Consider the following 54796-nt stretch of genomic DNA (forward strand, 5'->3'; position numbering starts at 1 on the left):
AATATTCCAGCTACAAAGGAACCATTGGCAAGATTGCGCCCAATTTGATCAAACGCAACTTCTTTGCCATTCGGCCTAACATGAAGTGGTATACAGACATCACTGAATTTCACTTGCATGGTCAGAAGCTTTATTTATCGCCTATTCTTGACGGCTGCGCAGGCGATATTGTTGCTTATTCAATTTCTCGTCATCCAGACATGCACTTAGTGATTTCAATGCTTCATAAAGCCTTTAAGAAGCATCCAGCTTTAAATGCACTAACTTTTCATTCTGATCAGGGCTGCCAGTATCAAAGCTCGATGTATCAGCACGAGCTAAAGCTTCATGGCATTACCCAAAGCATGTCCAGAAAAGGCAATTCTCCTGATGATGGGCTGATGGAAAACTTCTTTGGCCTTCTAAAAACAGAGATGTTTTACGGCCAAGAATACAAATATCACAGCTTAAAACAGCTCAAAGAAGCTATTGAAAAATATATCAAATACTATAACGAAGAAAGGATAAAGAGCAGACTAAAAGGCCTGACTCCGAATGAATATCGGAATCAAGCCTTAATGAATTAGTCTATAAATGTCCAACTTTTACGTCTCAGTTCAGAATGTGTGGAGTTTTTTTATTTATAGTGCTACAGTACTTAAAAATTAGGTAAGTACATTGCAATGGTATTTCCCATAACAACTAATCCACCCGTAATAATAGTTTCTTAAATTTGTAATTTACCATGATGAGGTCCTTTCAGTGCAAAAAAGAAATACAAAAATTCCTATGACAGTTGGTCCGAAATTTAAAGTAATCAGAAAGAAGAATCATGTATCTCTCAAAAGCTTAGCCCAAAAAGTGGGAATAACCTCAACCTCAGCATTATCTAGATGGGGACGTGGTGAAACAGGGCTTCCTGTAGAAATCTTTGAAAGACTACTTACAACTATGAATATTTCATACTAATTATAGCTGAAATAGAAATAAAACAAGTAATTGCAAAAGTTGAATTTGCTTATCAAGAAAATGATGTAGAGAAATTAAAAAATTTGTCATTCCAATTATTGGAAAAATATCATCATGAAAATGATGAATATTTGAAAAAAGAGGCTTTAATTAAATCTGCTATTGCTTTGAATTTCTATTTTGATTTATCAGGACAAGATCTTTCTGATGATGAATATAAAAAGGCCTTAGCCGAACAATTTGTGGGTATTAAGCATTGGTTTAAGAAGGAAATAATTCTATTTGCTAATATACAATTATTACTTAATTCAGAAGAAGTTTATAAACTGTCCAGATCATTGATTAGTGAGGTACATAACCAGGATTTAGTTTCGGTTGTTACAAGTAATACTTTATTAAATGCTGTATTTGTTTTAGTAAAAGATAAGCAACCTGATAAAGCTAAAGTAATTTTGAATACAACAAGTAAGTTGAATTATTCTAAAAATGATCTTTTGACTAATGTAAGAATCAAATTTATGAATGCTTTATTAGCATATATTGATACTCATAAAAAGTATGTCATTAGTCAATTTCTAGATTCTTTAGAAGATAAAAATTTAAAAGAGAGCTATACATTTGCATTTCTTCAAATAAAATATATTTATAATTTTGGTAATAATTAATTACCGACATAAATTCGAACGTATCATTTCGTTTTGTTGTTAAAAAATCCCTAATTAGGGATTTTTTAACAATTTATTTTCAGGAATCATATATGATATAGGTGCTTTGGTAATAAGGCAAAATTGAGGTTTCTAATCAGCAGAATTTCGACTGTTTAGAAACCTTCTACTATAGTTAAGGAGAATTTTTATGAAAAAGACTAAAATTATTGGCATTGCTGCAGCTGCACTTCTAGCTGTAGCACCAATTTCGACAATCGTTAGTGCTGCTGGTACCGCGCAAACAACAGACACAACGCAAACTACAAGCCAAGATACTACACAAGCAGTTTCAGCTCAATACACTCATAGTAGAAAAACTGAAACGATTAATCCAAATAATCAAACATTCCAAATTGCTGCTAACTCCACATTTGACCCAACCAATATTACTTTGACAAACGGGGACACAGTAAAAATTTCGGGTAAAGTATCAATCGTCGCAAATCCCGTTGATACTTCAAAGGCCGGTGAAAGCTTCACCGTTCAATTATCTGGAGAAAATAATACAACCATTTCTTATCAAGTATACGTAAAACCTGCTACTTCAATTCAATTGTATCTTCCTGATAACCAAAAATATGTCAAAGGTTTAGGAGATACAGATACTTTCTATCAAGGCCGTACTTACTACGTTGGTAACCTTATTAGATACGAAAATGGTGAATTCTACACTGGTGTTTCAACAGTATCTGAAGCTTCCGCAAATGCAAATAATAATGCAACACTCTGGATTCAAACTAAATATTTAGCAACTAGCAAGGCCTCTACACCAAGCCTGGTTCAAAAGACTGTGATGCATGCAGCCCAAGGATATACAGCAGCTGGAACTAAGACTAAAAAGAAATTTTCAGCCTTTAGTACAGTCTATGTAAAAGCTGATCCAATTCATATCGATGGTGGTCAATATTATACAAGTGGTGATTTCTATCAAGTTTACAATGCTGATGGAACCTACACTAATTACTACATCAGGGTCTCCAACATCGATGACACTAAGCGTACATTGACCAAAAATGCCTACATCTACGCAACAAGCACTCGCCGCGCTACCAAGACAGTCCTCAAGAAGGGCACAACAATCACTACATACGGTGGTTCTTACAAGTTTAAGAACGGTAAACTTTACTACAGAATTCAAGGTGCAACCGCCACAAACAAGCGCTACGTAAAGGTTGCAAACTTTAAATAATCTAGGCTCACATAAAAAAGTCACCATTCTATTTCACTTAGAATGGTGACTTTTTTAATCATTTTTATCTAACCATCTGCACAACAGATCAATATATTCATCAGTCTTCTGCACAAACGGCATATGGCCGCAATATTCAAATAGTTGCCATTCACTGCTCTTAATTCTGTCATGCATCGACTTCGCAACATATGGCGTGCATAAATCGTCAGTCCCGCTAGTAATTAAAGTCGAGACCTTTATTCTATCTAATTTGTCTGTGTATTCATAATCGTGTAAATTGCCTTCCGGCGTGTATTCATTTGGTCCCCACGCAGTTTCATAAGCCAAGGTTCCGCCCTTTTTCTTCCGGCGCACGCATTCAGGCAAATCAGCACTCATCTTGATAACATGCTGACTCATGAAGTGGTCGTTAGCTTTCAAATAAGCAGAGCCAGTAAAACTGTCCTTGTCTTCAGCTGCTTTAATTGCTGCCTGTTCGTCATCCGGCAAATATTTGATCATCCGGTGGAGCTCTCTTGACCACAAACTAGCTGAAGCCAAAGTCGAGGAGAGGATCACACTTTTAATTCCTTCAGGTTGATAATCGCATAAATAAATGATTGCGAGCATGCCGCCCCAAGACTGACCCAACAGATGGATTTTCTTTAATCCCAGCTGCTCACGCAAATTCATCAATTCTTTTACCCAAGTTTCCTTAGTGTAAAGTTCTGGGTGATCGTCAGGGATGCTTGAATTGCCACAGCCCAACTGGTCATACATGATAATTTGACGCTGATTCTTGGCAGCCAATTCATCCAAAACCTCAAAATAATTGTGGCTTGATCCAGGACCGCCATGAAGCAAAACCAACGGTGCCTTCGAACTTTTAGTACCTACAATTCGATAATAAGTTTCATAACCCATGAATGGGATTTTTCCTTCAGTAATTTGCATCATTTTCACCTAAAAATAAATAAACAAATATTGAACAAAAACAGAATCAATACAAAAATACACCAATCATTGCTGGTCAACGGGATCTTAATGATTGCCGACCGCTCTTTTCCTTCAATGTAGCCATGAGATTCCATTCCCTGAGCTAAATTATCAGAGGAGGATAAAGCCACCAAAATTGCTTTGAAATACAAAATCGGTGACCAGAAGCTCAAATATACGCCCCGCATCATTGCCGCTGTTCTGATTCGTTTCACCGCCATCTGCATGCGCGGAATAATATTCAAGGCTGCCAATACTCCATATGCGAATTTGCTCGGCAAATGCAGATTTTGTTCAAAAGAACGGGCCAACTGAGCAGCTATTGTTGTTTTAACGACACAGGCAATGCTCAAAACATAAACATAAACACGGCTGGCCAATACCCATGCATAATAATGATCCGGCTTGGTTGAAAACCAGTACAAGGTCGCAAAAATAGTAAATGCCGCGATCAACGGAACTGTCAGCAATAAGCCCAAATCCTTAAGCGAGATCTTGTGCCACAGCAAATAAAGCAGTGCACAAACAATGACGATGCTATTCGTAGTCAAAGATGCCTTCAATGATATTTCCAGGGAAATAATAAAAACTAAAATGAATTTTAGACTGGGATTCATGCTTGCACCTCACTTACATATTTTAGCTTCTGTGCCTCAAAAACGAGGTGGTAGTCGCATAAATCTGAGAGCTCGGCTACTTGATGGCTGATGATTAAAAAGCTCTTATGGAGTTCTTTTTGGCTCTCTTGCATTAAAGCAATTACCTGTTTGATCGATTCGTGATCTAATCCAGACAAAGGCTCGTCAATAAGCAAAACTTCATGCTGACCAAGCAGCATAAGCAGAATCTGCAGCTTCTTTTTCTGCCCACCAGATAAAGAATAAACGATTTGATCCAAATGAGAGTCCAAATGGAGTTTCTTAAGTGCGGCCGCAATTCGCTCATCAGTAAAAAATGAATTGCGCGTTTTCTTGCTTAATTCGATCTCTTCACGCACGGTCACTTTTAAAAATTGATCATCAGCTGCCTGAAAGATTTGTGCCACTTGGCGCAGATACTTCCGCGGCTTCAATTTGCTGATCTCATTTTGGTGAAAACAGAGGCTGCCGGAATAAGGAATCATTTGCGTTAATGCCTTAAAAAAAGAAGTTTTGCCGACACCGTTAGGACCGGTAATCAAAACGTTTTTGCCACTTTCAAGCTGCAATTGCTCCTGCATCAGTAAAGTACGCCCTTGCTTTATTTCTGTTTTGTTCAATGAAAACAAAGACTGAGCTATCTTATTAGGCAATGCAAAGGAAATCTTTTTTAGCGGTTTAGCTGCAAATAGTGCATCTTTTTCCTCATCGTCCAGCAGCGTGATTGTCTTATTTTTCATTTCGTATACTCGGTCGCAAACAGCGGTATAATCCGTGAAAACATGATCGCTAATGACGATCGTCTTGCCTTGATCGCGCAACTGTCCTAATTTTTCAATTAAAAATTTCCGTGCTTCTGGATCACAACTGGCAAAAGGCTCATCTAACAAGAAAAGATCTACGTCCATTGCTACCAGCACCGCTAATGCTACCCGTTGCTTTTCGCCACCAGATAAAGTGCTGATCTTTTGATCGAGCATTCTGCTAATCTGTGTGAAGGTCACAGCCTTTTTCAGTCGGCCTTCATATTCAACCTGATTGAGCTGCAAATTTTCTAACGCAAAAATAATTTCATCGCGCGGGGTAGCCATTGTAAACTGTTCACCAGCGTTTTGAAACATCATCGCATGACTTAAAGAGGTAATGACTCGGCCCTTTGTATGACCAGCATATTTAGGATATAAGCCGGCCGTCAATTTTAATAAAGTCGACTTGCCACAGCCGGTAGGCCCGATTAATAATGAAAATCCATTAGGTATTGTAAGATTTAAATTTTTGACAATATAATCATCTTTTTTGTAACTAAAATACAGATGATCAAATTTAATTGATGCCATCATAAAATTTTTCCATTAAATAAAACTAATATACTGTCTCTATTTTAACGAATGTTACCACTTTTTGGGATATAATGTTTCTATAGATGTATAGTTATACAAAAGGGAAGGTGGACCAATGGCAGCTGTTGCTCTAGATCAATATCTGGCTAGTATTTTGCGTTCTAACAACGAAGATACCAACGAAATCAAGTTGAAAAACGGCAATCCGGATTTTGATCTTTTTTCAATCTACCTTGAAAATTATAATAAGGGTCTGCATTATTATTCTAACGATGTAGCGACCATTCTATATGTAGTTAGCGGCGAAGCAATTGTAAAAAGTGGCGAAAAGAGTTTAGCAATGAAGGCAGGAAATGTTCTTTTGCTAACTGAAAACGCCAAATATGAAGTTGAAAGTCAAACTCAAGATACGGTATTAGCGAAAATAAAATTCCAGCCCGGCTTCAACTATCGTAATTTCTTTAAAGATTTTGCTTATCAAGGCAGCAGAGAAGAAAAAATTATTAAACAAATAGTCTCTAGCCTGATAAATGAACATGTTTTGTGGCTCAAGAATAATCAGATTACGCGTGCATCACAAGTAATGCAGCACATCATTAATGGCTATTTGAATAACGAATTGTTTGCCAGAGCTCTAATTGGGGCTGAATTGACAGTTATGATTATTTTATTGATTAGAACTCAGCGTTTGGTAACGCCAGCTAGTCTTGATAAGACGAAATTCGAAGGCAGCGTGCTCGATAATTACATTGATAATCACTTTACTGATATTACGTTAACTCAAGCAGCAAAGGACTTCGGCTTTAATCCAAACTACTTCTCAAATATGGTTAAGCAAAAGACAGGCAAAAGCTTTGTCAGTCATGTTGATGAACGCAGAATGCAGGAAGCACGAACCTTGCTAGCCCAACCAGATGTTTCGCTTAAAGAAATCATTGGCCGGGTTGGTTATTCAAGCAAGTCCTTCTTCTATAAGAAGTTCAATCAATATTATGGCGAAACGCCGGCAGCGATGCGTGAACGATTATTCCGGCAAGCAAATATTAATTTGAAATAAAAAACAGATCTCAAAAGAGATCTGTTTTTGTTTTGTCTACATTTTTTCTAACCGAGCAATGCGGTCAGCTGTTGGCGGGTGAGTGTCGAATAGACTGCCACCGCGATGTCTAAATGGGTTTTCGATATACAGGCCGCTGCTTGAACGATCGGCTTGCTTCATTGGCTGGCTGCCCTCGATTTTTTGCAAAGCGGAAATTAAGCCATGCGGGTTACGGGTGAGCTCAACTGAGCTGGCATCAGCCAAATATTCACGATTGCGGGATAATGCCATTTGCGCTAGGGATGCCGATAATGGTCCCAAAATTAGGACAAAGACAATCGCAACCACTTTAAAAATCATTTCAATCACGTTACTGTCACGATCATTATCACGATCGCCGCCACCAAACCATATAACGCGGCTTGCCACGCCAGAGAGAAATGAAATGACGCCGACTAATACAACTGCAATTGTCGATAAGCGGATATCATAATTGCGAATGTGTGATATTTCATGGCCCAATACGCCTTCAAGTTCTTCGCGATTCATCATGTCGAGCAACCCCTGAGTAACTGCAACGGCACTATGATCAGGATCACGACCTGTCGCAAAAGCATTGGGGCTTGGATCGTTAATAATGAAAACTCTTGGCATTGGAACTTGGCCGACCATCGCCATATCCTGAACGATGTGCCACAATTGTGGGTTGTCCTGCTCATGAATTTCTTGGGCATGATTAAGGCTCATGACCATATTTGCGGGATTGCGCATTACCAAGAAAAGATAGAGCAGACTAGCAACCAGAGCAATAATAATTCCGCTCCACGGCGAATTGCTGAAGAGATAGCCAAAGCCAGCACCAACTAAAGTTAAGATCACCACAAAAACAGCCATAACGACCACAGTTTTGCGCTTGTTACGGGCAATTTGCTGGTATAACATTTTTTAACCTCTAAAACTTAACCTTTGGAACTTCTTTTTCTGCAGCATCAGTTTGCAAGTAATCCACTTTAGTGAAGTGATGGATTTTCGCAATAATGTTGGATGGGAAAGTTAACAGCTTTTGATCATATTGAGCAGCAGTTGAATTGTAAAGCTGACGGGAATAAGCAATTTTGTTTTCAGTATTAGTCAATTCTTCTTGCAGACTTAAGAAATTTTGGTTGGCCTTTAAATCAGGGTAGTTCTCTGATAAGGCAAAAATTGTCTTCAAGGAATCAGTTAATTGGTTAGAAACCTTTTGAATTTCCTCACGGTTGTCAGCAGGAATCTGCGTCAATTGGTTGCGCAATTGAACTACTTTTTCAAAAGTTCCGCTTTCGTGCTTAGCATAGCCTTTAACCGTTTCAACCAAGTTAGGAATTAAATCATTGCGCCGCTTAAGTTGAACGTCAATTTGACTCCAAGCCTCATCAGTATAAACCTTTGACTTTTGTAAGCCGTTATAAATAGCAATGTAGATTGCAATAAGCAAAACAAAAATGATTAAAATAATCCACATTAATGGTGACATTGTAATTCCTCCATCTGTTAAATATTTAATATCTATTTTACCGAAAAAGCCTTTTTTTTGGATACTAAAAAGACCTCTTAATTGGCGTCTAAGCTGAATTATTTAATTTTAAATTCTAAATATTAATAGCAAATAACCCACAATGGTTAGAATGATCAAACCAATGAATTGCATAATCGACCATTGCTTAAAGAACTTGCTCTTGCTGACGGTGGCGTGTTGGTTGAAAGTCTTCATAACCAGCATGTTGGCCATTGAACCAATTGCAGAACCAAAACCACCAATGTTGGAACCCAAGAAAAGGGCTTGAGCATAAGTAGTAAACTTACCAACTAAGATAGTTGAAGGAACGTTGCTCATTACCTGACTTGAGATAATTGAGGTCAAGTAGGTTGAAGTCTCTGAGTGAACCATCATGTGAATAACGTTGACGCTTGCCGGAATTTGCTGAATATCACTGATGAAAATAAAGAAGCCAGTGAAGGTTAACAGTAGAGCATAGTCGATCTTGAGCATGATTCGCGGGTTGATCATCAAAGCCAAAATAATTGAGACAATCATTGGAATGATAATTGGCACTACCCGGAATACGCCGAAGAAGAAGAAAATGAAAACGGCAGTAGTAATTAAAGTCAGACGCCAGTTGATTTCAATGCTTTCAGTCTTTTGAACAGGAATCTTTTCTTTGGGGATAAAGAAAAAGACAATTCCCAGAATAATCAAAGAAACAATTAGGTATGGTACGGACCAGGAGAAAAATTCAAAAGCAGACACATCATAGCGACTAACTAAGAAAATGTTGTGTGGATTTCCCCATGGCGTAAAGGCCGCACCAACATTTGCACCCATGCCAATTAAAGTTACCGGCAAGATCTGCGGCAATTTATATTTTTTGGCGATGTTTAAATACAATGGTATTAAGGTTAAAGCGGTAATATCATTTCCTAAAAACATTCCGGAAATAACCGATAATAAGGTAAACAACATGTTGAGCTTACGAGTATTATCAGCAATACTGGTTAGTTTGTAGGCTAAAACATCAAGTACGTGCAAGTATGCATATATTTGGATAATTGTCAGCATTGCGGCAACAGAGAATAAAGTATGTAAGTTAATATCCTCTAGTCGCGGTCTAGCAAAAAAAAGACTGACTACCGTGACGAAGACGGTAATCTGCAAAATTCTATCTTTAGCAATATTCTTTAAGACGGTCATAAAAGATCCCCTCTCATATTACAATCGTCTAAAAACCCTATCTACCATTTTGTGCCTTTTTGTTCAGGTTCGCAATATTTAATTCTTAAAAAATAAAGATAGTGTACCATTTTCTAGGCAAATAATTTGAGAGAAAGGACTGTTTCTTGCTATACTTTAGCAAGTAAAGCAAAAAGAAAGGCAGAGTGGTTTAAGATGAAGATCTCAATGAAGATAAAGCCTGAAGCACTGGCAATTATTAAAAAGAAGATGGATGATGACCATCAAATCGTTCTTCTATCATTAAATGACGGTTCAAATAAATATTCTAAAAAAGGCGGAACATGTACGATTGGTGATAGTTTCCAATTCGTCATTTTAGATAAGCGCGATCCGGAATATGATATTAAAATCGCCAATGATGCTGGACTAGACCTTTATACAGCTAAGCCTGAAACTACTTTTTTAGAAAACGGCTTAGTTGTTAACGCGCGCAATTCAACTTTGAGCTTATCATCTGATAGCGGAATTATTGATGGTGGCGTGACTGTCACTAAATTTGAAGGTAATAAAATCAGTAAAGATGATTTGCTTAACGGTGGTCAATGTTAATCAAAATCAAGAGTCTGGAGAATTCCAGACTCTTTTTAGTTTAGAATAGAAATCAGGTGGAGGAGACAGAGAGACAAATGAAAATATACAATGATTTGACAGGCTATTTTCGTGAATTTAAGCAGCACTGGCTAGGATATTTGATGTTGCTGTTAGGTCTGGACTTGTTTAATCAAATAATTGTCATTCCGTTATTTCGCTATGTGACGACATTTATTTTGCAGGCTAGTGCCATTCCATTTGTTTCTTATCAAAATATTGTCACGATTATTACGACTAATACCTTTGTCTTTATCATTCTGATCATAGAATTGCTGCTGCTGCTGATTGTCATTTATAGTCAGTTCGCGTTCATGTTGCTAGGAATAAGGGCGATTGCCAATAATGATTTTACTTTGAAAACTGTCTTTAAAAAGAGCTGGCAGTGCATCTTACGGATCAGACCTGGCTCACTCTTAGTCTTGCTACTTTATTTCTTATTGGTTGTGCCTTTTGCTGACATTGTGTTCAGAACTCCGCTGCTTGCAAAAATTCAAATCCCTGAATTTATTATTGATTACATGACCAGAACTCCGCTTTTATTGACTATTCTGCTTGTTTTTTATGCGGTAGTTCTTGTTCTAGGAGTTCGACTATTATTAACGCTGCCATTGATGATTTTTAAGCAGAAGAAAACAATTCAAGCAATGAAAAGCAGCTGGCAGTTGACCAAACACAAAAAATGGTGGCCACTGATTCTGCGTCTGCTTGTTTTGGCAGTGGTTACAACACTTGCCATCGGCATTGCCTATGCTGCAATTTATGGCTTGCAGCTGCTGTGGGATCTATTGCCTGGGAAATATGCACCATTGACTTTTGCAATTATCAACCTTTCGCTGATTCAAATTATTAGTGACCTTGCCTTTGTTGCTTCAACGGTTATTGGTTTATTGATTATTTTTACACCATTAAAATTAGAAAAAAATGCTGCTGAAAAACAGAAAAGGTCATTTTCTAAATTGCTGATTAGCGCAACTTCTGTAGCAGCATTAATAATTATTGCCAGTGCCGGCGTTACTAATGCTCTTTATTTAACCGGCGTGAATAGTAAAGCACCACTAATCATTTCTCACCGCGGCGTGAGTGATAAAAATGGCGTTCAAAATACAATTGCGGCCTTGAAAAAGACCGCTAAAGAAAAGCCGGATTTTGTAGAAATCGACCTGCATGAAACAAAAGACAAGGAATTCGTAGTTCTGCATGACGAAACCTTAGCCACTCTAACCGATGTTAATAAGATGCCAAGTGAATTAACCTTAAAGCAGCTGACGAAGCTGACAGCTAAAGAAGACGGGCATACAGCTAAAATTGCCAGCTTTGACCAATATTTGAAAGAAGCACAAAAACTGCATCAAAAATTGCTGATTGAAGTTAAAACGACGCCGAAGGACTCAAAAAAGATTTTGCAGCGTTTTAATCGTAAATATGGTGCAACGATTCTAAAAAATGGTTATCAAGTTCAGTCGCTGGATTATCGGGTCATTGAAGGTCTGCATCAAATAAACCCTAAGTTGGAAGTGCTATATATCCAGCCTTACAACTTTACTTATCCCCACAGTGTTGCTGACGGGTATTCGATGGAATATTCAACTTTGAATTCTGACTTTATCTGGCAGGCCCATCTGCAGCATCATCCTGTTTATGCTTGGACTATCAATGATAAAGACCTGATGAAAAAGATGATGTATGACCAGGCTGATGGAATTATTACCGATAATGTGAAGATGGCAAAGCAGGCAATTAAAGAGTTCCAGGATACTTCCAGCTATGCTAATCGCATTTTGAATTATATAATTGTTGTTCACATGCCAAATGATCTTGAGGTCTAATTATAAAGAAAACTTGATCTAATGCTGGTTGCATGTTAAACTAAATTAGATTTTCGAAAATCTGAAAGGAAGTATAGCTATGCGTAAAGGTGAAAATTACAACACTGGTTGTGAACCAAACCAAAGACCTAAGAACAAGAGAAAAGCTAAGAAGCGTGTTGCTCACGTAGCAGCCGTAGTTTCATTCTTGAACAAGGCCGCAAAAGACGAAAACAAGTAGTCTTTTTATAAATATTGAAATTAAGGGCAGTGAACTCAGTTCACTGCCCTTTTTCTCTTTCAAAAGAAAATTTGCATCATGTTTGATTCTTTGGTAACATAGTAAAAATTTTTAAGCAGTTGTACTAAGGAGGATAAAACATGGGATTAAATGCATATATTCAAGGTTTTAATAGTTTAGAGTCAATTGATCGTGCACCAGGCTACTTTAAGTACCATCACCACTCAGTTGCTGATCACTGTTTCAGAACAGCTGAATTAGCGCAAATGATGGGTGATATCGAAGAAGTAAAAGGCAAGCAAAAGGTTAATTGGAAAGCTTTATATGAAAAGAGCCTGAACCATGATTATACTGAGCGTTTTATTGGTGATATCAAGACACCGGTTAAATACGCTACTCCACAATTGCGTAAAATGATTGGCGATGTTGAAGAAACCATGACGCATAAGTTTATCAAAGATGAGATTCCAAAAGAATTTCAAGAAATTTATAAAAAGCGGCTTGCTGAAGGCAAAGATGATACTTTGGAAGGCAAGATTTTATCAATTTGTGATAAGCTTGACTTGCTTTACGAAGCTTATGGCGAAATCGAATTGGGCAACCCTAATCCGGTTTATATGCAAATGTTTAAAGAAAGTTTGGAAACGATCAAACAATTTGATGATTTGGCTTGTGTTAAATACTTTATTAAGCATATTTTGCCTGATTTGTTTAAAGGAGATTTCGCTGGCAAGGATAAGATGCAAAGAATAGCTTTTAGCATCTTGCTAATGGGGGACTAAGACGTGAAATTTCAATGCAGCTCATGTGGACTTCGGATGGACTCGCTTCATTTTAAGCAGTCCGGTTTAATCAATCTGAAGTTGACTAGTATTTGCGATATTTGTTTGCAACGGGGAGAAAAGGCAGAGAATTTTGGCAATTCTACGATTGAGACCTTTACTAAGACTTTGCTTTACTCCTTTGTTGGTAAAAAAACTAATGAAGAGCAAGAAAGCTTCTTTGTTAAAACCAAGCAAGATCGCAAAAGCTATGAAGCTTTTTTGCAGGATTATGATGGCAATGAGCTCGCTGAGCAGCAGGTATCTAGAAAGAAATTTAATCAGGCAATAATTGATAGCGAAACAGGCAAAATTGATTACCTTCCTGATCAAGGCCGGGATTTTCAATATAATCTGGAACATCTAGGCTTGAAAGTTGATTTTCAGCTGAATGAGGTCGACTTTATCGATCGGGAGCGCATCAGAGCGAAGTACCATTATCGCTGCCAGTATTGTGGCCGCCGTGGTCACAGTGTTGATCATAAAGATCCAGTTTCCTTATCGCATAATAACGATATGGATAACTTGATTCTGTCTTGCAGCGAATGCAACCGCATCAAGTCGAATATGCCGTTTAAGCTGTTTAAAAAATTGAATGATCAAATTCCTGAAATCAACCAGAAATTAGTCAAATATGAAAATGCGCTGGGCACCTTGCAGGAAGAATTTGAACACCGGCGCAGAAAGTTAGCGGGTCAGGTTCACTTAAAAGGAGTGATCAATGATCCGGAACTAAACGTGATGAGAAAGCAAAATAAGAAATTGCAGGATGCAATTGACAGTCTGCAATCAGATTATGATGCTTTACGTAAAATTCGCGAAAATCACTTTAATACAGGTTGGAAGATTGCTCAGGAAAATAAGCAATCGGATATAATTTAAAAAAAGGCATCCTCATTGAGGATGCCTTTTAGATTGACTAGTTAATTGATTTTTTCTTCTTTTTCAAATAAGTACTTATTCCATCTAATATCTTTTTGAGTGGTTGGGTGGAAAAGCAAAAATGCCAAAAGCAAATCGCCAACGTAAGGGATAGCGCAGATCCACCACCACCAGCCAATGAAGCCGGCATCGTGCAAACGACGTACCGTATGGCCTAATTCAGCCAAGAATGACCAAACAGCAATAGCTATTGAGAAAAGCGCTAAGACGAGCAATAAAACAAGTGCTTCGGTTGGAATATTAACATTAGCATTTTCACCTTTAATATAATATGGGATGAAAATGAGGAACATTATTAAATAAGCCAGCAGCAATGTGATTGTGCTAATTAAGCAGCTAACGGCAGTTCCAAGCCAGAATGAAGTTCTAGTTGAACGAGCATTCCATTTGAAGCAGTCAAAGAAGTGTTCCTTTAAAATTTGACCAATCGTTGGTACAGGTACTTTTTCTTCTTCAATTGCTGGATAAGCTTCACCTTTGTGGTATAAATAAGACCCCCACTTAACTGATCTTTGAACTGAAGGCTGCAAAGTTAAATAGAAAATAAACATTGCACCATAACCAGTAAAGTTAGCCCAATACCAATAGCCGGAATAACCAGTATCATGCAAGCGGCGAATAAGTTGGCCCAAATTTGCCAAAAAGACGTAGACAAAAATGACAACTGAAATTACGCCATCGATCCATTTAAGTCCAAGATCAATGTTGCTGCTGAAAACATAGCTCATAATCATTGTGGCGAGCAAGATCAAAATTGCATTGACCAAAGCGCTCAACCAGTAGGATTTACGAGTGGTTCTAGCCTTCCAATTGAAGGGATGCAAGAAGGTTTCGTTTAAAATTTGTCCGAAGCTTTCTGCAGGTGGTTTAGGTAAATTTTCATCATAAGGTTTGATGAAATAGTAATCTCTGTTATTCATGTTTTTCCTCCTAAGTAGAATACTTTTTTATTTTAAGCAAAAAGAGCCGAAAGCACAATCTGCTTCCAGCTCTTTTTAGTTTTAAAAGTCCATCTTTCTGAAATTGCTCAAGAACTTTTGCGTCTTTTCATTCTTAGGATGATCAAATAATTCCTCAGGCTTGCCTTGTTCTGTGATTACGCCATCGCTGATAAACAATACGTTGTCAGAGATTTGCTTGGCAAAACCCATTTCGTGAGTAACGATCACCATCGTTAAACCGGTCGTAGCCAATTTTTGCATAGCGTCCAATACTTCGCCGACCATTTCTGGGTCCAAAGCACTAGTTGGTTCATCGAATAGCAGAACTTCTGGGTTCATTGAAATTGCTCGTGCGATTGCCACCCGCTGCTGCTGACCACCGGACAATTGGTTAGGTTTAGCGTTGATGAAGGGTTCCATGCCGACCTTTTTCAAGTTGGTCATGGCGATCTTCTTAGCTTCTTCTTTAGAACGTTTAAGCACTAATTCTTGACCAATCATGCAGTTTTGCAAAACATTTTTATTTTCAAAGAGGTCAAATTGCTGGAAAACCATGCCTACCTTAGCTCTGAACTTGTTGCGATCGTAGCCTGGTGCCAAAATGTTTTCACCGTGGAAATCAATTTCGCCACCGGTAGGTTCTTCAAGCAGGTTAATGCAGCGAAGGGTAGTAGATTTACCGCTGCCTGAAGGACCGATGATTGTGACGATTTCACCTTTATTGATATCAAAAGAAATATCACGTAAAACCTTATGATCGCCAAAGGATTTTTGAATATGCTTTAAACTTAAAATCTTTTCGTTACTTTCAGTCATTAGTTGTTAGCCCCCGCATCCTTAGGTGAACCAACTTGTACTTGGTTGGCCATTAACTTGTAGTTCTTATTGCCTTCAAGCCGTTTTTCGATAAAGTTGAAGATTCGAGTAATCGTGAAGGTCAATACTAAGTAGATTGCTGAAATCGTTAAGTATGTTGGGAAGAATTGGAAAGTTTGACTGGCAATTGTTGTACCAACAAAGAACAATTCAGAAACTGAAATGATACTCAATACTGAAGTATCCTTGATGTTGACGATAAATTCGTTGGTAATTGATGGCAAGCAGTTCTTGATCGCTTGTGGCAAAATAATATGCCACATTCTCTGGTTGTGTGTCATTCCCAATGCGCTTGCGGCCTCAAACTGACCTTCAGGCGTTGAATTGATCCCACCACGGATGACTTCTGCCAAGTAGGCACCGGTGTTGATTGAAACGATAATCAAAGCGGCAACCGTTCTGTTTAAATTCAAGTGCCAGAATTGCGCAATTCCGTAATAGATAACTGCGGCCTGAACCATCATTGGCGTACCACGGAAGACTTCAACATAGACTGATAAGAACCATTTAACAATGTTTAAGCCCCAGCGCTTGCCGCGCGTAGTTGGGGTTGGGATTGTCCGGACGATTCCGACCAACAAACCGATGAAGAAACCAACAACAGTACCGACTAAAGCAAGCAAAAGCGTCATGCCGACACCGCTAAGAATCATATTACCGTATTGCTTCCAAGTAGAAACAAGCCAGTTTTCTTTCTTAGCGCTGCTGCCAGCTTTAGGCTGCTGCTTAATTGCAGTTGCCATTAATTGGTTGCGTTTCTTAGTAGGGATGGTTTTTAAAATAGCGTTAACTTGCTTTAATAATTTGGTATTGCTCTTCTTAACCCCGATGCTGACAACTGAATCGTCATGGTCGACATGGAAACCAGGCATCTTGTTCAAGTTAACAGCAATGATGTTAGGGTTAACGTTGCGGTAGCTTTGATATTCGATATCTTCAGCAACATAGCCATCAATTGTGCCGGAAGCTAAGCTTTGACGCATTGATGGAAAGTCCCGCATTGCAGGTTCTCTTTTAGCACCTTTTAATTGCTTAATCAAAGTGTAGTGCAAAGTACCTTGCTGAGCAGTTAACTTGGCACCTTTGAAATCAGACAGCTTCTTAGCATTTGAGTACTTGCTTGCCTTGTTCACGATGACAACAAATGTACTCTTTCTGTAAGGTACAGTAAAGTTGATCGCCTTGCGTCTTTCAGCTGTTGGACTCATTCCGGCAATAATTAAGTCAATCTTGCCAGAAGTCAATGCTGGAAGAAGACCGTCCCATTCAGTCTTTTCAACAATAACTTTTTTATGCAATTTTTTACCAATAATTTTGGCAATTTGCACATCATAGCCGTTGGCGTATGAATGTGAGCCATCAATTGGAACAGCACCATTAGCAATGGTGGTTTGAGTCCAATTGTAAGGTGGATAATTAGCTTCCATTCCAATCTTTAATACGCCGGAATTTTTAGCAGCTTCAGTCCGATGACTGTTGAAGCTAAGTCCCATAAATAAACTGAGGAGTACTGCCAACATTGCAGCAATCCAATTAAATCTTGACTTCAATGAAAAAACCTCCAAATGTTTTCTACATAAAGCCAATACAATAAAAGCGTAAATAAAAACCTCGCTGTTTCCAAGAACAACGAGGCGTAAATCATCAGTATTAAAACCAAATCATATAGCGCTCCCTGGGGACGAACCAGGACAGTCTACAGGATATGTTCCTGCAGCCCAACAAAAATGTTTCACGAAAAACAATTCTGTTTCGGCGATAAACCTAAAATTAAGGATCAAAACCTTCGTGAGTTCACATTAATTTTGTGATTATCGCAACCTCTATTGCATTGGGAAAATTATTTAACTGCTGAAAAGATTAAATGATTTTTAATATTTTGTCAAGTTAGAATTGATTATTTTTTATTAAAAATGTATATAATAAGGGCAAGGATGAAAATAAATGAGGACAAAATGAACTATTCAGAATATTTTACCAACCGTTCAACTGATGAAATTACTAAAGACTTAATCGGCCGTCCTTTAATTTTTATCAGTCATGGCAAAAAGCTTGGCGGCTACATTGTCGAAGCTGAGGCCTATATGGGCAAAAAAGATAGGGCGGCGCATTCATACGGCGGACGCAGGAGCCCGGCAAATGAAGGTCTTTATCGCAAAGGCGGCACAATTTACATCTATTCGCAGCGGCAATACTTCTTTTTTGATGTTGCCTGCCAAGAAGAAAATGAGCCGCAAGGGATTTTGATTAGAGCGATTGAACCTGTTTGGGGAATTGATGAAATGACCCAAAACCGCAACGGCAAAAATGGCGTTTTATTAACCAATGGTCCTGCAAAAATGATGCAAGCTTTCGGCATTCACAGACGCAACTGGGATCTGCATTTTCTTTCAGATTCGCCATTTGCAATTGATCTGAATGATGAAAATAAAAAAGCAGCTCAAAAGATCATTGCTTCGGCAAGAATAGGGATCAATCAATCTGATCCTATTTGGGCCAAGAAAAAACTGCGCTATTATGTAGCTGGAAATCCGTATGTTTCTAATATGAAAAAACGTGAGATGCAAGAAGATCACGGCTGGCAAAGGAGATAAAAATGGGTGAAATTAAATTAGTCAGAATTTATGAACATGAGCAACCTAATGGCTACCGCATTTTAGTCGATCGGATGTGGCCACGCGGCATTAGCAAGGTTAAGGCTGCACTGGATGAATGGAATAAGGAAATTGGCCCCACGACTGAACTGAGAAAATGGTTTAATCATGAAGATGAAAAGTTCCCAGAATTCAAGGAAAAATACCTTAGCGAACTAGAGCAGAATGACTTTACGCCAACTTTTCTGCAAACAGTTAAAACCAAATTGGCTAGTGGCGATGTAGTGTTTCTTTATGGTGCGAAAAATAAAGAGCACAACCAAGCGGTCGTGCTCAAAGAATATGTTGAGAAACATTTATAATTTTTTATGTCCATGTCTTTTAACGCGGACGAAGTGGAAAATAATCGTTAAGCCTAAAATCGTGAAGACGATTATTGCAAAAGCAGTGTTCGGCATTTCCCATCTTAATGGTGGCAAAGCTAGCAGCAGCTTTAAAGCAATGATTCCGATTAGAACATAGGCCATCGGCTGCAATTCAGGGATAATTTCCATCAACCTGATAATGATTTCGGCAACTCCTCTCATGCAGAGAATACCGATCATACCACCGATTAAAACAACAACGGGATTATCTGAAACTGCCAAGGCAGCTAAAACTGAGTCGATTGAAAAGACGATGTCCATTGATTCAATTGAAATAACTGTCCGCCAGAAAAGGGAAAGCACGTGCTTTCCCTTTTTCTTTTTGCCCTTAGCAGCGGCACGTTCTTCTTGACGTTCCTTCTTTTCTTTTTCATGTTCAGCAGCTTGCTTAGGGTGACGCTGATCATAGAAAAATTTAAAGCAAAGGTAAAAAAGATAGATACTGCCGGCTAATTTTATTTCCCAGAAGTTGATTAGATATGTTCCGATACCAATTACGATAAAGCGAAAGAGGTAGGCACCCCATAAACCATAGAAAAGGGATTTTTCCTTTTCGCTTTTGGTCGGCAAAACCTGCGTCTGCGCTGCTAAAACAACAGCGTTATCAACTGAAAGCAGGCATTCCATCAAAATCAGCGTGAGGATAATCATCCAATTTTTGCCGCTGGTTAAGACATGCGCCCAATTGCTTAAATCAAAAAATGGCGCATACAGTTTAAGAATTGTCATGCAAATAGCTCTTTTCTAAATTAAGTAAACGTGCTTTTCCCTTTGATCCTAAACGATAGCCACCAATCATTCCGTTAGCCATAATTATGCGGTGGCAGGGAATAAAGATTAAAACGGGATTTAAAGCGATGGCATGTGCCACAGCCCGCACGCTTCTCGCACTATCAAGCGAGGAAGCAACATCGCCATAACTAACTGTTGAGCCATAAGGAACTTTAGCCACAATTTTCAAAACGCTGCGCTGAAAGGGCGTTCCAAACTCAGAAATGTCAATGGGCACATCGAAATAATGGCGCCTGCCGGCAAAATATTCCTTTAATTGTTGAGTATAAGGCGCTAGCCGAGCAGCATCCGGTTAGGGTAATAACTGAAGATGGGAGATGCTTCGTCTCCTTTAAGGCCAACGTAGGAAAGGCCTTTGTCCGCAATTGCTAGAAAGTAGGTCCATGGTTCAATCGTTACGTAATCATAATAAAAAACGTCAGCCATTTTTCCTCACTACTTTCTATCAAAAATAACAGCTTGCATTAAGCTTAAGGATAACAAGCATAGTTTTTAAATTCAATTATAATTTTTGGAAAACATCGAGTGCATCACCGATGATCGCATTCACGCCATTGGCTGGAATAGCTGTTTTGTTAACTACCCAAACCTTAGCGCTTGGCATGCGATAAGCCAATAATTGGGCAAAAGGATAGACAACAAAACTGGTTCCCACAATTATAACGAGATCGGAATTTTGCATTGCATTAACGGATTTTGAAAGATTTTCCGGGTTAATGGCCTCACCGTATAAGACGATCCCTGGCCGAATAATGCCACCACAATCTTTATGCAGATAGCTCTGAGCATATTCAGAATAGGCAACAGGCTGATGACATTTGGTGCAATAAATCTGATACAGATTGCCATGAAATTCTACGACATGGTTGTTGCCGGCCTTAGTGTCTAGACGATCAATATTTTGCGTAATCAATGTGCCTTTTTGGTTGCATAATTGTGCGATCCTTTGGTGAATTAAGTTTGGCTCTGCGTCTGGGAAATACATGTTGTTCATGACAAAGTCATAAAAGAATTGGGGTCGGTTAAATAAAGTATCATCGCTAAGAATGGTCTCTGGACTTTCTGAAACGCCATTATAAATACCGCTTTTTGAACGATAGTCAGGAATGCCAGAATGAGTTGAAACACCGGCACCAGTTAGAAAGACGATGTGCTTAGCTTGGTCAATATCATTTTTAAGGGCAGAAATTTGCTTAGCATCAATCATTATATTTGTCCTTTCTGTAAAAGTTCTCACGTTAATTATACGGCAGGATTCTGTTATAATATTATCTAAGACAATTTTTTGAAGGGGTGAAATGTTTTGCAAACAATGTCTGGATTTTATATTTTAGTGAATATTGTTATGTTTATTTACGCTTGCTATAGCTGGTATTGGCAGGCAAAACTTGAATTGAGAGGCAAGTTTCGCATTTCTATTTTGCTCTGGACGCTTTTAGTAATTTGGCTTGGCTTTACTTGGAATTATATTGAAAAAGGCGAGCCAGGCATCAATCTCTTTTTAGCTTTGCTGCTGCTTGTCAGCATTGTGGATGGCTTCACTGGTTTTGCTCCTAAAAAGGCTGTGGTTTCAGGATATTTCAAACGAACATTGTCATATTCGGAGATTGACAATGTCATTTTGATTAACGTGCCTGTAGGGAAAAAACCAGCAGTTATTTGCATTTTGGAAACAAATAAAGGCCGGCAGTACAACCTGCAATTTTCTAGCGATGTTAAGTCAATTATTGCAACGTTGCAAAGATACGCTGATCACCGTATCAGAATTGAAGTTAGAAATACGTTGTAAAAAAAGTAAGAAAAAACGGGTACATGACGTATCCGTTTTTTTACTATAAAATTGGTGACAACATGCGAGAAAAACTTTGCAGCGTCTTTAATGGCCGACTTTGTTTAGCAATCATTTCTTTGGTCAATAGCGTTGAATCTTCCATGTCTTTTTCAAAAGTATCCGCCATTTTCTTGTTAAACTTTTTGTCGTAAAAAATGACGTTGTCTTCAAAGTTTAAATCATATGAACGGTAGTCCTGATTCATTGAACCTACCGATGAATAAAGGTTATCGATCACCGTTGTTTTTGCATGGATAAAACCATGATTGTAAATATAAACTTTAATGCCGTAGCGGGTCAGTTCATTGGCATACCACTGAGTAGCGCGGTAAATAAACGGGTGATCCGGCTTGCATGGAATCATAATGCGGACGTCAACGCCAGAGCTGGCGATCGTCTGCCAAGCCGCAAACATGGCGTCATCGGGAATCAAATATGGCGTTTGAATCCATAAGCGTTTGCGCGCCATTAGCATTAGGCGCATCATGCCGTTGCGCATATATTGTTCGTAGCGGTCAGGGCCATCGAAGACAACCTGTGTTGCAACATCGCCGTTTTCGATGTCGTTTTCGTCAAGGTCCGGGAAATAAAGATCGCTGTAGGTAATAACCTGGGTGTTTTTGTAAATTGAGGCATTCCAGTCCATGACGAACCGTTCTTGCAATAATAGGGATGCGGAACCGACGATTCGAACCTGACTGTCACGCCAATAGCCCAGTTTTTTATTTTTGCCTAAATATTGATCACCGATGTTAAAACCACCGGTCCATGAAATTTTGCCGTCAATGACGACGATCTTCCGGTGCAAGTGGTAGTTGATTCGGTAACGTGTAATCATATTGCGTGAAGTAATAAATGGCAGCACTTCGCCGCCTGCCTTGCGCAATTGGTTGAACCAGGCTTTAGTTGCGCCCATTGAGCCCCAGGCATCATAGAGCACGTTGACCTTTACACCGCTTTTGGCTTTTTTTATTAGCAAGTTAAGCACGCGGTTGCCGATTTCATCATTATAAAAAGTGTAAAATTCGACGTTGACGGTCTTTTTAGCCTTTTCAATATCACGGATCATATCTTTAAACATTGCATGACCATCGTTGTATAAATCAACGTGGTTGTTTTTAGTTAAAGGAGAATTGTGGTCTTTGTTAAAATATTTAATCGCAATTTTTCCCTTAGTTGAAGTATCATCCGGACTGACCTTTTTGGGAGCCTTAGTAATTGTTTCTTGCACGTTGCGCAGACCTAAGTGCTTCTGGCGATTGATTGCAAAAATATTTTCCTGAGAAATTCCCCGGCCGAAGAAACCATAGAGAATTAAACCGATAATTGGCAGCACCAACAAAATGATCAGCCACGCCCAAGTAGTTGAAACAGACCTTCGTCTATGAAAGACAATGTAGAAGGCAAGAATGGTGTTGGTAATGACGATGATGCCCCATAAGTCATGTAGCCAAATCACAAAATCCCTCCATTAAACTTTTTATTTCTTAACTCCAATAAACTTGTCGACAATTTCAATTACAAACGGATTGTCATGCATCCAGCTGTGTTCGGCGGCGTTGCGTCCGCGAACTTCGACTTCTTGGTAAGAATGGGCTTGCGGCGCGAGAATATAACGAATGCTTTTGGCAGAAACCACGGAGATAAAACGATCGGTGTTAGTGTTATCAAGCACATTGCCGTAAATGTTCAAAACCGAAATATTCGAATTGAAGCGTCGTCTTCTGAAAAGCAGGTACAAATAGTGCGGGTTCATCATTGTGGGCCGGCCATTTTCATTTAAAACATTGACGTTGGGAATATCGCCTAGATAAGTGACCCCATCAAACGGGCCGGCAATAAAAGCACATTTATTCAAATGGGGAAAATTCTTTTGCCATGAATGCTTCATTTCGGTGCGGATGACGCAGGGGCAGGCCAATGAGTGAGCTACTGCCGTGTAAGTCTTGAAGTGGTAGCGTTTGGACAAAAATGGCAAAACAAAGCTTAAATAATAGTCAATGCCATAGATGCCGACGATTCGCTGCCGAAAAGCTACTTGAATGATCGGCTGTCGATCACCGCTCCAAGTGCCTTCTAATTTAAAATTGCCTAAAAGATCAACTGTTACTTTGAGGAACTTATCGCTTTTTTTATCAGCCAAAGCTTGGTTGACCATTACGCGTGTAGTGTAGTCTCCGCCGCAAAAGCCATGAAAATAGATAATCGGGACTTGTTCGAAATCGCCGCTTTTTTCTTCAACAGTAACGTGGTCTTCAATATGCTTTTTATGCATCCGCAAAAATGGACGGGTAGGTGCAAATGTTGCTATGAGTCCTAATGCAATCATACTGAACATGCTGGGTTCCTGTTTTAGGTTCTTTTTATGACCTTTTTCAGCTTCCTGAGCATATTTTTTGCTGTTAAAAAACATCCTGCACCTCCCTCAAAAATATTTGTTAATATATATTCTAACATTGACCGATGATTTTACGTGAGGTGAGCTTATATAATGAAATTTTATGCTGTAAAAAAAGGGCGCAAGCCAGGGATTTACCGTAATTGGGATGAAGCGAAGGCGCAAGTTGATGGCTTTTCAGGCGCAGAATATAAGTCTTTTGCGCAAATTACGGATGCGACTGATTATTTGAATTGGAATAAGGAAACGCAGGGCCAAGAAATCCGCAAAGATGAAGACAATCTCCAGAATGCGATTAAGAAGATTGTTAATACCGGTAAAAAACTGCCGGTTCAAACTAAAACTGTCAAAGCCCAAAACAGTAGTCCAAATGATTATTTTGCCACGATTTATACCGACGGCGGAACGCGTAACACCGGCGTTTATAAAGGCGAACATGTTAAAAAGACTGATAAGGCTGCCTGGGCCTATCGCATCGAATGGGGCGACCAGGAAGTTCACGGTGCTGGCGGTGAATATGGCGCAACTAACAATAAGATGGAGCAAACGGGTTTTATCAATGCCTTGAAGAAACTCATTGAATTGGGCTTCAACGATAAAAAACTGCTTTTCGTTCTTGATTCACAGTACGTTTTGAATGCGATTAATAAGGGCTGGCTCAAGAGTTGGAAAAAGCGCGGCTGGAAAAAATCATCAGGTCCGCTTGCTAATAAAGAAGAATGGCAAGAGATTGATCGCTTATTGACTAAATTCCCGAATGCCAAGTTTGAATGGACGAAGGGTCATGCCAATAATGCCGGAAATGAGTTCGTTGATCACTTTTTGAACAAATATATGGATGAAAAAATGTAGAAAAAAGCAGGAGATTAATCCTGCCTTTTTTGTAGATATTTAATTTTTATCCTAAAACAATTGCGCCGCCCAACAAGCCGTTAAACCAGTTGACGATATTTTGCCAAATTTGCTGCAGCCAGTTGCGATTTCCTTGCGTATTCAATTTATCGAAAATTCTTTTGGCACTGTTTTGAATATTTTTGGACAAAGCAGAGGCTTGTTGTTTGAAGCTGCTTCTCTTCAAAGCACCTGAATCTCTGATTTCGATCAACAAGTTAACAATTTGGGTCTTTTGATTGTTGGTAATAGTGTTACCCAAATGGTTGATCTTGATTTGGTTGTTAACAATATCGCGAATTTGACTATCAGAAATGTTGTTGCCGATCTTAGCCATATCGCTTTTGGCACCAGCAACAGCATTGTTCAATTGGGAATCACTGTAGCCATCCTTGTTTTTATTTGCCTGAGTGATTCCACTCAAAGTGCTCATTTCATCTTGAGCTGCATTAATCTGCTTTTGGTTTAAAGCATTGCCGCTTTTAGCATAAGCTGCATAGACACCAGCTAAAGCACCAGAACCGTCGATTGGAACGGCACTGGTTACGTAAATGTTGGCATCAGTGATTCCGGCTGTTACGGCTGCATTTTTATATTGGTTGGCCGTAATGGTTGTGATATTGTTTTTACCATTGTAGTCAAGAATCTTAACATTGATCCCTGATCCAGAGCTGGTTTTTTGAATCATTGCACTGGACCATACTCCGGATGAAGTTGTGAAATTATCACCGGAAGGGTTTAAATATTTGACCAAATCGCTGCCAGTAACGGTAATCGTTTGGTAATTGCCGCCGTTGAGCGATGCGGTTAAAGTTTTAATCGTGCCTTGTTTTTGGCTCTCAGTTAAAGATGTACCTAGAGTTACTACTGGCGTTTCGTCGTCAGCATAAACAGGGGTAGATTTAAATGAGAAAAACGCAATTGAACTAATCATTGCAAGAACAGTTAGTAATGTAAAAGTTTTTTTCATGTATTTTATTCTCCTTATATGCGATATTATACTCGCAAGTGTAAAAATAAACAGATTTCAAATTTTTCCTTGATAAAATTTTAATCAGAAAAGATCAAAGAATAGTTTCCGCCAAGATGATATAATGTAGGTTACGAAAGGATGACTATATGTTACAAGTGCCTAAGCTAACCATTATTATGCCAGTTTATAACACAGCAGAATACTTGCCGCGAGCTTTTGATGCACTATTAGCACAAAAGAACAAAGCCTTTAAATTGGTCATAATAGATGACGGCTCAACCGATAATTCTGTCGAGGTCGCAGAAAAATATCAATCTCTTTTTCCTTATTTTAAAATTATCAAAAAGAAAAATGGCGGTCCATCTGACGCAAGAAATGTTGGTATTAAGGAATTAGACACCCCATACGTTACTTTCCATGACGGAGATGACTGGGTGGATCCTTCCTACACTGCATTTTTTATTGATGCCTTTGAAAAGCATCCTGATGTCAATATGGTTTCCTGTGGTTACTGGCTAAGCTATCCAGACAAAAAAGAGCGTGTCGTTGGCCACACTGAAGGCGGATTTTTGACTAAAAGTCAAACTTATTTGAAACTAACCAATGTGTTCAGTTCGCCAATGAAAGGCTATAGCTGGAACAAGGCCTACCGCACTTCTGTAATCAAGAAGTTTAATTTGAAGTTCGATAAAGACATTTCTTTGTTGGAAGATCAAACTTTTAACGTTAAATATATTTCAGTTGCCCCTGGCGTGTACTATACGCAAACGCCTTACTATCACTATTGGCAAAGAAAAGGGAGCATTATTCACCAGCCTAATATTAAAAAGGTAGTTGACAACTTTCGCGGCAATTACCGGGTATGGCGGATAATTATCAAGAGTCTAATGAAAGATCGCGAAGAAGAAAAAAGAATTGAAAAGTTCAATCGAGTATTGCAAGAACAGTCAACAAGTAAGGAAAGCATATGAAAATAAAAGTCAATGGAGTTGAACTTTATTACCATAAATTAGGCAAAGGTGCGCCATTATTGCTTCTTCATGGTCACCATTTGGATGGCGGAATGTTCGATAAAATCGTTCCTCCGCTTTCTTTGTATTACACCGTTTATGTCGTTGACATGCGTGGACACGGCTTAAGCGAAGGTGATAGCGCAGAACACTACCATGTTGAAACCGAAGACATCCACCAGTTTATTGAAAAACTGGGTATTGAAGGCTGCTATTGCTTTGGCTTCGATGCCGGCGGTTTGGTCGCTTTAATGCTGGCCAGCGAGTATCCAACGATTTTTAAAAAATTAATTGTTGCCGGCGTCTTCGTCAACGGTGCCGGAATTCGTCCATACCATTATTTAACAGAAGGCTTTTCACGTTTCTTCAGATTAGATCGTGACAGCCGAGTTGAACTGACTGAAAACTTCATGTCAGAAGACAGCTTGAAAAAAATCCAGATGCCAACCTTATGCGTGGTTGGAGAAAAGGACTGGGTAAAAGTTGAACATGTTCGTTGGTATAGTCAATTTATTCCTCATGGCCGTTTGATTTTAATGCCACGTCAAACCCATAATAGTTATGCTGTTAAGAGCTTGAAGATGCTGGATCTTATTAAAGATTTTTGTAAATAAGTGGAATTGGTATATCTTTTCAATATCTTGCGCTAGAATAAAAGTGAGATATGTTTTTTGAAAAGGAGAAAATCGATGGTTAAAGTTGTTGTTCTTGGTGCACATGGACAAGTTGCACAAATCGCGGAAAGATTTTTATTTGCTGACAAAGATGTTGATACTACATTGTTCTTACGTAATGCTGAACGCATGGCTGATAAAAAGAGTCAAGCAACAATCATCGAAGGCAGCGCAACCGATGCAGCTCAACTTGAAAAAGCAATGAAAGGCCAAGACATTGTTTATGCTAACTTGGGCGGTCAAAATGACGTTGACCTTGAAGCCGAAGCAGTTATTGAAGCAATGAAGAATGCCAATGTTAAACGTCTGATTTGGATTTCAACTTTAGGTATTTATGATGAAGTTCCAGGAAAATTTGGTGAATGGAATAAGAAGACTTTGGGCGACTATATTACTGAGTATGCTAAAGCAGTTAAGAGAATTGAAGATTCAGGCCTTAACTATACGATCATTCGTCCAACTTGGATGACCAACAAGGATGAAGTTGATTACGAAAAGTCAAAGAAGGGTGAGCCAATCACTGATACTGAAGTTTCAAGAAAATCAGTTGCTGCTTATGTCTATCATTTAATTAAGAACCCTAAAGAAGACGTTAAGGAATCAATCGGTTTGGGCAAGCCTGGTACTGAAGGCGACAAGCCAAGCTGGTATTAATTGGTTGAAAAATAATTAAGAATCCGTTTCTCATAGGTTGAGAAGCGGTTTTTTTGTCCTTTTGCAAGCTTTTAAACAGCTTTTTGTATATAATAGACCTGTATATAATTTTTAGTTAGAAGAGGTAGCTATGAACAAGGAAGAACTTCACGAATTATTACACCCAATGAAGTTAATTGGGTTAAGCGGTAACCCAGCATTAAATGAAAAGATTGCATCAATTTTGGGTCAACCATTAATTGAAACTGCTGTTCACCACTTCAGTGATGGTGAAATCCAAGTTAACATCGGTGAATCTGTCAGAGGTTGTGACGTCTTCGTTATTCAATCAATTCAAGATCCAGTTAATGAAAACTTTATGGAACTTGAAATTGTGTTGGATGCTTTGCACCGTGCTTCAGCCCACAACATTAACGTTGTTATCCCATACTTGGCATATTCACGTTCAGATACTAAGACTCGTTCACGTGAACCAATTACTGCTAAATTGGTTGCCAACTTATTGCAAATCACAGGCATGGACCGCTTAATTGCACTTGATTTGCACGCTTCACAAATTCAAGGTTTCTACAATGTGCCAGTTGACCATTTGCACGCAATGCCACTGCTTGCCCAATACTTCTTGGACAACGGTATTGCAGTTAAGGGTGACGACGATATTGTTGTTGTTTCACCAGACCACTCCGGTGCTAAGTTAGCTCGTAATTTTGGTCAATACTTTGATGCTCCAATCGCAATCGTTGACCAACGTGGTGAACGTTATGATACCGAAGTTCACGATATGATCGGGGACGTGAAGGATAAGAAATGTATTATTGTCGATGACTTGATTGATACTGGTTCAAGAATTGCATCTTCAACTAAGTCAGTTTTGGCAGCAGGAGCTACTAAGGTTTACGTAGCAGCTACCCATGCTCTTCTTTCTAAGGATGCAACTGAAGTGCTTAATGGATTGCCAGTTGAACAAATTGTTGTAACTGATACGATCAAGCACAAGCGCTACCCAGACAGAATGGTTAGAATTTCTGTTGATCAATTATTGGCACGCGGAATTGATTATGTTTATAACGATCGTTCAATTCACCAAATCTTTGATGAACAAAATCGCTTGAAGTAATTATTTAATGATAATACTTAAAGATAATCCTCCGATTTGGTTGGGGATTATTTTTTATCAAAAATTTGCTTTTTCCTATTCAGATAAACATTTGGATTGATATAATAAAATTTAATTGTATAGAATAAAAACGGGAGGAGATTCATGGCAAAACGTAAAAATATGAAAAGAAGAAGAGTAATTCTTGGGAATACTTTTCGTCTAATTAGAGAAAATGGAATGGATAATGTTTCGCTGCAGATGATTGCGGAAAAATCCGATATTTCTAAGTCCTTGCTCCAATCCTACTATCCTCATAAATCAAAATTAATTAGTGATATTGTACGCAACTTATTCAATACTTTAGATGAACAAGTTAATAACTACGACCAGATAGAACATTATTCTTCATATGCTCATATGAAAGCATTTATTTACACAATTGGTGTTTTAGGGATGCACGATGAGGGGCTTGATCGTATTATTTCACAGGCCTTTACCAATAATGAAACGCTTGATAATTGGGGATCAATGCTTTTAGACTGGGTACATGACGAACATCTTTTTGATGACATTAATGCCACTCAGGCTGAACTTGAGAGCGGAATTGCTTTTGTCACAATTGGTGTTGGACGACTATACTATGATCGTAAAAAATACCATCTGACTGCAGAAGATTTATCAAATTATGCTACTAGCTCATTGATGTACAGCTTCTGTCATTGCAGTCCAGATGAAATTGATCAAGCCTTGAAGGATGGTCATGAAATTATTGAGACAGCTGATATGGAAAGCGTTCACCAAGCAATCTATACAATGTTTGATGGTGAAAAAGAAATCATCAGCTAAAGGAGTAGTCTATGGTTGAAAGCTCACGAGCCGATTTGCGACGGATGGATCACGAGCAGAGCAACAAGTATAAGCGAACACTGGCTTGGGTTATCTTTTTAATTGCCTCGTTAACGATGATCACGGTTACCTTTTTAAATCCGATCTTTATGAAGGGGCAAATTAAAACCAGCAACAATCAAGCTGTTATTGTACGTCAAGTCAATAGTCACTTTGATACTTTAGCGGATTTGATTGGTGCCAAGCGCGAATCTGATTCAAATTTGCTGACAGTTGATCAGACGCAGCCGATTGCTAATCACATTATTGATTATTCATTGGGCGTGCACTGGATCAAAGTAAGCAATACAGATTTGGCCAAACGAATTCTTGCAGATATTAATAAAAATATCGATGAAGGTGCTTCCAGCGATGCGCAAACGGTGCGAAAGAAGCTAAAGAGTCAAAGTAGCAACGCGCTTTACTTCATTAATCAGGCTTTTAATTTAAATATCGTTACCTTGGGGGCTAACATTGCAGTTTTACTGTTGGTAGTCAACATTATTATTATTTTGATTACCATGGTCGCATTTGTTTCGTTAATCAGCGATATGCATTCGCGCAGTTCAATTAAGGCGCTAATTCATGATATTACGGCTGCTGGGATGTGGGCAGGCTTTTGGCTGATTTTGATTTCTGGTTTAATGGCGCTTGTTCCCGTCATTATCAATGTTGAAAGTTTGCCGATTGGCGGATTAAGCTATTTGCTAGAGATCAGCAGCAGCGTCTTTTTGGACTTCGTCATTGCTGGCGTAGTCATTTACATCTTGTGTGCTATTCCATGGCAAGCAACTACTGCTAAATAATTTTATAAGTGCTTAGAATATAAGTTCTAGGCACTTTTTTTATTTCATGGTATACTTTATTCAATCTATTTAATTATTTTTTAATCTGACTGATGGTGAGACTATGAAACGAAAAAAATAGTGGCCTTGTTCGTTGCATTGTTAATGTTATTCTCAATTTTTATAACGCCAATTGCCGCAACGCCTGCTAATGATGCCGAAAAAAAGACGGTGGCGCAGGGAACGGTTTTAAAGCGGATCAAAAAGACCAAGCAATTAGTAGTTGGTACTTCTGCCGATTATCCACCGCTCGAATTTACAGCGAGTGAGAATGGGAAGACCAAAGAGCGTGAATTTTTCACAGATCTACTACCGTCCAAGCGGTGAATATTTCTTAATTAACAAGCGTGATAAAAATAAATACAAGAATATCAAGAGCTTTAAAGGCCTGGGCAAGATCAATAATCTGGTTCATGGCCGACAGCTACTTGCAAGAAAAAGGCGATCCTGAACAAGTCTTTGATCACCCGAAGAGTGAGCGGGCAAAAGATTTCTTAGCAAAAGTTTTATAGAAAGAAAAAATGAGGACGATGTCCTCATTTTTTTATTATTTACTTATGACTTGCAAGACGCGTTTTAGGAAAAAATTCTGATGCCATTGTCCCTTCTTCAATGCATCGAAGAAGTAATGCTCAATTTTGCTGTTTTTTACATTGATATTGAAACTAGCCCATAACTTGGCATTTGTCTTTGCGAAGGGTGATTTCAAATGGCTGTCCTGTTGAACTGCTCCTTTTTGATAAGTGGAACCAGTCGTAGTCGCTACTTCCTTGGTAGTAGAGGTATCTTCTTTAAACAGTTTAAAAGTGTAGCTGTATAAGTTACCTATAACTATCTTATATTGGTGTCCAGAAATAATAGGCGTCTTGCCGGGCATATAAGTAATGACTGTCTTGAAGTTGCCATAACCGTCTTGGCTGTAATTCTTAACTTTGGTTGCCTGATAAGTCTTCTTAGTGTCCATATCCGTAATTTTGACTTTAGGCGTGCCAGAGTAGACCTTGTTGGATAAATAAAGCGACCAGGCAACGTTCTTGCCCTTTGCTAATTCAACTGGGAAAACGCCCGCACTTGGATAAGCCACGCTTGCTTGACTGGCAACGCGGAAAATATCATCAACATTTAGAACCTTTTGTACTGAGTAGCGATAGCCATTCGAGCCATAAGCTGCTCCAATACCAGTTGATGAAAGCCGGGTCGATAAAATCCAGGCTCTGTGTCCGGTATCGGTTCCAGTTAAATTGTAATGGTCAGTAATTAGGTCAGTAATTACATCACCAGCTGATTGGTTAGCAACATTGAAATTCAAATTGGAAGTCTCAGAAGTATCCTGAGCCAACTTCCAGAGTGAATCGCTGACATAGTTAGGTTGCGTATCAGTTGGCAGCCCATGTTGATTGACAAAGGGATCAGCATTAATAGCAGCCATTACAGCAGCAGTTTTTTGTGCGTTGCTATTCGCTATAGCATTTGTCTTAATTGCAGGCAAACCAAAGAGACCACGGTAATAGTTGATGTAGGCTAATTGAGTTGTAATGTATTGCTGTTTGATTTTACCCGCACTAAAGTTAGCGCCTAATTGAGGTTTAACTTCATAAAGGTTATTGATATCGTAACTAGTTTTATCAAGATCAGCGTATTCTTTTTGGAAATGCTGAACCTGACTTATTTCTCCATCACTAAAGGTGGCAGCGTTGACGCTGATGCTAGGTACAAATAGTAGCATGCTGCAAGCAGCAGCGATTGTGAATTTGCGTAAAAACATCGCACCGTTCCTTTCTGTCCCTACTAGAATATTATACCCCGAATAAATTCTAATTCTTTAGTAAAAAATCTTGCCGAAACTTAGTTTTTTTAGACGGTATTGCGTATAATTAAAAGATGGTAACAATTATCAAGAGGTAAAAATAAATTATGGTTAAAAAAACACAAGTCGGATTGATTTTTGGTGGAAATTCATCTGAATATGAAGTTTCAATTGTTTCAGGTCACAACATTTATAATGCAATTGATAAAGATAAGTTTGATGTACATCCAATTTGGATTACTAACGATGGCTACTTTGCTGATGAAAAGGAATCTTTCAAAGTATTAAAGGATCCTAAGTACCAAGTAAAGAACCCACATAAAGTAACTAACATTTCTAACTTGATCGAATTAGCCAACTTGCCAGAAATTGACATCTTCTTCCCAATTGTTCACGGCAACTTAGGTGAAGATGGTGGTTTGCAAGGTTTATTCAGAATTTTGGATAAGCCATTTGTTGGTGACGATATCTTAGCAGCAGCCGTTACAATGGACAAGGAATTTACCAAGATTTTGGCTCAACGCGTTGGTGTTCCTGTTGCTGACTGGATTGCTGTTAAGCGCAGTGATTATGACGACAAGAATAGTGACAAGCTTAACTACGACAAGGTTGCTGAAAAGTTGGGCAAGGATATGTTTGTTAAACCTTCTAACCAAGGTTCTTCAGTTGGCGTCAGCCACGTTACCAATGCTGATGAATACAAAAAGGCTTTGGATGAAGCTTTCAAGTACGATGACAAAGTTTTGGTTGAAGAAACTGTTCCTGGTACCGAAGTTGAAACTGCCGTATTGGGCAATGACAATCCAATCGTTTCAGGTGTTGGTCAAATTACTAATGCGGCTGGTTCATGGTACTCATACGAAAACAAGTACGATGATAACTCAACTTCTAAGTTGCAAATTCCAGCCGAATTACCAGACAGAATCGTTGAAAAGGTTCGTTCAAACGCTTTGAAGGTTTACCAAGCAACTGAATGTTCAGGCATGGCAAGAATTGACTCAATGCTTACTCCAGATGGCAAAGTTGTCTTAACTGAAGTTAATGCATTGCCAGGTTTCACCAACATCAGTATGTATCCAAAGCTTTTTGAAGCTGCTGGCATTCCTTATACCGAATTAATTACGCGCTTAATTGAAGCGGGTCAAGCTCGTTACGATCATAAGAAGACTTTACTTCACAAGCACGATTAATTTAATTGCAAAAAAGTAGGGGTAGACAGTGATGACGAGTGAGAAGCACGATTTTGAAGAATTAGATGTACCAAGGACGGCTGCAAAAAAGTTGGGAATCAGTGTTGCAACGCTGAGAAGATATTCTTTAATTGTCGAAAAAGTAACCGGCAATGAGCATTATTTTCAACGCAGCAAACAAAAAGAACGGCTGTACCATCAAAAAGATATTGAGGATCTTGATGCTTTTCATAAATTGGCTAAGGAAAAAGGCTTAACTTTAAAGGAAGCTGCTAGACAGATTTATGCAGTCAGTGAGCAAAAGCAAGCTAAAGAAAAAGATGCTTCCACTGACCAAAAGCAATTATTGGATCCTCATCAGATGGCCAAATTGTTAGGTGTTCTGCAGCAGACGATTGCTAATCAAAACAATGCTATTAACAATTTGCAGAAACAACTTGATCGCATTGAAAAACAAAATCAAGCCTTGCTGAAAAAGCAAAATGAATTGGCAGCTCCAAAGGATAAGGAAGTTGATCCTAAAATTGCGGCCTTGCCTGATATTTCGGGAATTGTCAGTTCTAATTCCACGCATGAGGAGCATCACACGATGACGCGTGAAGAAAAACGCAAGGAAGTTGAACGTGATGCTCATAAGAGCGAAAAAGAACTGCATGATGAAATTTTAAGCAAAGCAAGAGAAAATGCCCAAAAGAAGAAGGCAAGTGCTAATGGTCATCGTACCCTTGAAGATATGCAGCTGCCACGTAAGAAAGCACATTGGTGGCAAAGATTTTTAAATTATTAAGATTACAGAAACGGCTTTATTCAAAGTCGTTTTTTGTTTTAAAGTAGAAACAGATCTTTTTAAGGAGTTTGCAATGAAAAAACGTTATTGGATTGCGCTGATCGTCTTCGTAATAGGGCTGCTTTTATCAGCGGGAACCTACTTTTTAAGCGATGTCTATCAAAAAGATGACGTTGCTGTAATTACGGATACGAAGATTAAAGATCGGCTGATTGAAAAAGATAAAGATGTCTACAACAATGTGGATCAAACTAGGGAACAGACATTGCATATCAAGATTTTGTCCGGTAAATACAAGGGCAAAACTTTTACTGAGAAAAATGTCTACTATCCTTCACAATTAACTACGCAAAAATATCGTCCGCGACAACGTATTTTTGTCAGCATCCAAAAGGGCAAAGTCGCTTTAGGCAATCCTAAACGTGACTGGGTTCTGGTGCTGGTATTAACGCTGACGATTGCATTAATGATCGCGATGGCCGGCAAGCATACAATCGCGCTTTTAATTTCAATGCTGCTGAGCTGGATTATCTTTTACGGCGTTATCGTGCTTGACGTCAAATTAAATGGCGCTTATATCATCCTGCTCTTCGGTCTGGCTGATGTTGTCTTCTCTTTCATCAGTTTGCTGATTGTTCAAGGCCTGAATAAGAAAATGCTGGCGACTTGGCTGGCAACCCTACTGGGTGTTTTCGTTTCATTTGGCTTATGCTACGTGATTATGAAATTAACGGGTGAATCTGAAATGAAATATGAGACAGGCGACTATGCGACTCAAGATCCGCGCGGAATATTTTTAGCACAAAGCTTGTTAGGGGTTCTTGGAGCGGTTATGGATGAAGCAACTGATATTATTTCCAGTCTTTATGAAGTGGTTCAAGTTAAAAAAAATATTACGGCTAAGCAATTGATTCAAAGTGGCCGGACAATGGGACAGGAAATTATGGGACCACTGATCAACGTATTGGTATTGATTTTCATCGCAGGTGCATTGCCAATGACGATTATTTACTTGCGTGACAACAACAGTCTGAGCTCTGCCTTTGGCTTTACTTTGTCATTAGGTGCTACTCAAAGTGTTATTTCCGCCATTTCAATCGTGTTAACCGTAATCTTTGCGACAGGCTGCAGCTTGCTGTTTTTAAAAGAAAAGCGAGGCCAGAATAAATGAGTACTTTAGGCGCTTTAATCGCAGTTTTAGCGATTTTGATGATTATTGTTGGCGGTGAAACAGGAATCCGCAGTTTCTTTAGTGTTTTGATCAATACATTGCTGCTGATTCTGGTCGCAATTTTAATTTCCTGGGGAATTAGCATTCCAATACTGACTTTGATTTTTATTCCCTTGAAACTGGTAACGATTATTTTCCTGGGCACTCATGACTATACTGTCGCTAAAAACTCCTTTTATTCAGCTTTTACGGTTTGTTTGTTAGTGAGTGTGTTAATCTTAATATGTCAATGGTTGGCGCAAGCTGCTGGCTTAGGTCCTGAATCTGGTGAAGTTTTGGTTGGTCTATCACAGATGCCTGGCTTAAGTTATCCGATGATCGCCGTGACCGTGGCAATATTTTCTGCATTGGGTGCGATTGCGGAAGCTGCGGTAGCCATGAGTTCAGGTTTGTTAGAACTTAAAAAACATCATGTCCAGATTACCCGTAAGGAGCTAGAAGGCAGCGGAACGGCAATTGGCAATGATGTATTGGGAACCGCGATGAATACCATCTTATTTGGGATGTTCGGCAGTTTTTTGTCACTATTCTTATGGTATTTCCGCTTGGGCTATTCCTTTGGCGAAATCGTCAATGAAAAATTATTCGTTAATGAAGCACTGATTATCTTGTATTCTTTGATCGGTGTATTGTTAACAGTCCCATTCTCTACTTTTTTGCTAGCTAGAGGAATGGGTAAAGATGAGGTGAAACATGGAGACCAAAAGTCTAACACTAACTAATTTTAATGGACGTGAATTTAAGGTTCATACTTATTTTTTAGAGAAAAATCCGAAATTGGCTGTTCAAACTCGGCCATTAATAATTGTTATACCCGGTGGCAGTTTTAATCACTTGTCCGCTAGGGAAAGCGAACCGGTAGCCTTGGCTTATAATGCGCGCGGGTTCAATAGTGTTGTGATGGAATATAATTTAGTGCAGGATCCGGGCAAGATTTATCCAGATGCTGGTTTGGATGTTTTAACAACAGTAAAATATTATCGTGATCATGCCGAAGAATATGGAATTGATCCAAATAAAATTGTTACTTTGGGCTTTTCAGCCGGTGGACATGTAGCTAGTGCTGCAAACTTTATGGCTAATAGTGAAAAGTTTGCAAAGAAATATGATTATCAAGCTGAAGAGGTGCGGCCAAATAAAACAATTTTAGGCTACCCATTGATCAATATTGATCAAATCGGCTTTGAAATTCCTGATGGTCAGGAGAAGGACTTGCCAGATGAGCCGGAATTAAGAGACAGCGCCCTGGGTGTTACACGTGAAACACCGGCAACGTTTATCTTTCAAGCTTGGGATGATCCAGTCGTGCTGATTTCAAATTCAATTGAATACATTCGAGCCTTATATGCAAATCAGGTTGAATGTGAAGCACATCTCTTTAACAAGGGCTACCATGGCTTTTCTTTGGCCAGACCTGAAACGACCGAGAGCGGCAAGGAATGGCAAAACAATCCGCATGCAGCCCGGTGGTTTGAAATGAGTATCGAATGGCTTAAGCAAGAATTAGGCTAAAAATATAAAAGCATAAAAATAAAGGTTGAGATGATTCTCAACCTTTATTTTTTTCTATTTAGATTTTCTATAGTTAATCTTTATCCTTGGCTCTAAAGAATAAGACTTCTTTCCCAGCAACTAATGGACCAGATGACTTATAAACTGTCATTCTGATTGCCTTAGCGCTGACATCGCGCAGACCGATAACCTTATTCTTGGCATCGGCTTTCCAATTAATATGCTCGCCGTATGGCTTAAAGTTTTGTCCATCAGTTGATATTTCAATTTCAACTTCAACTGGTGTTCCTTGGCGATCAATATTGCGCGGAATGAAGGCCATCCGACTAAGTTTTTCAACATCTTCAAAAGCAAAGGTCAAAGTTAATGGTTTGTTTTCATCAAATTGATCTTTAGTTTCCCATTCACTAGCCAACTTCAAGTCAGTTAAATATTTAATTGGGTGAGCAGGATTTTCGGCATAGTTACAAGTGGTCTGCACATTGCGGATCGCATAATCAATTGCGGCATGCTTCGTAATTGCGCCAAAGGGTTCAGACCATTCAGAAACTTTATTGTCGGCTACATAGCGCATGCGCATGACATAGCGTTTATTTGGCTCTAATTCATGGAAAGTAAAGTTGTCGCCATCAATGCCGTCATATAAGATGCCGTTAATTTCGAATTGAACTTGGTCAGTCATCTTAGTCCATGAAACCGACAATGAATGTGCAGTGATCTTTGCAGGATCAAGGCTAATGCCTTTAGGTGAACGCAACACGGAGTCAGTAATTGAGTGAACCAAAGTCTGACTGCCATAATTGAAGTTTTGAATGATAATTTCAAATTTAGTATCAGTTATGTCGCGACTGCCCAACTTGATTTGCAAAGCTGTTTGCTTAGCTTCGCGATATTGATCGAATTCAGGCATCCAGCTGTAATTGGTATTGTAGAAGAAACCTTCTTTGGCATGAGCAAAAGCATCGCTTGTGCCATATTCCTGCAAGTTGATCAATTGGTCGTTAATCTTAACAGTGACCCGGTCAGGATATGCATCACACATAATGTTCAAATTAGTTGTGCTGTTTGTTTCCATTCCGCTGTAGTCGCCTTTAACAGGATCAATTGTGATGGTCAATTTGCTGGAATTCAAATCGCTGGTAACGCGTGTTTCGGTATGGTTGTGAGTAAAATCAGTGTAGCCATTATCATCGTAGAAACTAATGCTGCTCTTAGCTTGTGGGTACAAAACAAAGTTCCGCTTGCCCAAATCAAAGATAGCGCCGCCGCGCACGAAGACTGGCAAATGCCAAGTTGGGTAAGATAACTTGTTGTAGACGCGACCACCGATATACTTTTCACCAGTGAAGAGATCGATCCACATTGTACGATGGCTTGGCAAGTAAAGATTATCCTTGCGTGAGTTGCCATTGCTGTCTTCGCGGCCATTGGTAATTGGAGCAACCAAAATGCTGGAGCCTAACATGAATTCGTGGTCAACTTGTTCAGTGTAGTTGACCTGTTCGTGTGGGAAGTCCATGAATAATGGTTGAACGAAGGAATGACCTTTTTGCGTGCCATAGATCAAAGTGTAAAGGTATGGCTTTAATTGTTGACGTAAAGCCAAATAAGCATGATTGATGTTGCTTATCTTGCCGTTATAAGCAAATGGCGTCTTGCTGAATTTGCTTTGATCGTTAATGTTGAAGAGCAGTGGCGTGAAGGTTTTCCATTCAAAGTCACGAATAGCGATTTTGGCGTTGCCACCACCAGTCGTACCGTCAACGCTACCGCCGACTAGAGTTTCGCCAGAAAGTCCGGCTCCTAGCAAACTGGCTACCTGAGTTCCAATATTGTCCCAGTTGCCGCCAGCTGTACCAAAGGCCAAAGCAGAATAAGCCTGACTGCCGACGCTGCCACTATTACTAATAATAAATGGACGTTTGCGGTTTAAGTTAACCTTCAAGCTGTCAGTATCTTTTTGCAATTGAGCGATATTATCGGTTGCAGTTGCAATAAAGGAACTACTCTTTGGCAAGCCGCTCAAATTATTTTTGACCCAAATTCCGACTTCAACGCCATGAGTGTTGGCATAGTCATTGAAGTTGGTCAGAGATTCTTCTTCTAAATCGCTGATGCCATAGTTTGGTACAAGCCAACCAAGTGGAAAGTGGAATTTTTGATAGCGGTCAATTGCGCCGCGAGCTGAGAATTGATATTCTTCTTCGCCGTTCAATGATGCTTTGCCACTGGATTCATTTGGATCCTTGGTTCGAGCATAGTAATTGCCATCTTCAAACATGGTGGCATTACGTTCTTTAGCTTCGCTTGGTTTCCATAATGTTGTTAAAAAGTTGCCCATGTGGCCCAAATCCAAAGCGTATTTGGGTGGCATCAATGGCAAGCCAGTCAATAAGTAGTATTTATAAATTAAATCGCTAGGAGAATTGCCAATCAAGTAGAAATTATCGAAGATTCGATCTTCATGCTTAATCAGGGCAACATTCTCGTTAATCTTGCCAAAATCATATTCACCAGCTTGGTTAGTGTTTCTGAATTCACCGAAACCAGCATTAGACCAGAAGAACGGAATTTGGCTTAAAACGCCGCCAGCTCCTGTAATACCGTCGCGCTTAATGTCGATTCGCTTGCCTTTGTGGCTGAATGAGCCGTTTTGAATTCCGCCGCCAAAGTAAAATTCGTTCTTGTTCTGCTTGAGGATTTCAATCGTTTGATTGCTGCCTAGTTCGATAGGACTAAGCTGACTCAAGCGGGTGCGATGCAAGCTTTCATCAAAAATGATCATCGTGGCGGTTTTTTGTTCAAAAATCAGTTGGAAACTGCCAGATTGAATGATGAAAGAATCGCTGGTTGCACGCGGACTAGATTTTTCAAAGAAATGATTATTAAACTTGCTTAAATTAACTAGGCCGGAATGATTTTCGTCAAATTTTTTATCAGGATCAATAAATAGACGAAAAATACCGTCGGCTAAAATGTAAAGCCGAGCAATTTCACCGGTAGCATAGTGCAGCTCATAGAAGTGATCGCATTTGCTTGCACCGATAAGTCGACCTAATTGGTGTCTATTAATTTGCGTATCTTGTGTCATAGTACATCTTCCTATATAATCTTTATTCTATTATAACTAAAAAAGCAATATTTTTTACCTTTTACTGTTTGCTTTAAAACTGGTAAAGACCAATTCTTTTGTGTAAAATAGAAACAGAGATTAAAATAAAGAAAAACATTGCAAGCAAGTAGTTAATTAAAGAGGAAATTGACAAATGACATATTACATTCATGCAGATAAGTTCTTCCTTGAAAACAGAACCGAAAAGGGTGGCTATCTTGAAATTCAAGATAATGGCAAATTTGGTTTTTACTATCCAGAAACTGAAAAGCCTGCAGGCAAGATCGTTGATTATCCGGGCAAATGGGTTGCTCCTGGCTATGTTGATACTCATATTCACGGTTCTTTGCGTGAAGACGTTATGAAGAGCGACTGGGACGGTATTAACAAGATTTCTAAAGGTTTGTTGAGTGCAGGGGTAACGTCATGGCTGCCAACCACAATCACTGCTGCTAGTGCTACTTTAACCAGAATCTGCAAGATGTTCGCAGCTCACAAGGGTGAAGAAGAAGGGGCTAAAATTCAGGGAATCCACTTTGAAGGGCCATTCTTTACAGAGGAACATGCAGGTGCTGAAAATCCTAAATATATGATGGACCCAAGCATCGATGAATTTAACAAGTGGCTTGAAGCTTCAGATGGCATGCTGAAGAAAATTTCAATGGCTCCTGAAAGAAAAGGATCAAATGAATTTATTCGTGAAGCTGTTAAAGAAGGAATCGTTGTTTCATTAGGGCACTCAAGCGCAACTTTTGACGAAGCAGTTAGCGGCATTGAAGCTGGTGCCAGTATGTTTACTCATACTTTTAATGGGATGCCTGATCCTATGCACCATACCCCTTCAATTTCTAATGCTGCCATGGCAATGCATAACGTGACTGACGAACTTATTTGCGATGGCCACCATGTGCAAGAACCAATGGCTAGAGCTTTAATCAACGCAGTTGGTCCAGAGCATATTGCGCTGATTACTGATTGTATGGAAGCCGGCATGATGCCAGATGGCGACTACATGTTAGGCGAATTGCCAGTTTACGTTAAAGACGGCATGGCCCGCTTAAAGGATGGCGACAATTTAGCCGGCAGTATTTTGCAATTAAAAGACGGTGTTAAGAATGTGGTTGACTGGAATATTGTTGATCCAGAAAAAGCCATTATGATGGGTTCCTATGTCCCAGCCAAGAGTGCACATATTTTGGATAGATGTGGTTCAATCAAGCCTGACAAGGACGCCGATTTCTTGATTTTGAATCCTAACATGACTTTGAGTGAAACTTATTTGAATGGTGAATCCAAGTACAAAGCTTAATCATATAAAGAGAAGAGCAAGTAGAATTTCTGCTTGTTCTTCTTTTTTTATATTTTTAAATGTAAGCGCTTTACAAAAATAAAAAGATAAGGTATATTATGAGTGTAAAGAAAAGAAGAACTAAAAAACAAGAAAAAGGTGAGTTCCGATGGGCTTTACAAATGAAAAAAGTAAAGAGTGACAATAATTTACATAAGTGGCTTTAAACCCTCGCGGCAAGCATTGAATAATGATTTAGAAGTTAAGTCGCTCGCAAGATAACTTTTAGCATATCGTAGAAAGATTAATGTATATGTTCGAAGATATGAAGAAATGACCCTGCACTAATTATTTAGTGCAGGGTCATTTAATTTGCTTTTTTTTTATTTTTTAGTAAACAGCACCATCGTAAAAAGCATAACGTGGCTTGTTAAAGTCGAAGTCTTTTAATTCGCTCATCTTAATGGCATTGTCGCATACGCCCCAACTCATCAAGTTGATCTTCTTGCCATAATCTTCATCAGGAATTACGAGCAAGATGTATTTTCCTTGGCTTAAAGCATAGCCCAGCTCCATTCCCAAGCCAACGTCTTCTTCTTCAGGAATGTAGACACCGAGCATGACATCGCTTGATTTGATGCCGACTAAATCACCATGGTAGGTAGCGTCAGCCCATTCGATGTCGTGTAAATATTCAGGATGAAGATCGACCCGGATGTCTTTGTATTGATTTTGCAGTGGGACGTAGCAATGATCAAAATCAATCGTGGGATTTTCTTTCAAGGCAGCCATTGCATCTTTGTAAGCCTTGTTTTGTTTATCAGTGAACCAGCCAGCACCAAAATAAACGGTCTTTGTTTTTGTCATTTTTATCTCCTTGTAACAAAATACAAAACAAATTTCTTTTCTTAACTTTACCATGATTTTGGTTGAAAAAAACCTCTTGATAATTTAAGGTCATGGATGTAGGTAGTGAGGAAGGTAAAATATGGAAAAAAAGCAAGTTTTTGCGGCAGATGCAGTTTTTGTCAGCAATGAAAGCGATCAGGATGAATTGCTTAAAAATATTTATGATCATTTGCTCGATAGTGGCTATGTAAAAGGCAATTTTTTGGCCCATATTATTGAACGCGAGCATAATTTTCCCACCGGTTTGTCAACCAAAACTCTAGGTGCCGATTTGCCCAACATTGCAATTCCGCATACTGAGGGCGAGTTCGTCAATAAGCGCTTGATCGTACCGGTTGCTTTAAAAAATCCGGTCACTTTTGGCAATATGATCAAACCAGACGAAAAGTTGCAGGTTAAATTTTTATTTATGCTGCTGGAAACAAATCCAGATGGTCAGGCTAAATTGTTAAGTCAAGTTATGGATTTCTTAGCACGGACACCGGAAAAAGAATTGAAGAACTTTTTGAACTTCACAGATCCAGAGGCAATTTATCAATATTTGTTGCAAAAATTCTAAAAAAACTGCTATTTTGTTTGCAAACTAGCAGCTTTTTTAATCGAGATAAATTCTTCTTAAGTCCATGATGTCAGCACTTGAAAGCTGTATCACTTCACGCAAATAATCATTGATGCTGCCGTAATCATCAGTCATGACTTTGATTGCATGATCGATGTATTCGGGATGCACGCTTTGAATATCGCGGATTGATTGCAAGGTGTTCTTGTTCTTGCCTTGTTCTTTTTCACGTTCAACCATGCCATCAACGAAGTCCTTGGTGGTAATGTTGGTCAGCAAATAATCTTGCTTGATCGTTCTTAGTGGCACGCCCAAAGCAGTTAATACCAGCAATGCGCCAAAACCAGTCCGGTCTTTGCCAGCAGTACAGTGAAAAATCAAGCTTTGTGAAGGCTGATCATTTTCCATTAATTTTGCAAAAAACTTGCGGTAGGCGCTTTGAGCAGAGTCGCTGCGAATCATGTCTTCGTAAGCAAAAAGCATGTGGTTGAAACCGAAGTCAGCGTCATCTTTGGACTGATTGTCCAAATCGTTAATGCTTCTGGAAGAGTTGGTTAAATCTTCACTGAAGACAGGATCAAAATCATATTCTGCGCCTTCTGGAACTCGATCTGGCTGGTGATCAACTTCTTCTTGGCTGCGGAAGTCGACGACATATTTAACACCGTAATCTTTGAGATAATCTAAGTCAAAAGGCGATAAATCAGCTAGGTTGCCGGTTCTCAGCAGCTTGTGCATCTTGATGGTTTTCCCTGATAAAGTTTGGTAGCCGCCCAATTCTCTGAAGTTGCGACCACTGGTAATTCCAATCAGCTGGTTGGTTAGTTTTTTCATCGTTAAATCCTCCTCCCAGAGAAAAATAGCATTGTATTTAATTCTACCAACAAATATTAAAAGAAACAATTAAAGCATGGATAAAGTAGCAAACAAAAAAAGAAGCATTTTTTTAAATTATGCTAAAATAAAATTAGCACTAAATAATTCATAGGAGATGAGAAAATGGCTAAACAAGAAGAAAGTATTTTGGTACCAGTCGACGGCTCAGAAACAGCTGAACGTGCTTTTGACAAAGCTGTCAAGATTGCAATGACCGATCATGCGCATGTCGATGTATTGAACGTTATTGATACTCGTCAATTCATGGGCGAAATGCAAGATACCTTGATTTCTGGCGACACTATTTATCAAATGACACAAGATGCTGAAGAATATTTAAAGAGCTTAAAGAAATGGGCTCATGATAACTTCCAGTTTGATGATATTAACTACCATATTCGTTATGGCAGTCCTAAGAGAATTATTTCTTACGACTTCATTAAAGATCACAAGAACACTTTGATCGTGATGGGAGCTACTGGTTTGAACGCCGTTGAAAGAATGTTGATGGGTTCAGTTACTGAATACGTAAACCAGCACGCTTTAGCTGATGTTTTGATTGTTAGAACTGATATTGACAACAATCCAATTAAACCTAAGGCATAAAGCCTAATGAAAAAGATCTCGTTAGAGGTCTTTTTTTGTTTTCAAAAAGTTATTTTTTTAAATATCCCCTTGATAAAACACGAACACTTCTGGTATAATTTTCACAAATGAACGAGCAACAAGCAGAGAAAGACGTACACTATGCAAATTTTAAATACTAATAAATTAACCGTTTTAGCTTGTACAGGTGTAACAGACTCTCTTTGGACCCAGTTTGTTATTGTTCGTTTTTTAAAATACAGATGCCATTAAAAGACTTAATATGGATCGTGTTGCCACGTTTTATATTAAGTCTTTTTAATAGCAGGAGTTTTTATCGGTCTAGGAGGACATATGAAAAAGTTTAAAAAAGTGTTAGTCGCTGTCGTTGCGCTGCTGGTTGCCGTTGTTGCAACAGCTTGTTCAAGCAGCAGTTCAAGCAAAAAGGGCTATACCCCAAAAAGCTTGACGATTGAATTTGTTCCAAGTCAATCTGCTACAACTCTTGAAGCTCGCGCTAAGCCTCTTGAAAAGATGCTTTCAAAGAGATTAGGAATTCCGGTTCACGTTACTATGTCAACTGATTACAACACTGTTGTTGAAGCTATGAAGTCAAAGAAAGTCGATGTTGGTTTCCTTCCACCAGATGGCTATGTTTTAGCTCACAAGGAAGGTGCAGCTGATCTGTTGCTTCAAGCTGAACGCTATGGCATTAAGCAGCCAGGCGGCAAGACTACTAACAAGCTGGTTAGAAACTACCGGGCCGGAATCCTGGTTAAGAAGGGTTCAAAGATCAAGTCATGGAAAGATCTTAAGGGCAAGAGCATTTCTGTCCAAGACCCAACTTCATCAGCTGGTTACGTGTTCCCAATTGCTGAATTAAAGGAAAAGGGCCTTGATGTTCTGAAGAGCTGCAAGCTTGTTACTGTAACTGGTCACGACCAAGGAGTATTAAATGTTCTAAACGGTGATACCGATGCTGCCTTTGTTTTTGAAGACGCTCGTACCTTAGTTATCAAAGATAACCCAAAGATCATGAGTCAAGTTGTTCCGATTTACTTTACCAAGCCAATTCCAAACGACACGATTTCTGTTCGTCCAGACATGAACAAGAAGTTTAAGGCAAAGCTTGCTAAAGCATTTATCGCTATTAGCAAGACTAAGGCAGGTAAGAAGGTTATCGAAAGCGTATATAGTCATGAAGGCTACACTTACGCAAAAGATTCTGATTTCAATGTTGTTCGTAAATACGACAAGATCATCGAATCATCCAAAAAATAAAAATCAAATTTAAGGAGTTAATAATTAATGGCAAATTCCGAAAAGCCAATGATTGAGCTAAAAAACGTTACTAAGATCTACGATAATGGCACAGTCGGTTTAAAAGACATCAACTTAACTATCAACAAAGGCGAATTTGTCGTGGTTGTGGGCTTATCTGGTGCTGGTAAGTCAACCTTGCTTCGTTCAATCAACCGTCTTCATGATATCAGCAAGGGCGATATCGAAATTGATGGCGAATCGATTACTAAGGCAAAGGGTAAAAATTTGCGCCTTCTGCGTCGCAGCATTGGCATGATTTTCCAAAGTTTCAATTTAGTTAAACGTTCCAGCGCTTTGCGCAATGTTTTAACTGGACGAGTAGCATATTATCCAACCTGGAAAACAACGCTCAATCTCTTTTCTAAAGAGGATAAGCAGAAAGCCTATGAAGCTTTGCAACAAGTCGATTTAGCTGATAAAGTCTACGCTCGTGCCGACGAGTTGTCAGGTGGTCAACAGCAGCGTGTCGCAATCGCGCGTGTATTGATGCAAAATCCGAAGATCATTTTGGCCGACGAACCAACAGCTTCACTTGATCCTCAGACTTCTCTCAAGGTAATGAATGACTTGAAGATGCTGAACGAAAAGTACGGAATGACGGTTTTGGCCAACATGCACAGCGTGGATCTTGCTCGTCAATTTGGTAAAAGAGTAATCGGAATTCGTCAGGGACAAGTTGTTTATGATGGACAAATGAAAGATACCCCTGAGGCAATCTTTACCGATATTTACAACGGCGGCGATGGAAGCGAGGAGAAGTAAAATGAGTCAAACTGATCAAGATTTAATGAACTTACCTAAAAAGAAGTTCAAAATTATGAATCTGATCTGGGTCATTTTGATTATCGTTGGCTTATTTGTTTCCATTAATGTCACTGATACCCATATTAGCGTCTTATTTGAAAACTTTAGTCAATTCACCGATATTTTTGTTCAAATGGCTCATCCAGATTGGAGCTACTCTAGCACGGTATTTCCGCTTCTGTTTCAAACCCTGAAAATGGCTGTGCTCGGAACGGTCATTGGTTCAATAGTAGCCTTTATTTATTCGCTATTGATTGCCCGCAATATTGTTAAAAACAAGGTATTAACCGGCATCTTGCGGATCATTATGAACATCATCAGAACAATTCCAGATCTGCTTTTAGGTGCGATCTTCGTCGCCGTGGTCGGAATTGGTCCAGTAGCTGGTATTTTTGCCTTGGCTGTCTTTACTTTTGGCGTGGTAGTTAAATTGTTTTATGAAGCAATTGAAACGATTGATCCAGGTCCAATTGAGGCCTTGACTGCTGTTGGTGCCAATAAGCTGCAAATCATTTGGTTTGCGGTTTTGCCACAAATTATGACTTACTTCATTTCATACGTTTTATATGCATTTGAAATCAACGTCAGAGCATCAACCATCCTAGGTTATATCGGTGCCGGTGGTATCGGTCTTTATCTGCAGGAAACTTTGCAGACTTTTGATTATGCAAAAACAGGAACGATTATCATCGTTATCATCGTCGTGGTTGTAATCATCGACTACATTTCATCTAAGTCACGGGAGGCGTTAATGAAATAATGGATACAACATATAAACAATTGCCGCCTAGGCCTATAAATAAAAAGAAGCAGCTTTCTCATTGGTTGATTACGATTGTGACAGTAGCGATCATCATTTGGTCTTGCACTGGAATCGACTTCGGTGGGATCAAATCAACTGCTGCCCAAATTGCCGGTGCGATTTTTAACGGAATTTTTCACCCAGATTGGAGCTATGTCTATGATGGCAGTGGTGAAGACTTGGTATCGCAATTATGGATAACGTTCTGTATTGCCTTCTTAGGTACGTTTATTTCTGCTATTATTTCACTGCCATTTGCCTTTTGGGCAGCCAATACAAGGCACAAGAAATGGTATGCTTCGCGTTCTGGCAAAATTGTGCTAGCAGTTATCCGGTCATTTCCTGAAATTATTTTGGCCTTGATGTTTATTAAAGCTGTGGGACCCGGCTCGGCTGCCGGTGTTTTGGCCTTAGGTTTTCACTCGGTAGGGATGCTGGCAAAATTGTTCTCAGAAGCAATTGAAAACCTGGAAGATGGACCCAATGAGGCTGTTACCGCAGTTGGTGGTTCCAAGTTCAATGTCATCATGTTTTCAACTTTGCCAAACTTAATGCCAGCTTTGATTTCAAATACGCTTTACCGTTTCGATGTTTCAATTCGTTCCGCATCAATCCTTGGTTTGGTTGGTGCTGGTGGTATCGGTTATCCATTGATCATTGCTTTGGAATATCGTCAGTGGAACCGGGTCGGTATTATCCTGATTGGAATTGTCATAATGGTTGTTACTATTGATTGGATTTCAGGTTTAATTCGGAAGAAACTTGTTTAATTGAATTATTAATTTCCTTGAAAAAAGGCCTCGTTAGAGGCCCTTTTTTTATCCGTGATACTTGGCAGGACAGCATTCCAAATGATCATTAATTAGACCGACGCTTTGCAAATAAGAATAAATAATCACCGGTCCTACGAAAAAGAAGCCGTCTTCTTTCATTTTGGCTGCCAGTTTTTTCGCTAAATCATTAGAAACATCAATATCTTCAAAAATTTCCGGGTGATGGACGATCTGTGTAGGAATGATGCTTTGCAGATATTTGGCAAAACTGCCGTATTTTGCTTGAACGATCAGAACCGCCTTGGCATTTTTAATCGTGGCATTAATCTTAATGTGGTTGCGAATAATTGATGAATCAAGCATCAGATCGCCGACTTCTTGCTCAGTTAGAGCCGCCACACCGACAGGATCAAAGTTCTTGAATGCTTTTCTAAAATTTTCGCGTTTATGCAAAATTACGCGCCAATTCAGGCCTGACTGAAACAGTTGCAGAATCAACATTTCGAACAAGTAGTCATCATCCAAATTGAGCTTGCCCCATTCATGATCATGAAAATCGCGCAGCAGCTGATCGCGTGTTTGACTCCATGGACAACGTAAGTTTTCAGAATTAGTTTTTTTCATCTCTTTTTCTCCTTTACTGTGAATAATGAAAAGATTCCTCTATAATTTAGTTACGTGAAAAAATCGTTTTTTACCAAAAAAAGTTTGAAAAATTTACCTAAAACGAGCAATGTAATAAGAAAGCTAGACGATTTTTGCTATAATATAGAGTGAATTTGAGGAGGACAAGATGGAAAAGCTAGATACCATGATGTTGGCTGACGATTTGGCCTTGTCACAAGATAAAATCTTAAGTGGCGAACAAAACTTTGATGCAGAAAAGGTTTATCAAATAATTGATGATTTAGGCGTGCTCAATAATCCAATCAAAGATTATTTCGACATGACTGAAGAACAATACTATGAAGCTGAAAGTGATCACAAGCTTAATTTACTTAATCTTTCAGATAAATTAGTTAACTTGCATGATCGAATTTTGACTAATCACGTCGATGGCTTTGTCGATAAAGATGAAATCAACTTAACATACAACCATGAAGATCCATATGAAGATGATCTTTACAATCCAGAAGTTGATTATCATGTTTTGACATATAGTCTTAAGGTTATTGGCGCAGTTAAATCAATTGCTGCTAAGGATTTGCAAGAAGTATTATCAAAAGATGCTGTCTTGTCATTAGGACTTGCTACATACGCTTTAGCAAAAAACGCATAGTTTTTTCGAGTCGGCATACTTTAAAGCCGGCTTTTTCTTTTGTCTTTGAGGCGATTTTATGGGTTTATTTAGATACAGTCGGGGATTGATCGATAAGGCAATGGGAGCTCGTAAGCGCTCTTCAATTTTGAAAAAAGGCGAATTAATCGACCCTATGCAAAAATTTACAACGATTGGCGAATACCATGTTGGTGAAGCTGATGGCACGCCAGGTGGCCATGATTATGTTTTAACCGTTTATAAAGATGAAAAAGGCACATTGCATCAGGCATTGAGCCCTGAAAGCACGCAAAAATTAGCGCCAGAATATGTTCGAAAGTTTAATGTTGAATTAGGACGCTACCGTGCTTTTAAGAGCAAGAAGACCGGTCGCCGCTATTTAGCTGAAGATTATTTGGATGATTTCGTCAAAAATGTCAAGGGTCATGTTCGCAAGGGCGAGAACTCAGTTAATATCGGCGTGATCACTGACACGCACTTCAAAGATAAAGATAGTATTGATTTTTACGGCTGGAACGGATTGACCCATGTCCGCGAATTCTCATATCTTGATCAAACGGGAATTCTTAATTTAAAGGCGCACTTAGGCGATTGGATCGACGGTTCTGACGCTGGTCTGGTTAGCGAAAGCGAACTGATCAAGCTGCGTGACTCATTTAAATCTGATGACGTGCCTTATATGATGATCAAAGGCAATCATGATGAAAACGATAAGTTTGATGAGCATCATGATTTGCGGGCTTCATTCCCTGAAAATGAGTTTGAAAGCATCATGTGGCCGACCATGTACAAGCAGGCACGGATTCAGTATGTTTCCAAGCAGCATGGCGTTTCCTTCTTTGACCTTGATAATGTGCGCGTGATTTCTGTAAATACGTCGGACGTTCCATACGTTTTAAACAATAAGGAACAAAAGAAATATGATGAGAAGATCACTTTGGCAATTCGCGAAGACCAGATCGAGGAAATTATTGAAATCTTGTCCCACTCATCTGGCAAGCAAATTATTTTTATGAGTCATGCCAATCCGATTAACCGCAAAGGATCAAACGCACTCAAATATAATGGTCGTTCGCTGCACGAATTATTGGTTGCATTTAACCAGCGCGAACGCGGCCGCATGCACAGTGGTTCAGACGTGCCGCCGGAATTCCGCTTGTCAAACGACTTTGACTTTACTAAGATCAAAGATGCGCGTATCGTGGCCTACTTCTGCGGTCACCGTCACCGTGAGGATCAATACCGCATCAATGGGATTCAATACATCTTGTTTAACTGCTCAGCTTTAATGGGCAAGAACCATTCTTTGACTACCAAATACAATAAGAATTGGGATCGCAAGATCGACTTTGACAATGAATTTGCGGGTTATGTTGTCAATGTAGATTTGAAGAAGCACCTGATTCAAGTTTTTGGCTACGGAGCAGCCTCAACTCGCAGAATGTTTTTTATTTAGTAAAGATTTGACCACCAATTTGGCTATTACAAGTCTTTAGCTTATAATAAAAAAGTTCATATATTAGGAAAGTTTATACTATAGAGCAAAGATAAAGGGAAGTTTAATTATGTGCGGAATTGTCGCATTTTATGATCCAAAAATAAATGACAAACAAGCTGTCATTGGAAAAATGATGGCAACGATCAAGCACCGTGGACCTAGTTCCGACGGTTACTACACAAATGATGAAGTTGCACTTGGTTTTAGACGTCTTTCAATTATTGACTTGCGTGGAGGAAGTCAGCCAATTTACAACGAAGACAAGACCAGAGCAATTATTTTTAATGGTGAAATTTATAACTTTAAGCCTCTTAGAAAAGAATTAAATGATAAGGGCCATACTTTTACAACCAAAGCTGATACTGAAGTCCTTCTCCACGGTTATGAAGAATGGGGCATGGATGGCTTGCTTAAGCGAGTACGCGGGATGTTTGCCTTCCTTATTTGGGATGACAACAACAAGACTCTTTATGGTGCCCGTGACTTTTTCGGTATCAAGCCAATGTATTATTCAACCCGTGATGGCCATTTGCTGGTGGGTTCAGAACTTAAGAGTTTTCTTGAATTTCCTAACTTCAAGAAGGAATTGAACGTTGAAGCAGTTAAGCCATATTTGATGAACCAATACAATGACCTTGATGAAACTTTCTTCAAGGGTGTTTACCGTTTTCCAGCTGGTCACTGGTTTGAATACAAAGATGGCGAAATGCAAACCCACAAGTACTGGGATGCTGAATACAAAGAGAATAGTTTGAGCTTTGAAGCAACGCTCAAGAAGATCAATGATGATTTGAAAGAAACTGTTGATTTGTACCGCAACGCTGACGTGCCAGTTGGTGCATTCTTGTCAGAAGGTGTCGACTCAAGCTACTTGACTACTTTGCTTGATCCAGATGATGTCTTCTCAGTTTCATTTGATGATTCAACTTATGATGAAGCTTCTAAGGCTAAGGCATTATCCGATATTAACGGTTGGCACTTCTTCAGCGCTAAGGTTGATGCTGATGAAGCCATGCGTGATTTCCCAGAAATGCAGTACCACATGGATGAACCTGATGCCAATCCATCAATCATTCCGCTCTGGTACTTATGTAAGTTAGCGCGTAAGCACGTCACGGTTGCCCTTTCTGGTGAAGGTGCCGATGAATTGTTTGCCGGCTACGTAAACTATGGGATGCACACGCATAATGATGTAATCAAGGTCTTTACCAGCGAATTGCAAAAATTGCCAAAAAAGAAGCAATGGAAGCTTGCTAAAAAGATCAAGAAGATGCCAAACTTTCCAGGCCGAGTTCATATGTACACGAATTTGGCTAAGCCAAGCGAATTTTATGTTGGTCAATCTGTTATCTACGATATCAACTACCCAACAATTTTCACTTCTAAGGATGCTAACAGCGTCTTGCAGCCAGCTTACCGCAACAATTTGACAGTTAACGGCATTTACCAAAAAGACTTCAAGAAGGTTGAAGATGTTGACCGTGTAAAGCAAATGCAATACATCGATTTGCACCACTTCATGCTTAACGATATTGAGCAAAAAGCCGACAAGATTTCAATGGCACACTCGCTTGAACTGCGTGTTCCTTATCTTGATAAGAAGATTGCGGAGCTTGCTAACTCTATCCCAACTAAGTACCTGGTTAACCGTCATGATACTAAATATGCTTTGCGTAAGGCTTCAGAAAAAGTTTTGCCTGATGAATGGGCTAAACGGCCAAAGCTTGGTTTCCCAACGCCAATCAAGCAATGGTTGAAAGAGCCACGTTTTTACAAGCAGGTTCGTGAATTATTTGAAGCAGATTTCGTCAACGATATTTTTGATCAAAAGAAGATCATTAAGCTGCTTGATGACAACTACAAGGGTGATGGTTCACACCGTCGTCAAATTTGGGCTATTTATACTTTCCTTGTTTGGTACAAGTTGTTCTTTGTTGATTACAAGGGAACAGTTGAAAAGTATCAACACGTTCAACCGGAAGTTGCTAGTTTGATTGAACAAGGTAAGTTAGTTTAAGAGGGAGTTTTAGTACAGAATGAGTAAGAAATTTACGCCAATATTGCTTGGTAGTGATATCAATGTTTATGGAATGGCACGTTCATTTAATGAAGCATATGGTATCAAGGTTAAGGCTTTAGCCGATATTCAACTTGCAGCAACCCGTTATTCAAAGATTGTTGATGTTGAACTTCACCATGGTTTTTCAGCTGATCCAACTTTCATGGATGTAATGCGCAAGAAGATGGAAATTTACAAGGATCATGAAGAACCAGTTATCTTGATTGCTTGTGGTGACGGCTACGCAGAACTTTTAGCCAAACACAATGAAGAACTGAGCAAAGTCTTCGTTGTTCCATACATTGATTATGACTTGCTTGAAGTTTTGATCTCAAAGGAAGGCTTCTACAAGACTGCTGAAAAGTACGGTTTGCCATATCCTAAGACGCAAATCATTACCATGGATGATTACAAGGCTGAGAACTACTTAACCATTCCATTTGATTACCCAGTTGAATTAAAGCCTGAAGATCCTGTATCTTGGCTTAACTGCCAATTTGAGGGCCGTAAGAAGACTTTTACCATTCATGATGAAGCTGAACTTGCTGATATCGTGGGCAAGATTTACACTCACGGCTACAAGGCCGACCTTATTTTGCAGGACTTTATTCCTGGGGATGACTCTAACATGCGGACTTTGAACGCTTATGTCGACAAGAACCACCAAGTGAAGATGATGTGCTTAGGTCACCCGCTTTTGGAAGACCCAACGCCACAATCAATTGGTAACTATGTGACCATTTTGCCTGCATATGATGAAAAATTGTATGAACAGGTTCAAAGCTTCCTTGAAAAATTAAACTACACAGGGATGGCCAACTTTGATATTAAGTATGATGTACGTGATGGCCAATACAAGTTCTTTGAAATCAACTTGCGTCAAGGTCGTTCAAGCTTCTACGTTACTTTGAACGGCTACAACTTGGCTAAGTGGTACATTGATGACTATGTTGAAGATAGCTTGAAAGATAAAAAGACTGTTTACGGCAATAAGCTTAAGTCAGAGCATAAGCTATGGTTGGGCGTACCAGTCAAGATCTTTGAGGAATACACATACGATAATGATGCCAAGCGTACTGCTGAAGAATTGATCCGCGAAGGCCGTTATGGCACAACTGTCTTTTATGACAAGGACCGCAACTTCAAGCGTTGGCTTCTTATGAAGTATATGTTCCATAACTACTACGCAAGATACAAGAAGTACTACGAAGTAAACAAGGGTCAATACTTTGAAGAAGAAGCTAAGAAGTTAGGCCAACAAAAAGAAAAATAATTTTATTTAAATAATTTTATTTATAAGAAAAAAGTATGGAGAATGAAGTTAACCCCTAAAACTGGACGTTAATTTCTAAATAAATTTACTTAAGGTCTGATTCTTTTGTGATTATGGTATTCTATCCATTCTTTCATGGCTTTGACAAGCTGCTTTTTGGTTTCAAAGTGATGAGTAAAATAATCCATTTCCACCTTCATAATGTGGAAGAAGCTTTCCATTGCCGCATTGT

56 protein-coding genes, 3 pseudogenes and 1 riboswitch are annotated in these 54796 nt (G+C 39.1%); of the genes and pseudogenes, 38 read left to right on the top strand and 21 right to left on the bottom strand.

What is annotated here, in order from left to right:
- From B2008_RS01000 to B2008_RS01015, 4 genes are all read left to right on the top strand, one after another.
- A partial coding sequence (locus B2008_RS01000; protein ID WP_286822230.1) for an IS3 family transposase occupies positions 1–566 on the top strand: 566 nt, incomplete at its 5' end.
- Positions 567–741: 175 nt separating this feature from the next.
- Positions 742–948, top strand: a complete 207-nt coding sequence (locus tag B2008_RS01005) for a helix-turn-helix domain-containing protein (RefSeq protein ID WP_281830087.1) — start codon at positions 742–744, stop codon at positions 946–948.
- A gap of 83 nt (positions 949–1031) precedes the next feature.
- Entirely contained in the window at positions 1032–1613 is a 582-nt protein-coding gene (locus tag B2008_RS01010; RefSeq protein WP_281830089.1) for a hypothetical protein, read from the top strand.
- 190 nt (positions 1614–1803) lie between these two features.
- Positions 1804–2844: an SLAP domain-containing protein gene (locus tag B2008_RS01015; protein WP_281830090.1), complete on the top strand. Its 1041-nt coding sequence runs from the start codon at positions 1804–1806 to the stop codon at positions 2842–2844.
- Between the two features lie 54 nt (positions 2845–2898).
- Here the strand turns inward: B2008_RS01015 and pepI are convergent, their stop codons facing one another.
- The 3 genes from pepI to B2008_RS01030 are packed head-to-tail and all read right to left on the bottom strand — an operon-like array spanning position 2899 to position 5800.
- Complete coding sequence (gene pepI / locus B2008_RS01020; protein ID WP_281830091.1) at positions 2899–3783, bottom strand: proline iminopeptidase; 885 nt, start codon at positions 3781–3783, stop codon at positions 2899–2901.
- Between the two features lie 2 nt (positions 3784–3785).
- Positions 3786–4439, bottom strand: a complete 654-nt coding sequence (locus B2008_RS01025) for an energy-coupling factor transporter transmembrane component T family protein (protein ID WP_281830092.1) — start codon at positions 4437–4439, stop codon at positions 3786–3788.
- A complete protein-coding gene (locus B2008_RS01030; RefSeq protein WP_281830094.1) occupies positions 4436–5800 on the bottom strand; it encodes an ATP-binding cassette domain-containing protein in 1365 nt (454 codons plus the stop codon). Before B2008_RS01030 ends, B2008_RS01025 begins: the two co-directional genes overlap by 4 nt.
- A gap of 115 nt (positions 5801–5915) precedes the next feature.
- Between B2008_RS01030 and B2008_RS01035 the strand changes: the two genes are divergently transcribed.
- Positions 5916–6857 carry a helix-turn-helix domain-containing protein gene (locus tag B2008_RS01035; RefSeq protein ID WP_281830096.1) on the top strand — a complete coding sequence of 314 codons (942 nt, stop codon included), beginning with the start codon at positions 5916–5918 and terminating at the stop codon, positions 6855–6857.
- A gap of 36 nt (positions 6858–6893) precedes the next feature.
- Here B2008_RS01035 and htpX read toward each other — a convergent pair whose 3' ends face one another.
- The 3 genes from htpX to B2008_RS01050 all read right to left on the bottom strand — a co-directional run bounded on the left by htpX (position 6894) and on the right by B2008_RS01050 (position 9567).
- Complete coding sequence (gene htpX / locus B2008_RS01040; RefSeq protein ID WP_281830098.1) at positions 6894–7781, bottom strand: zinc metalloprotease HtpX; 888 nt, start codon at positions 7779–7781, stop codon at positions 6894–6896.
- A 10-nt stretch (positions 7782–7791) separates the two neighbouring features.
- On the bottom strand, positions 7792–8352 hold the full coding sequence (locus B2008_RS01045) for a LemA family protein (protein ID WP_281830100.1): 561 nt from the start codon (positions 8350–8352) through the stop codon (positions 7792–7794).
- 108 nt (positions 8353–8460) lie between these two features.
- The gene (locus tag B2008_RS01050) at positions 8461–9567 is read right to left on the bottom strand and encodes an SLC13 family permease (RefSeq protein WP_281830102.1); all 1107 of its coding nucleotides are present in this window, start codon (positions 9565–9567) and stop codon (positions 8461–8463) included.
- A 195-nt stretch (positions 9568–9762) separates the two neighbouring features.
- Here B2008_RS01050 and B2008_RS01055 point away from each other — a divergent pair, with 195 nt between their 5' ends.
- The 5 genes from B2008_RS01055 (at position 9763) to B2008_RS01075 (ending at position 13949) form a co-directional block, all read left to right on the top strand.
- Positions 9763–10158 carry an iron-sulfur cluster biosynthesis family protein gene (locus B2008_RS01055; protein WP_040457397.1) on the top strand — a complete coding sequence of 132 codons (396 nt, stop codon included), beginning with the start codon at positions 9763–9765 and terminating at the stop codon, positions 10156–10158.
- Positions 10159–10235: 77 nt separating this feature from the next.
- Positions 10236–12026, top strand: a complete 1791-nt coding sequence (locus tag B2008_RS01060; protein WP_281830106.1) for a glycerophosphodiester phosphodiesterase — start codon at positions 10236–10238, stop codon at positions 12024–12026.
- Positions 12027–12105: 79 nt separating this feature from the next.
- Positions 12106–12246, top strand: a complete 141-nt coding sequence (locus B2008_RS01065) for a hypothetical protein (protein WP_281830107.1) — start codon at positions 12106–12108, stop codon at positions 12244–12246.
- 140 nt (positions 12247–12386) lie between these two features.
- Positions 12387–13028, top strand: coding sequence for a YfbR-like 5'-deoxynucleotidase (locus B2008_RS01070; RefSeq protein ID WP_006352510.1), 642 nt, complete (start codon positions 12387–12389; stop codon positions 13026–13028).
- Between the two features lie 3 nt (positions 13029–13031).
- On the top strand, positions 13032–13949 hold the full coding sequence (locus tag B2008_RS01075; protein ID WP_281830109.1) for an HNH endonuclease: 918 nt from the start codon (positions 13032–13034) through the stop codon (positions 13947–13949).
- 41 nt (positions 13950–13990) lie between these two features.
- Here B2008_RS01075 and B2008_RS01080 read toward each other — a convergent pair whose 3' ends face one another.
- The 3 genes from B2008_RS01080 to B2008_RS01090 form a co-directional block, all read right to left on the bottom strand.
- Entirely contained in the window at positions 13991–14929 is a 939-nt protein-coding gene (locus B2008_RS01080) for a DUF805 domain-containing protein (protein ID WP_281830111.1), read from the bottom strand.
- Between the two features lie 81 nt (positions 14930–15010).
- Entirely contained in the window at positions 15011–15766 is a 756-nt protein-coding gene (locus tag B2008_RS01085; RefSeq protein WP_281830113.1) for an amino acid ABC transporter ATP-binding protein, read from the bottom strand.
- Complete coding sequence (locus B2008_RS01090) at positions 15766–17376, bottom strand: ABC transporter substrate-binding protein/permease (RefSeq protein ID WP_281830115.1); 1611 nt, start codon at positions 17374–17376, stop codon at positions 15766–15768. The genes B2008_RS01085 and B2008_RS01090 overlap by 1 nt, the downstream gene beginning before the upstream one ends.
- A 108-nt stretch (positions 17377–17484) precedes the next feature.
- Positions 17485–17660, bottom strand: a riboswitch (Lysine riboswitch).
- A 121-nt stretch (positions 17661–17781) separates the two neighbouring features.
- Here B2008_RS01090 and B2008_RS01095 point away from each other — a divergent pair.
- On the top strand, positions 17782–18420 hold the full coding sequence (locus tag B2008_RS01095; RefSeq protein ID WP_281830117.1) for a DNA-3-methyladenine glycosylase: 639 nt from the start codon (positions 17782–17784) through the stop codon (positions 18418–18420).
- Between the two features lie 2 nt (positions 18421–18422).
- Positions 18423–18782: a DUF488 domain-containing protein gene (locus tag B2008_RS01100; protein WP_281830119.1), complete on the top strand. Its 360-nt coding sequence runs from the start codon at positions 18423–18425 to the stop codon at positions 18780–18782.
- Here the strand turns inward: B2008_RS01100 and B2008_RS01105 are convergent.
- The 3 genes and pseudogenes from B2008_RS01105 to B2008_RS01115 all read right to left on the bottom strand — a co-directional run bounded on the left by B2008_RS01105 (position 18777) and on the right by B2008_RS01115 (position 20844).
- Entirely contained in the window at positions 18777–19574 is a 798-nt protein-coding gene (locus tag B2008_RS01105; RefSeq protein WP_281830121.1) for a TerC family protein, read from the bottom strand. The two genes, B2008_RS01100 and B2008_RS01105, sit on opposite strands and share 6 nt — an antisense overlap.
- Positions 19561–20063, bottom strand: a pseudogene (locus B2008_RS01110) (methylated-DNA--[protein]-cysteine S-methyltransferase). The gene B2008_RS01105 and the pseudogene B2008_RS01110 overlap by 14 nt, the downstream one beginning before the upstream one ends.
- A gap of 76 nt (positions 20064–20139) precedes the next feature.
- Entirely contained in the window at positions 20140–20844 is a 705-nt protein-coding gene (locus tag B2008_RS01115; RefSeq protein ID WP_281830123.1) for an NAD-dependent protein deacylase, read from the bottom strand.
- A gap of 96 nt (positions 20845–20940) precedes the next feature.
- Here B2008_RS01115 and B2008_RS01120 point away from each other — a divergent pair, with 96 nt between their 5' ends.
- Entirely contained in the window at positions 20941–21426 is a 486-nt protein-coding gene (locus B2008_RS01120) for a hypothetical protein (protein ID WP_281830125.1), read from the top strand.
- Positions 21427–21469: 43 nt separating this feature from the next.
- Here B2008_RS01120 and cls read toward each other — a convergent pair whose 3' ends face one another.
- The gene (gene cls / locus B2008_RS01125) at positions 21470–22927 is read right to left on the bottom strand and encodes a cardiolipin synthase (protein WP_281830127.1); all 1458 of its coding nucleotides are present in this window, start codon (positions 22925–22927) and stop codon (positions 21470–21472) included.
- A 21-nt stretch (positions 22928–22948) separates the two neighbouring features.
- Positions 22949–23881 carry an alpha/beta hydrolase gene (locus B2008_RS01130; RefSeq protein ID WP_281830129.1) on the bottom strand — a complete coding sequence of 311 codons (933 nt, stop codon included), beginning with the start codon at positions 23879–23881 and terminating at the stop codon, positions 22949–22951.
- A 78-nt stretch (positions 23882–23959) separates the two neighbouring features.
- Between B2008_RS01130 and B2008_RS01135 the strand changes: the two genes are divergently transcribed.
- Entirely contained in the window at positions 23960–24718 is a 759-nt protein-coding gene (locus B2008_RS01135; RefSeq protein ID WP_281830130.1) for a ribonuclease H family protein, read from the top strand.
- Positions 24719–24764: 46 nt separating this feature from the next.
- On the opposite strand, the gene B2008_RS01140 is transcribed toward B2008_RS01135, so the two are convergent.
- Positions 24765–25727 carry a DUF1002 domain-containing protein gene (locus B2008_RS01140; RefSeq protein WP_281830132.1) on the bottom strand — a complete coding sequence of 321 codons (963 nt, stop codon included), beginning with the start codon at positions 25725–25727 and terminating at the stop codon, positions 24765–24767.
- Between the two features lie 149 nt (positions 25728–25876).
- Here B2008_RS01140 and B2008_RS01145 point away from each other — a divergent pair, with 149 nt between their 5' ends.
- The 8 genes and pseudogenes from B2008_RS01145 to glnQ form a co-directional block, all read left to right on the top strand.
- A complete protein-coding gene (locus B2008_RS01145; protein ID WP_281830134.1) occupies positions 25877–26701 on the top strand; it encodes a glycosyltransferase family 2 protein in 825 nt (274 codons plus the stop codon).
- Positions 26698–27354 carry an alpha/beta fold hydrolase gene (locus B2008_RS01150; protein WP_281830136.1) on the top strand — a complete coding sequence of 219 codons (657 nt, stop codon included), beginning with the start codon at positions 26698–26700 and terminating at the stop codon, positions 27352–27354. Before B2008_RS01145 ends, B2008_RS01150 begins: the two co-directional genes overlap by 4 nt.
- 75 nt (positions 27355–27429) lie before the next feature.
- Positions 27430–28068 carry an NAD(P)H-binding protein gene (locus tag B2008_RS01155; RefSeq protein ID WP_281830137.1) on the top strand — a complete coding sequence of 213 codons (639 nt, stop codon included), beginning with the start codon at positions 27430–27432 and terminating at the stop codon, positions 28066–28068.
- Positions 28069–28198: 130 nt separating this feature from the next.
- Positions 28199–29185: a ribose-phosphate diphosphokinase gene (locus tag B2008_RS01160; RefSeq protein ID WP_281830139.1), complete on the top strand. Its 987-nt coding sequence runs from the start codon at positions 28199–28201 to the stop codon at positions 29183–29185.
- Between the two features lie 144 nt (positions 29186–29329).
- Complete coding sequence (locus B2008_RS01165; protein ID WP_281830141.1) at positions 29330–30013, top strand: TetR/AcrR family transcriptional regulator; 684 nt, start codon at positions 29330–29332, stop codon at positions 30011–30013.
- Positions 30014–30024: 11 nt separating this feature from the next.
- Entirely contained in the window at positions 30025–30858 is an 834-nt protein-coding gene (locus tag B2008_RS01170) for a hypothetical protein (protein WP_281830143.1), read from the top strand.
- A 144-nt stretch (positions 30859–31002) separates the two neighbouring features.
- A pseudogene (locus tag B2008_RS01175) lies at positions 31003–31309 on the top strand (hypothetical protein); the annotation flags it as partial.
- Positions 31302–31409, top strand: a pseudogene (glnQ, locus tag B2008_RS08315) (glutamine ABC transporter ATP-binding protein GlnQ); the annotation flags it as partial. The pseudogenes B2008_RS01175 and glnQ, both read left to right, overlap by 8 nt.
- 35 nt (positions 31410–31444) lie before the next feature.
- Here the strand turns inward: glnQ and B2008_RS01180 are convergent.
- Positions 31445–32662 carry a CAP domain-containing protein gene (locus B2008_RS01180; RefSeq protein WP_281830144.1) on the bottom strand — a complete coding sequence of 406 codons (1218 nt, stop codon included), beginning with the start codon at positions 32660–32662 and terminating at the stop codon, positions 31445–31447.
- Between the two features lie 149 nt (positions 32663–32811).
- Here B2008_RS01180 and B2008_RS01185 point away from each other — a divergent pair, with 149 nt between their 5' ends.
- The 5 genes from B2008_RS01185 (at position 32812) to B2008_RS01205 (ending at position 37424) form a co-directional block, all read left to right on the top strand.
- Positions 32812–33894, top strand: coding sequence for a D-alanine--D-alanine ligase family protein (locus tag B2008_RS01185; protein ID WP_281830146.1), 1083 nt, complete (start codon positions 32812–32814; stop codon positions 33892–33894).
- A 31-nt stretch (positions 33895–33925) separates the two neighbouring features.
- Entirely contained in the window at positions 33926–34681 is a 756-nt protein-coding gene (locus B2008_RS01190) for a MerR family transcriptional regulator (RefSeq protein ID WP_281830148.1), read from the top strand.
- Between the two features lie 73 nt (positions 34682–34754).
- Complete coding sequence (locus B2008_RS01195) at positions 34755–35852, top strand: YibE/F family protein (protein WP_281830150.1); 1098 nt, start codon at positions 34755–34757, stop codon at positions 35850–35852.
- A complete protein-coding gene (locus tag B2008_RS01200) occupies positions 35849–36634 on the top strand; it encodes a YibE/F family protein (protein WP_281830151.1) in 786 nt (261 codons plus the stop codon). Before B2008_RS01195 ends, B2008_RS01200 begins: the two co-directional genes overlap by 4 nt.
- Positions 36606–37424 (top strand): alpha/beta hydrolase, encoded by an 819-nt coding sequence (locus B2008_RS01205; RefSeq protein WP_281830152.1) that lies wholly within the window; start codon positions 36606–36608, stop codon positions 37422–37424. Before B2008_RS01200 ends, B2008_RS01205 begins: the two co-directional genes overlap by 29 nt.
- 73 nt (positions 37425–37497) lie before the next feature.
- On the opposite strand, the gene B2008_RS01210 is transcribed toward B2008_RS01205, so the two are convergent.
- A complete protein-coding gene (locus B2008_RS01210) occupies positions 37498–40515 on the bottom strand; it encodes a TIM-barrel domain-containing protein (protein ID WP_281830154.1) in 3018 nt (1005 codons plus the stop codon).
- A 175-nt stretch (positions 40516–40690) separates the two neighbouring features.
- Between B2008_RS01210 and nagA the strand changes: the two genes are divergently transcribed.
- Positions 40691–41845 carry an N-acetylglucosamine-6-phosphate deacetylase gene (gene nagA, locus B2008_RS01215; protein ID WP_281830156.1) on the top strand — a complete coding sequence of 385 codons (1155 nt, stop codon included), beginning with the start codon at positions 40691–40693 and terminating at the stop codon, positions 41843–41845.
- A 369-nt stretch (positions 41846–42214) separates the two neighbouring features.
- On the opposite strand, the gene B2008_RS01220 is transcribed toward nagA, so the two are convergent.
- Positions 42215–42691, bottom strand: a complete 477-nt coding sequence (locus B2008_RS01220) for a nucleoside 2-deoxyribosyltransferase (RefSeq protein WP_040457334.1) — start codon at positions 42689–42691, stop codon at positions 42215–42217.
- Between the two features lie 121 nt (positions 42692–42812).
- Between B2008_RS01220 and B2008_RS01225 the strand changes: the two genes are divergently transcribed.
- Complete coding sequence (locus tag B2008_RS01225) at positions 42813–43292, top strand: PTS sugar transporter subunit IIA (RefSeq protein WP_006352476.1); 480 nt, start codon at positions 42813–42815, stop codon at positions 43290–43292.
- Between the two features lie 36 nt (positions 43293–43328).
- Here the strand turns inward: B2008_RS01225 and B2008_RS01230 are convergent, their stop codons facing one another.
- Positions 43329–44126: a tyrosine-protein phosphatase gene (locus B2008_RS01230; RefSeq protein ID WP_281830159.1), complete on the bottom strand. Its 798-nt coding sequence runs from the start codon at positions 44124–44126 to the stop codon at positions 43329–43331.
- Between the two features lie 165 nt (positions 44127–44291).
- Between B2008_RS01230 and B2008_RS01235 the strand changes: the two genes are divergently transcribed.
- The 5 genes from B2008_RS01235 (at position 44292) to phnE (B2008_RS01255) (ending at position 48452) form a co-directional block, all read left to right on the top strand.
- Complete coding sequence (locus B2008_RS01235) at positions 44292–44774, top strand: universal stress protein (RefSeq protein ID WP_281830161.1); 483 nt, start codon at positions 44292–44294, stop codon at positions 44772–44774.
- 333 nt (positions 44775–45107) lie between these two features.
- Positions 45108–46034 (top strand): phosphate/phosphite/phosphonate ABC transporter substrate-binding protein, encoded by a 927-nt coding sequence (locus B2008_RS01240; protein WP_281830163.1) that lies wholly within the window; start codon positions 45108–45110, stop codon positions 46032–46034.
- A gap of 27 nt (positions 46035–46061) precedes the next feature.
- Positions 46062–46838: a phosphonate ABC transporter ATP-binding protein gene (gene phnC / locus B2008_RS01245; RefSeq protein WP_281830165.1), complete on the top strand. Its 777-nt coding sequence runs from the start codon at positions 46062–46064 to the stop codon at positions 46836–46838.
- 1 nt (position 46839) lies between these two features.
- On the top strand, positions 46840–47640 hold the full coding sequence (gene phnE / locus B2008_RS01250) for a phosphonate ABC transporter, permease protein PhnE (RefSeq protein ID WP_281830167.1): 801 nt from the start codon (positions 46840–46842) through the stop codon (positions 47638–47640).
- Positions 47640–48452: a phosphonate ABC transporter, permease protein PhnE gene (gene phnE, locus B2008_RS01255; protein WP_281830169.1), complete on the top strand. Its 813-nt coding sequence runs from the start codon at positions 47640–47642 to the stop codon at positions 48450–48452. The genes phnE (B2008_RS01250) and phnE (B2008_RS01255) overlap by 1 nt, the downstream gene beginning before the upstream one ends.
- Positions 48453–48500: 48 nt before the next feature.
- On the opposite strand, the gene B2008_RS01260 is transcribed toward phnE (B2008_RS01255), so the two are convergent.
- Positions 48501–49079 (bottom strand): DNA-3-methyladenine glycosylase I, encoded by a 579-nt coding sequence (locus tag B2008_RS01260; protein WP_281830170.1) that lies wholly within the window; start codon positions 49077–49079, stop codon positions 48501–48503.
- A 169-nt stretch (positions 49080–49248) separates the two neighbouring features.
- On the opposite strand from B2008_RS01260, the gene B2008_RS01265 reads away from it, so the two are divergent.
- From B2008_RS01265 to B2008_RS01280, 4 genes are all read left to right on the top strand, one after another.
- Complete coding sequence (locus B2008_RS01265; RefSeq protein ID WP_281830172.1) at positions 49249–49734, top strand: hypothetical protein; 486 nt, start codon at positions 49249–49251, stop codon at positions 49732–49734.
- 58 nt (positions 49735–49792) lie between these two features.
- Positions 49793–51190 (top strand): metallophosphoesterase family protein, encoded by a 1398-nt coding sequence (locus B2008_RS01270; RefSeq protein ID WP_281830174.1) that lies wholly within the window; start codon positions 49793–49795, stop codon positions 51188–51190.
- A gap of 109 nt (positions 51191–51299) precedes the next feature.
- The gene (gene asnB / locus B2008_RS01275; protein ID WP_281830176.1) at positions 51300–53249 is read left to right on the top strand and encodes an asparagine synthase (glutamine-hydrolyzing); all 1950 of its coding nucleotides are present in this window, start codon (positions 51300–51302) and stop codon (positions 53247–53249) included.
- Between the two features lie 19 nt (positions 53250–53268).
- Positions 53269–54564, top strand: coding sequence for a carboxylate--amine ligase (locus B2008_RS01280; RefSeq protein WP_281830178.1), 1296 nt, complete (start codon positions 53269–53271; stop codon positions 54562–54564).
- An 89-nt stretch (positions 54565–54653) separates the two neighbouring features.
- Here B2008_RS01280 and B2008_RS01285 read toward each other — a convergent pair whose 3' ends face one another.
- Positions 54654–54785 (bottom strand): IS3 family transposase, encoded by a 132-nt coding sequence (locus tag B2008_RS01285; protein WP_286822239.1) that lies wholly within the window; start codon positions 54783–54785, stop codon positions 54654–54656.
- Positions 54786–54796 lie beyond the last annotated feature (11 nt).

This window comes from Lactobacillus sp. UBA5813 (assembly GCF_002417895.1).
GTDB lineage: Bacteria > Bacillota > Bacilli > Lactobacillales > Lactobacillaceae > Lactobacillus > Lactobacillus amylolyticus.

Coding starts and splice junctions, on each gene's coding strand:
- B2008_RS01015 (WP_281830090.1), top strand. CDS start 1,804: ATGAAAAAGACTAAAATTATTGGCATTGCTGCAGCTGCACTTCTAGCT.
- pepI (WP_281830091.1), bottom strand. CDS start 3,783: ATGATGCAAATTACTGAAGGAAAAATCCCATTCATGGGTTATGAAACT.
- B2008_RS01025 (WP_281830092.1), bottom strand. CDS start 4,439: ATGAATCCCAGTCTAAAATTCATTTTAGTTTTTATTATTTCCCTGGAA.
- B2008_RS01030 (WP_281830094.1), bottom strand. CDS start 5,800: ATGATGGCATCAATTAAATTTGATCATCTGTATTTTAGTTACAAAAAA.
- B2008_RS01035 (WP_281830096.1), top strand. CDS start 5,916: ATGGCAGCTGTTGCTCTAGATCAATATCTGGCTAGTATTTTGCGTTCT.
- htpX (WP_281830098.1), bottom strand. CDS start 7,781: ATGTTATACCAGCAAATTGCCCGTAACAAGCGCAAAACTGTGGTCGTT.
- B2008_RS01045 (WP_281830100.1), bottom strand. CDS start 8,352: ATGTCACCATTAATGTGGATTATTTTAATCATTTTTGTTTTGCTTATT.
- B2008_RS01050 (WP_281830102.1), bottom strand. CDS start 9,567: ATGACCGTCTTAAAGAATATTGCTAAAGATAGAATTTTGCAGATTACC.
- B2008_RS01055 (WP_040457397.1), top strand. CDS start 9,763: ATGAAGATCTCAATGAAGATAAAGCCTGAAGCACTGGCAATTATTAAA.
- B2008_RS01060 (WP_281830106.1), top strand. CDS start 10,236: ATGAAAATATACAATGATTTGACAGGCTATTTTCGTGAATTTAAGCAG.
- B2008_RS01065 (WP_281830107.1), top strand. CDS start 12,106: ATGCGTAAAGGTGAAAATTACAACACTGGTTGTGAACCAAACCAAAGA.
- B2008_RS01070 (WP_006352510.1), top strand. CDS start 12,387: ATGGGATTAAATGCATATATTCAAGGTTTTAATAGTTTAGAGTCAATT.
- B2008_RS01080 (WP_281830111.1), bottom strand. CDS start 14,929: ATGAATAACAGAGATTACTATTTCATCAAACCTTATGATGAAAATTTA.
- B2008_RS01085 (WP_281830113.1), bottom strand. CDS start 15,766: ATGACTGAAAGTAACGAAAAGATTTTAAGTTTAAAGCATATTCAAAAA.
- B2008_RS01095 (WP_281830117.1), top strand. CDS start 17,782: ATGAACTATTCAGAATATTTTACCAACCGTTCAACTGATGAAATTACT.
- B2008_RS01100 (WP_281830119.1), top strand. CDS start 18,423: ATGGGTGAAATTAAATTAGTCAGAATTTATGAACATGAGCAACCTAAT.
- B2008_RS01105 (WP_281830121.1), bottom strand. CDS start 19,574: ATGACAATTCTTAAACTGTATGCGCCATTTTTTGATTTAAGCAATTGG.
- B2008_RS01115 (WP_281830123.1), bottom strand. CDS start 20,844: ATGATTGATGCTAAGCAAATTTCTGCCCTTAAAAATGATATTGACCAA.
- B2008_RS01130 (WP_281830129.1), bottom strand. CDS start 23,881: ATGTTTTTTAACAGCAAAAAATATGCTCAGGAAGCTGAAAAAGGTCAT.
- B2008_RS01135 (WP_281830130.1), top strand. CDS start 23,960: ATGAAATTTTATGCTGTAAAAAAAGGGCGCAAGCCAGGGATTTACCGT.
- B2008_RS01140 (WP_281830132.1), bottom strand. CDS start 25,727: ATGAAAAAAACTTTTACATTACTAACTGTTCTTGCAATGATTAGTTCA.
- B2008_RS01145 (WP_281830134.1), top strand. CDS start 25,877: ATGTTACAAGTGCCTAAGCTAACCATTATTATGCCAGTTTATAACACA.
- B2008_RS01150 (WP_281830136.1), top strand. CDS start 26,698: ATGAAAATAAAAGTCAATGGAGTTGAACTTTATTACCATAAATTAGGC.
- B2008_RS01155 (WP_281830137.1), top strand. CDS start 27,430: ATGGTTAAAGTTGTTGTTCTTGGTGCACATGGACAAGTTGCACAAATC.
- B2008_RS01160 (WP_281830139.1), top strand. CDS start 28,199: ATGAACAAGGAAGAACTTCACGAATTATTACACCCAATGAAGTTAATT.
- B2008_RS01165 (WP_281830141.1), top strand. CDS start 29,330: ATGGCAAAACGTAAAAATATGAAAAGAAGAAGAGTAATTCTTGGGAAT.
- B2008_RS01170 (WP_281830143.1), top strand. CDS start 30,025: ATGGTTGAAAGCTCACGAGCCGATTTGCGACGGATGGATCACGAGCAG.
- B2008_RS01180 (WP_281830144.1), bottom strand. CDS start 32,662: ATGTTTTTACGCAAATTCACAATCGCTGCTGCTTGCAGCATGCTACTA.
- B2008_RS01185 (WP_281830146.1), top strand. CDS start 32,812: ATGGTTAAAAAAACACAAGTCGGATTGATTTTTGGTGGAAATTCATCT.
- B2008_RS01190 (WP_281830148.1), top strand. CDS start 33,926: ATGACGAGTGAGAAGCACGATTTTGAAGAATTAGATGTACCAAGGACG.
- B2008_RS01195 (WP_281830150.1), top strand. CDS start 34,755: ATGAAAAAACGTTATTGGATTGCGCTGATCGTCTTCGTAATAGGGCTG.
- B2008_RS01200 (WP_281830151.1), top strand. CDS start 35,849: ATGAGTACTTTAGGCGCTTTAATCGCAGTTTTAGCGATTTTGATGATT.
- B2008_RS01205 (WP_281830152.1), top strand. CDS start 36,606: ATGGAGACCAAAAGTCTAACACTAACTAATTTTAATGGACGTGAATTT.
- B2008_RS01210 (WP_281830154.1), bottom strand. CDS start 40,515: ATGACACAAGATACGCAAATTAATAGACACCAATTAGGTCGACTTATC.
- nagA (WP_281830156.1), top strand. CDS start 40,691: ATGACATATTACATTCATGCAGATAAGTTCTTCCTTGAAAACAGAACC.
- B2008_RS01220 (WP_040457334.1), bottom strand. CDS start 42,691: ATGACAAAAACAAAGACCGTTTATTTTGGTGCTGGCTGGTTCACTGAT.
- B2008_RS01225 (WP_006352476.1), top strand. CDS start 42,813: ATGGAAAAAAAGCAAGTTTTTGCGGCAGATGCAGTTTTTGTCAGCAAT.
- B2008_RS01230 (WP_281830159.1), bottom strand. CDS start 44,126: ATGAAAAAACTAACCAACCAGCTGATTGGAATTACCAGTGGTCGCAAC.
- B2008_RS01235 (WP_281830161.1), top strand. CDS start 44,292: ATGGCTAAACAAGAAGAAAGTATTTTGGTACCAGTCGACGGCTCAGAA.
- B2008_RS01240 (WP_281830163.1), top strand. CDS start 45,108: ATGAAAAAGTTTAAAAAAGTGTTAGTCGCTGTCGTTGCGCTGCTGGTT.
- phnC (WP_281830165.1), top strand. CDS start 46,062: ATGGCAAATTCCGAAAAGCCAATGATTGAGCTAAAAAACGTTACTAAG.
- phnE (WP_281830167.1), top strand. CDS start 46,840: ATGAGTCAAACTGATCAAGATTTAATGAACTTACCTAAAAAGAAGTTC.
- phnE (WP_281830169.1), top strand. CDS start 47,640: ATGGATACAACATATAAACAATTGCCGCCTAGGCCTATAAATAAAAAG.
- B2008_RS01260 (WP_281830170.1), bottom strand. CDS start 49,079: ATGAAAAAAACTAATTCTGAAAACTTACGTTGTCCATGGAGTCAAACA.
- B2008_RS01265 (WP_281830172.1), top strand. CDS start 49,249: ATGGAAAAGCTAGATACCATGATGTTGGCTGACGATTTGGCCTTGTCA.
- B2008_RS01270 (WP_281830174.1), top strand. CDS start 49,793: ATGGGTTTATTTAGATACAGTCGGGGATTGATCGATAAGGCAATGGGA.
- asnB (WP_281830176.1), top strand. CDS start 51,300: ATGTGCGGAATTGTCGCATTTTATGATCCAAAAATAAATGACAAACAA.
- B2008_RS01280 (WP_281830178.1), top strand. CDS start 53,269: ATGAGTAAGAAATTTACGCCAATATTGCTTGGTAGTGATATCAATGTT.
- B2008_RS01285 (WP_286822239.1), bottom strand. CDS start 54,785: ATGGAAAGCTTCTTCCACATTATGAAGGTGGAAATGGATTATTTTACT.